This is a genomic window from Caenimonas sp. SL110, from assembly GCF_001044395.1.
Lineage (GTDB): Bacteria > Pseudomonadota > Gammaproteobacteria > Burkholderiales > Burkholderiaceae_C > Ramlibacter.
In genome coordinates this window covers 57,672-112,665 of sequence record NZ_JANU01000001.1, presented here as the reverse complement: position 1 = coordinate 112,665, position 54,994 = coordinate 57,672, and the positions used below count along the sequence as shown (strand labels likewise).

The window sequence follows — 54,994 nt, the reverse complement described above, 5'->3', positions numbered from 1 at the left end:
TCGCCAATCACGGCTGGAACCTGCTGGCGCCCGACCTGCCGGGTCACTGCAAGAGCGAGGGCGAGCCGCCCAAGACCGTCGAAGAAGCGGCGCAGTTCGTGATCGCACTGCTCGACGCAGCCGGCGTGAAGCAGGCCGCATTGATCGGGCACAGCTTCGGCTCGCTCACTGTGCTTGAAGCTGCGGCCGCTGCGCCCGACCGCGTGAGCCACCTCGCCCTGGTCGGCACCGCATTCCCGATGAAGGTGTCCCCTGCATTGCTGGACAACTCGCTCAACGCACCGATGAAGGCCATCGACATGGTCAACATCTACTCGCACGCCACGCTCGCACCGCCGCCCTCGTCCGCCGGGCCGGGAACCTGGTTGTATGGCGGAGGCCGCGCGCTGATGCGCCGCGTGCTCGCAAGCAATACCCGGGTCAACCTGTTCCATCGCGGCTTCAAGGCCTGTGATGACTATCAGGGCGGCGACGCGGCGATGGACAAGGTGAAGTGCCCGGTGCTGTTCCTGCTGGCCAGGAGCGATGCGATGACGCCGCCGCGCATGGCGCAGACGCTGCAGGCGCGGTCTCCCGGCGCGAAAACCGTGCTGGTCGAAGCGGGGCACCAGATGATGGAAGAAGCGCCCGATGCGGTCCTGTTTGCGCTGACTGATTTCCTCAAGATCAAGAGATGAGCGCCCGGCTCTCGCTGTACGAACTCGCAGGACTGCACGCGCTCGATCCTGCAGGCGCGCAACTGCTGGTCGATGAGGCGGGACTGAACCAGGAGCCTGCGGCACTCCAGCGCATGCTCTGGCCGGTAATCGCCGTGATCGCTGCGGCTCTCGTGGGGCTGGGCGTGATCCTGTGGCTTGCGGCCAACTGGGACACGATGGGCCGCACCACCCGGTTTGCCCTGCTCCAGGGCGTCATCGCCGTCATGTGCATTGCGGCGGCGATGCGTGCGAACCTGCGCGCGCCGCTGGGCCTGCTCGCACTGATCTGCATCGGCGGGCTGTTTGCGTATTTCGGCCAGACCTACCAGACCGGTGCGGATACCTGGCAACTGTTCGCCATGTGGGCCGTGCTCGCCCTGCCGCTTTGCCTGGGCGCGCGCAGCGATGTGCTCTGGGCGCCGTGGGCCCTCGTGGCGATGACTGCGATTTCGCTGTGGGTCTTTGCGCACACCAGCCACCGCTGGCGCGTGGAGCCGCAGGACCTGACGATCTATCTGGTCGCATGGGGTGCGAGCGGCGTCGTGGTCGCCGCGCTGAGTGCAGCATTCGCGCGCATCACCGGCGCGGGCGAATGGGCCATGCGCACGGCCGTCACGCTGGCGGTGATCGGCATCACGGCGACCGCCCTGGGCGGCCTGTTCTTTCGCGAAGTCGCGCCGCACTACCCACTCGCGCTGGCCGTGTTGTTTCTTGCAGCAGCCCTGCTGGCGCAAAAGCGGTTCTTCGACATCTTTGCATTGAGTGCGCTGGCCCTGGCGCTGGACACGCTGGTCATCACGGGCCTGGCGCGATGGCTTTTTACCGGGGGCAGCAACGACCTGGTCGGCAGGTTGATGCTGATCGGACTGGCCGCTTGCGGCATCCTCGCCGGATCGGTGAGCCTGATCATGCGCCTGGCAAAACGCCATGCGGTGCAAGGCACCGAGGTCGCGCAATGACCGTCCTTCGCCCTCGCAATGACGGGTTGCTGCAAGCCCTGAACGCGGCGATTGCACGCGGACTGTTGCCGGTGGGCGCGCAACTGCCGCAACCCGAAGGTCGCCCCTGGCCGGTGACATTGCTCGTGGCACTGGGTGCCTGGCTCGCGGCTATCCCTTTGATCGCCGTGGTGGGCATCCTGCTGGGGCCACTGGTTCGCAACAGTGTCGGAGCGCTCTTTGTAGGCGTGCTGCTGCTCGCCGCGTCCATCGTTGTGCTGCGCTCGAAAGACCTGCCTGTCTTCGTCGAGCAGCTTGCGGTTCCGGGTTTGCTGGTCGGCGGGGCTGCGCTGGGGTTTGCTTTCTTCGAGAACCTGCCCAACCGGGGAGCTGCCTGCTTGCTGGCGCTGGTGGCAGTCGGCGTTGCGGCAGCGATACCCAGGCCGTGGCTGCGCGTACTGCTAGGCGCAGCCGCTGCCGGTCTTTGCGTCATCGTGATGGGGCCGTCGCGCCTTGCGCAATGGCCCGGGGGTTCGATGTTTTCGTTGTGGATCGCGCTGCACGGTGTGCTTGCCGTCTGGCTGATCGCCATGCTCTGCCAGCGCCAGCTCGGCGCGCCGCGGGCCGCTCTGGTCGAATCGCTTGCCGCGGGCTGGCTTGTGCTGCTGCTCGCCGCACTTGCGTGGTGGGCGGGCATGACGTTCCTGGTGGGTGGTTCCCTGGGTGGCGGCTTCGTTGGCGAAGTCGCGCGTGAGGCCGGCTCACGGTCGCGACGAAGTCCAGGCGAAGGCTTCCAGGTCACCCAGGCGTGCTCGCTGATCCTGGGGCTCGCGGCCCTTCTGTGGGCAGGCAGGCGCTGGCCGACGCTGCGCGCACCCGCACCGGCCGCTGCTGCAATCGCGCTGGCGGGACTCGCCTGGTTTCTTCCCTCGCTCGGAGCAAGCTTGCTCGTACTCGCCTGGACGTCGACGACGCATCGGTGGCGACTGGCAAGCGCAGCCACCGTGGCCGCCGTGTGGATCGTTGGCAGCTTCTACTACCAGCTCGCATGGCCGCTCACGGACAAGGCCCTCGTGCTGGCGCTGACCGGAACCGTGCTGGGTGTCCTGGCGTGGCTCGCTCGCCAGAAATCGAGGCCATCCGCAGCGAGCGGGCCGGTGATGGCATCCGACAGCCGGGGCACCCTGCTGATGGTTGCCGGCGCAGTGATCACCCTTGCCGTTGCCAATTTTTCGATCTGGCAAAAGGAATCGCTGATTGCCAGCGGACAGAAGGTTTTTGTCGCACTCGCGCCCGTCGATCCGCGATCGTTGATGCAGGGTGATTTCATGCGCCTGAACTACAACATCCCGACGACAGACGATGCATCGTTGCAGCAAGGCATGGCCTCGGCCCGCCCGCATGTCATCGCCCGGCGCGACCCGGCTACCGGCGTTGCAACGCTGGTACGCGTCGCCCCTTCCAGTGCGCCATTGGGTGCAGGCGAAATGCGCATCGAACTCACACCCACAGCCGGCCGCTGGATGCTGGTCAGCGACAGCTGGTTCTTTCGCGAAGGCGACGGCGATCGCTGGCAGGCCGCCCGTTACGGCGAGTTTCGCGTCGCGCCCAACGGCAAGGCGCTGCTGGTGGGCATGGCCGATGCCAACCTGAAAACCATCCCGATCCAACCATGAGCATCATCGCCACACACCCCATGTCGCGTGAGCGCGCAAGCGAGATCGCGCGGGACTTTGACCTGCGCGCGCTCCCGGCCGATTTCTACGCAAACCCCTACCCCGTCTATTCATTGCTGCGTGAAAGCGAACCGCTCAAGGCCATGCCCGACGGCTCGATCTTTCTCACACGCCATGAAGACCTGGTGGCGGTGTACCGCGACGCCCTGTCGTTCAGCTCCGACAAGAAGGTGGAGTTCACGCCCAAGTACGGCGCGGGCTCGCCCCTGCTGGAACATCACACGACCAGCCTTGTGTTCAACGACCCGCCCCTGCACACGCGCGTTCGGCGATTGATCATGGGTGCCCTGACCCGGCGCGCCATCGCGGACATGGAGCCGGGACTGGTGCTGCTGGTCGACCGCCTGCTCGATGGGATTGAGCGCAAGGGCGGCGGCGACCTCATTGAAGATTTCGCCTCGGCGATTCCGGTGGAGATCATCGGCAACCTGCTGGGTGTTCCGCACGAAGACCGCGAGCCCTTGCGCGGCTGGTCGCTGGCGATCCTCGGCGCGCTGGAGCCCCGGCTCACCCCCGAGCAGGAAGCGCTCGGCAATCGAAGCGTCACCGAGTTCCTGGGCTACCTGGGCCACCTGGTTGCCGACAGGCGCAAGAAGCCCGGCGACCCCGAGCACGATGTGCTCACCAGGCTGATCCAGGGCGAAGCCGGCGGCGAGCAACTGGGCGAGACCGAGTTGCTGCAAAACTGCGTTTTCATCCTGAACGCGGGACACGAGACGACGACCAACCTGATCGGCAACGCGCTGGTGTCGCTGCAGGAATGGCCCGATGAGCGCCTGGCACTGCGCGCCAGACTGACTGAAGCGGGGGATGACGCGCAGGCAGCCGAAGCCATCATGGCAACCGCCGTCGATGAGTTCCTGCGCTTCGAGTCGTCCAACCAGCTGGGCAACCGCCGGGCCGTCAAGCCCGTGCGCGTGGGCGGCGTCGAGCTGGCCGCAGGAACACTGGTGACGCTGTGCATAGGCGCTGCCAATCGCGATGGCGCGCAATTCGCCAACCCGGATGTGCTGGACCTGACCCGGCAAGACAATCGCCATCTGGCCTTCGGATTCGGCATTCACCAGTGCGCGGGCCTGAGCCTGGCGCGGCTCGAAGGCCGCGTCGCCATCGGACGGTTCCTGCGCCGCTTTCCGGATTACCGACTCACCGCCTCGCCCGAGCGTGGCGGACGCGCGCGGTTTCGCGGGTTCTTGCACGCGCCGTTCGCACTGGCATAGACTGCGCCCAACAGGAGACAGCCATGGACACCACCGCCGACACCGCTGGCACGGACCCGCGCACCTTCACCTCGTTCGCGCAGTTCTATCCGTTCTACCTGACCGAGCACAGCAACCTCACCTGCCGCCGGCTGCACTTCGCCGGTTCGAGCCTGTCGCTGGTGTGCCTGGCGATGCTGATCGCCACTGGCAATTTCTGGTGGCTGCTGGCCGGATTGCTGGTGGGCTACGGCTTTGCGTGGATCGGCCACTTCGGTTTCGAGAAGAACAAGCCGGCGAGCTTCAAGCGCCCGCTCTACAGCTTCATGGGCGACTGGGTGATGTACAAGGACATCTGGACCGGCAAGGTCAAGATCTGAACCCCTCGTGCTGAGGGTTCAGATCACATCTTTCAGGTAGAGCGACGAGAGCTGGCCGCTTTTCCAGAGCTTGTCGGTTGCATCCGAGTGCGGCAGCAACAGGTGGCGCATCAACGGCTCCATCGAAGTGGACTGCACGTCTGCGAGCATGACGTAGCGCGTGTTTTCCCCATCGTCGACCTCATTCACGCGCCCGACCCAGTCCAGCGACACCAGCGTCTCCAGCACCGGCTCCAGTTGCAACGTCTCCACCTGCATGGCGTCAACGAGTTGCGGCGCACTCAGGCCGCGTGCTGCGGTCGCCCGTGCCTTCTCCAGCAGGCCCAGCACTTCGACGGCCAGTTGAAACTGCCAGCCGTGCGCGGTCGCGCGCCTGCGTGTGCCGGCCATCATCACCGGCAGGTATGCCGCGATGACAGCGCCGAGCAACACCACCGTCCAGCCTGCATAGATCCAGACCAGCAAGATCGGCACGGTTGCGAACGTGCCGTAGACCGCCGAGTAGGTCGGCACCGTGCTGAGGTAGAGCGCCAGCAGGCGCCGCGCTACTTCAAGTCCGATGCCAGCGAAGATCGCCCCGGCCCAGGCATGTGTGCTGCGCACGGGTGTGTTGGGCACGAAGCGATAAAGCGCAGCGAGGCCGGCAGTGACCAGCACGAACTCCAGGATGTCCAGCAGCACGCGCACCGTGCCCGGCACCGCCGCCACGAAGCCGCGAGAACCCGAAAGCACCCACGAGCTGGCACTGATCGACGCGCCGAGCAGCAACGGGCCGAGCGTCATGACGGCCCAATAAATCACCAGCCGCTGGTGAAGTGGACGCGGGCGCTTGACTCGCCAGATGGCGTTGAGCGTCTTGTCGATGGTGAGAACCAGGGCGAGCGCTGTAAAAAACAGCACCGCGAAACCCGCCGCGCCCAGGCGGCTGGCCTTGCCCGAGAACTGGGTGAGGTAGCCCAGCACCTGGCGTGCGATGGCATCGGGCATCAGGCTTTGCACCAGCCAGGACTGCAGCGCGCTTTCGAGTTTTCCAAAGATCGGGAACGCCGTGAAGACCGCCAGTGCCACGGTGATCATCGGAACCAGCGCCATCGTGGTCGTGAATGTCAGGCTGCTCGCGGTCAGCCCCAGACGGTCTTCGCGAAACCGCTCGAGCAGGGTCAGCGCAGAAGACTTCCAGTGGAAATCTGAAAGCTCGCGCGGCAAACGGGCAAGGTGGGAGGCAAGCTGTCGGAAGTCCATCGGCCGCTATGATGCCACTGGCATGGACACCACCGATTCTTCACAACGCACGAGCGCAGAACGCACGAGCGAAACAATCACCGCCACACGCTGGCTCGCCGTCGGCAGCCTGCTCGGGCTCATCGTGCTCGGCGTGGCATGGGAACTGTGGCTTGCGCCGGTGCGCCCGGGCGGCACCTTGCTGGCGCTGAAGGTTCTGCCGCTGTGCATCCCGATTGCCAGCCTGCTGCGCAACCGCATGTACACCTACCGCTGGGTGAGCCTCTTGGTCTGGCCGTACTTTGCCGAGGGCGTTGTGCGCGCCTATCGTGCAGACACCATGACGACCACGCTTGCCCTGATCGAGGTCCTGCTGTGCCTCGCCCTTTTCGCCGCCTGCGTGCTGCACATCCGCACGCGGCTTTCGAAAGCCCCGATTGAACCCAATCCCACATCCACACCAGCTCCTTAGCGAACTGCGCGCCGCCATCGGTGATGCGAACGTGCTCACCGACGGCGACCTGAGCGCCTGGGAAACCGACTGGCGCAAGCGCTCATATGGCAAGGCACTGGCTGTCGCGCGTCCCGCATCGGCGCAGGAAGTGGCCGCAGTCGTCAAGGCCTGTGCCAATGCCGGTGTGTCTATCGTGCCGCAGGGCGGCAACACCGGGCTGGTCGTCGGATCGACGCCGGATGAATCGGGCACACAGGTGGTCCTGAGCCTGCAACGCATGAACCGCGTGCGCGCACTGGACGGCGACAACCTCACCATCACGGTCGAAGCGGGTTGCATTCTTCAAACCGTGCAGGAAGCGTGCGCGGCCCAAGGCTTCCTGTTTCCGCTGAGCCTGGCTGCAGAAGGCAGCTGCACGATAGGCGGCAACCTCTCTACCAACGCGGGCGGCACGCAGGTCGTGCGCTATGGCAATGCGCGCGACCTGTGCCTGGGTCTGGAAGTCGTGACGGCCTCCGGCGACATCTGGGACGGCCTTTCGGGGCTGCGCAAGGACAACACCGGCTACGACCTGCGCGATCTTTTCATCGGCAGCGAAGGCACGCTGGGCATCATCACCGCCGCGACGATGAAGCTGCATCCGCTGCCTGCCTCGCAACTGACTGCCTGGGCGGCAGTGGCGACGCTGGAAGACGCGGTTGCCCTGCTGGGCATGGCGCACCGGACGCTGGGCGCAGGGCTCACGGGTTTCGAGGTGATGGGCCAGTTCGCGCTCAGCCTGGTTGCCAAGCACTTCAAGCAGTTGCGCGTGCCTTTGTACGAACAGTCGCCTTATTGCGTGCTGATCGAAAACTCGGATCATGAATCGGAGTTGCATGCGCGCACGCAATTCGAGCGATTGCTGGAGACGGCCATCGAAGAGGGCCGGGTCACAGACGCGGTCGTTGCAGAGAACCTCGCGCAGGCGCACCAGCTCTGGCACATCCGCGAAAGCATCCCGCTGGCGCAGGCCGAAGAGGGCCTGAACATCAAGCACGACATTTCAATCGCGGTGTCGCGCATCCCCGAGTTCTGCCGCGTCACCGATGCGCTGCTGCAGCGCGAACTGCCGGGTATCCGGCTCGTCAACTTCGGGCACCTGGGCGACGGCAACCTGCACTACAACGTGCAGGCGCCGCAAGGCCAGGACATGGCGGCATTCCTGGATGAAAACGAAGTTCGGGTCAACACGCTGGTGTTCGACTCGGTACGCGAATTCGGCGGCTCGATTTCGGCGGAGCACGGTGTCGGCAGCCTCAAGCGCGACAAGCTCGAGCATCACAAATCGCCTGTGGCGATGGGCATGATGCGGGCAGTCAAGAAGGCGCTGGACCCGGGCAATACCTTGAATCCGGGGCGGGTGCTGAGGAGATAATGGGATTGATGGACATTCGAATGCTCGAGTTTCACGGTGCGCCCATGAAGCCAATCACGCTTTCGCTCAACTCCAAAATTCTTGAAGCAGCTCGCGAAATGCAGATCGACATTTCGGAAACCGTTAATGAATTGCTCGCGGTCGAATTGACGCGCAGATACTGGGAGCGCTGGATGCTTGAGAGCAAACCAGCGATTGATGCGTACAACGAACGAATCACGCGCGAGGGCCTCCCGCTGTCCAAGTACCGGAACTTCTGAATTGTCGATTGAACCTATGCATTGGCCCGCAAGAAATGATTAGCTACCCCGCCCGCTCCCAATACGAGGACTTCATGCGCCATGTCTATGCGCATGGCACGCCAAAGACAGACCGCACCGGCACCGGTACCCGCAGCGTGTTCGGCTACCAGATGCGGTTCGACCTGAACGAAGGCTTTCCGCTGGTGACGACCAAGAAGGTCCACCTCAAATCCATCATTTACGAACTGCTGTGGTTCCTCAAGGGGTCCAGCGACAACAACTGGCTGAAAGAGCGCGGCGTCAGCATCTGGAACGAATGGGCGCGCGAAGACGGCGACCTCGGGCCGGTGTACGGCGTGCAATGGCGCAGCTGGCCGACGCCCGATGGCGGGCATGTGGACCAGATTGCAGAGGCGGTCAAGACCATCAGGACCAATCCGGATTCGCGCCGCATCATCGTGAGCGCCTGGAATGTTTCCGACATTCCAAAGATGGCGCTGGCGCCCTGCCATGCGTTCTTCCAGTTCTATGTCGCCGACGGGAAGCTCTCCTGCCAGCTCTACCAGCGAAGCGCCGACATCTTCCTGGGTGTGCCGTTCAACATTGCCAGCTATGCATTGCTCACCCACATGATGGCGCAGCAGTGCGACCTGGACGTCGGTGACTTCATCTGGACCGGCGGCGATTGCCACATCTACAGCAATCACCACGAGCAGGTCGAACTGCAACTGTCGCGCACGCCCTACCCCTACCCGAGGCTGAACATCAAGCGCAAGCCCGCATCGATCTTCGACTACGAGTTCGAGGACTTCGAGGTGACGGGCTACGACAGTCACGCACCGATCAAGGCGCCGGTCGCCATCTAGGATTTCCACACCGATGAAAATCGCACTGATCTTCGCCCGATCGCGCAACGGCGTCATCGGCAAGGATGGCGTCATGCCGTGGCATTTGCCAGAGGACATGACGCACTTCAAGCAGCTGACCATGGGCGCACCCGTCATCATGGGGCGCAAGACCTGGGAGTCGATACCGCCGCGGTTTCGTCCGCTGCCGGGGCGCACCAACATCGTGGTGACGCGGCAGTCCGACTGGAAGGCCGAAGGTGCGAGCAGGGCCTCGTCACTTGATCAGGCGATTGAAATGTGCAAGGACCAGCCCCGCGTGTCAATCATCGGCGGCGGCCAGATCTACGCGCAGGCAGCGCCGCTGGCCCACACCGCTGAAGTGACCGAGATTGACGCCGACTACGAAGGCGATGCGTTCGCGCCGCAACTCGGCAGCCAGTGGCAAGAGGTGCACCGCGAGTCGCACACGGCCGTCAACGGGCTTGCATACAGCTTCGTTACCCTGCACAACAACGACAACACCTAAAAGAGATAGCCCATGTCCGGTTCAGGATTTCACGTGCACGGTCCACATGACCACGAGATCGAGCACGCCACGCAGCATGCAGCCCACGGCGAAGGCACCGGGAAAATGATCAACCAGATCGCGATGTTCACGGCAGTCATCGCAACGGTAGGCGCAATCTTCGCGTACATGGGTGGTGCCACGCAGGCCAATGCGGGCCTGTACAAGAACAACGCGGCGATCAAGAAAACCGAGGCGTCGAACCAGTGGAATTACTTCCAGGCCAAGAGCACCAAGCAGTCGCTCGCCGAAATCTCGCGCGACCTTGCGCCCGCCCAGGCCGACAAGGACAAGTACCAGGCCAAGATTGACCGGTACGAGAAAGAGAAAAAAGAGATACAGACCGGCGCCGAGAAGATCGAGGCCGAGTCGAAAGAGTGGGACAAGCGCAGTGACGAGCAGATGCACCAGCACCACCGCTGGGCTCAGGCGACGACTGCATTGCAAGTTGCCATTGCCATGGCCGCGATTGCCTTGCTCACGCGCAAGAAGTGGCTCGAGTGGGGCATGTTCGGATTGGGCGCGATCGGTGTGGCGATTGGCGCGCTGGCGGCCTTGCATATCTGAGGCTGCCGTGAAGATCACCACCTGGAACGTGAATTCGCTGACAGCCCGCCTGCAGCATGTGCTGGACTGGACGGCGGCCAACCCGGTCGACGTGCTGTGCCTGCAGGAACTCAAGCTCACTGACGACAAGTTCCCGCACGATGCGCTGCGCGATGCGGGCTATGCGCACTGCGCGGTGTTCGGCCAGAAGACATACAACGGCGTCGCGATCCTGAGCCGTCATCCGCTGCGCGATGTCGTGAAGAACATCGTCGGGTTTCATGACGAACATTCGCGGGTCATCGCTGCGTCCGTCGATACACCCCAGGGTGAGTTGCGCGTGGTGAACGGCTATTTCGTCAACGGCCAGGAACCGGGCTCCGAGAAGTTTGCGTACAAGATGAACTGGCTGGGTGGCCTGAACGCCTACCTGCGCGATGAGCTTGCGAAACACCCGAGGCTGATGCTGGTGGGCGACTTCAATATCGCACCCGAGGACAGGGATTCATTCGATCCGGTCGGGTTGAAAGACACCATCCATCACACCGTGGAAGAACGCGCGCACTTCCGGCAGCTGATCGAGATGGGCCTGTACGACAGCTTCCGCATGTTCGAGCAGCCCGAGAAAAGCTACAGCTGGTGGGATTACCGGATGCTGGGCTACCAGAAGAATCGCGGGCTGCGCATCGACCACATTTTGGTGAGCGAAGCACTCAAACCCGAAGTCAAGAGCTGCGCGATCGACCGGGTTCCGCGCAAGTGGGAAAAGCCGAGTGACCATGCGCCGGTGACGGTGGAGATTTGAGGCTGTCATCGCGGGCCGAGACCGAAGGGATCTTCGAATCCACCGCAATCCATGTCTTTCGACTGCCGTAGCCGCTGCGCGGTGGATGCCGGATCGAGTCCGGCATGACAGCCCGCTTTACTCCAGCCCCAGCTCCTGAATCTTGCGCGTGATCGTATTGCGCCCAATCCCCAATTTCTGCGCCGCCTCAATCCTTCGGCCCCGCGTATTGGCCAGCGCCGTAAGAATCAACTTCGATTCAAAACGCTTGGTGAGTTCTTCCCACACGTCGTGACGGCCGCTCACCAGCAGTTCAAGCGCTTCTGCTTCAAGGCCCGACTCCCAGCTTCCTGCGCTGCCGTTCACCGGGACGGGTGCGACAGAAACACCCGCCGGTTGCGGTGCAACCTCAGTTGCCGACGCCGCCGCTGAATCGTTCGCACTGAGCGCCCCGCGAGGCGCAACATGAGCGTCGCTCGTGACCTGCATGACTTCAGGCGGCAGGTCCTTGGGCTCGATCACCTGGGCCGGCGCCATCACGGTGAGCCAATGGCAGATGTTTTCCAGTTGCCGCACATTGCCGGGAAAACCGAACGTCGACAGGCGCACGAGTGCCGCGTCCGATATCCGCTTGGGCTCCACGCCCAGCTGCTTGGCGCTCACCTGCAGGAAATGCCTCGCCAGCATCGTGATGTCCTCGATTCGCTCGCGCAGGGCAGGCAATCGCAGGCGGATCACGTTGAGCCGGTGGAACAGGTCCTCGCGGAAGGCGCCCTCTTTCACGCGCTGCTCCAGGTCCTGGTGGGTCGCTGCGATCACCCGCACATTGGCCTTCACGGCGTTGTGTCCGCCCACGCGATAGAAGTGCCCGTCGGACAACACGCGCAAAAGACGGGTCTGCAAGTCGAACGGCATGTCGCCGATTTCATCGAGAAAGAGCGTGCCGCCTTCGGCCTGCTCGAACCGCCCACGGCGCATGGTTTGCGCGCCGGTGAAGGCGCCGCGCTCATGGCCGAAGAGCTCGCTTTCCAGCAAGTCCTTGGGGATGGCCGCGGTGTTGATGGCAACAAAGGGGCCGCCGGCGCGAGGCGAATGCTTGTGCAATGCGCGGGCGACCAGTTCCTTGCCGGTTCCCGATTCACCCGTGATCATCACCGTCACATTGCTTTGCGAGAGACGCCCGATCGCACGGAACACGTCCTGCATCGCAGACGCCTGGCCGAGCATTTCAGGCGCTGCCACCATGCGCTCTTCGGCCACCTCCTCGCGCTGGCTTTCTTCGACAGCGCGGCGGATCAGCTCGACCGCCTTGGGCAGGTCGAAAGGCTTGGGCAGGTATTCGAAGGCGCCGCCCTGGAATGCCGAGACTGCACTGTCCAGATCAGAGAACGCCGTCATGATGATGACGGGCAGGCCGGGATGCTTTTCCTTGACCTTGGTCAGAAGCTCCAGTCCCGAACCACCCGGCATGCGGATGTCGCTCACCAGCACTTGCGGGCAGTCGTCGTCTTCGCCGGAATCCAGTGCCTGAAGGACTTCACGCGGGTTGGTGAAACTTCGCGTGGGAAGGTCCTCCCGCAACAGCGCTTTTTCAAGCACGAAGCGAATGGACTGGTCATCGTCAACTATCCAGATCGGCTTCATGTATTTTCTCGTTGCCTCAGGTCGTCACTGTCATCTTTTGTCAGGGCAAGGGAATCAGGATCTTGAAGTCCGTCTTCCCCGGCACGCTATCGCACTCGATCAGGCCGTGGTGCTGCTGCACGAAGGTTTGCGCCAACGTGAGCCCCAGTCCCGAACCGCCTTCCCTTCCCGATACGAGCGGAAAGAAAATGCGGTCCCTGATCGACTCCGGTACACCGGGCCCGTTATCGATGACATGCAATTCCAATGCCAGTCGGTAGCGCTGCTTGCCGAAAGTCACCTGCCTGGAAATTCGCGTCCTGAAAGTGAGTTGCGCATCGCCTGCGGCAATGCGATCTGCAAGCGCCTGACAGGCGTTGTGCGCGATGTTCAACACGGCCTGTATCAACTGCTCGCGGTCGCCGCGAAACTCCGGGATCGAGGTGTCGTACTCGCGCACGAACTTCAGTCCGCGTGGAAACTCCGCCAGGATCAATGAGCGCACCCGTTCGCAGACTTCGTGGATGTTCACATCGCCCACCACATGCGGCCTGCGGTGCGGCGCGAGCAGGCGATCGACCAGTGTCTGGAGCCGGTCGGCCTCATGGATGATGACGCGGGTGTATTCCTTGAGGTCCTTGGAGTCGATCTCCATTTCAAGCAACTGCGCAGCGCCGCGAATGCCGCCCAGCGGGTTCTTGATCTCGTGCGCGAGGTTGCGGATCAATTCCTTGTTGGCCTGCGCCTGGTCGATCAGCCGCTCTTCGCGGTCCTGCTTGGCCTGCGCTTCCAGCGGAAGCAGCTCCACCACGAACTCGTGCTCGCGCTCCGTCTGGGCAAGAACCACATGCACCGGCACTGGATCGTAGCCTTGACGCACGAGCCAGGTGTCGTAACGCAACGCCGCAAATTCATTGCTGCTCGCGCCTAGCAACGCATTGCGCAGCAAGTGCGGCTCAGTAAAGCAAAGTGTGAGGTCAGAGCCTTCGATGGCACGGCGCGATATGCCGAGCGCGTCTTCGAGGGCCGAGTTGGCAAACAGGACGCCGCCGTGCTCATCGACGACGGCAACCAGCGTCGCCAGCAGGTCTAGCGACTGGAAGCGGGATGTGAGGTTTTCTTTCGGGGTCAAGCCCCGATTGTCACTGAAGTGTGTGACGCTACTTGACTCGGGTCAGCTCGCGGCGGATGCCCGCGATGTCGCTCTCGTTGCGCGCGATGCTCGCCTTCAGTTCGGCGACGCGGTCGAGGTACTTCTGGTAGTTGCGATGTTCGGGCCCCTGCTTCTCGGGCTCGCCGTTGTTGTATTCCTTGACCAGTTCGATCTGGCGGCTCTCGGCCTTTTTCAGTTCGGATTCGAGGATGGCGCGGGCATCGGAGTCGCGAGCGCGTTGCTCGCCCTCACCGACGCGGGAGTTGGGGCCGCCCGATGATTGCTGTACGGCCGCCACGCGAACCGGCGCCGATGCGGCGTTGCTGCCGTTGACCCGTGTGCCCTGGACAACGGTGATGTTGCCGCCTTCCATGGTCTTGCAGTTCTTGGCCTTGGCTTCTGCGATGTCGTTGGTGTACACGTTGCCCGAGCAACGATAAATGGTCTGCGCGTGGAGGCCGGTTGCCGCAACCGCGCCGACAGCGGCGACGGCAACCATCGCGGCAAGCCTGGCAACTTCAAGTGGAATCAGGGAACTTCGCTTCATGACTGCTCCTGGCACGAGTGCCGGGTATGGCCTTTCAGTATCGCGCAACTCATCACAAATGCCAATTAAGGCCTTGATTCACAAGGACAAATGCAAAACGACCGAGGCTTTTGTCTCGATCATGAAACGGCAAAGGCCCCGAAAGGGGCCTTTGGATACTTGCAGACTGTAAATATTTACAGCGAATAGTACATGTCGTATTCGACCGGGTGGGTCGCCATGCGGAAGCGCGTGACTTCCTGCATCTTCAGCTCGATGTAGGCATCGATCATGGTGTCGGTGAACACACCGCCCTTGGTCAGGAAGCCGCGACCCGTGTCCAGGTAGTCCAGCGCCTGGTCCAGGCTGTGGCAGACGGTCGGGATCTTCGCGTCTTCTTCTGGCGGCAGGTGGTAGAGGTCCTTGGTGGCTGCTTCGCCCGGGTGGATCTTGTTTTCCACGCCGTCGAGGCCGGCCATCATCAGGGCCGCGAAGCCCAGGTACGGGTTGCACAACGGATCAGGGAAGCGCGCTTCGATGCGGCGGCCCTTCGGGCTGGCGACGTACGGAATGCGGATCGAAGCCGAGCGGTTCTTGGCCGAGTAAGCCAGCTTGACCGGTGCTTCGAAGCCGGGCACCAGGCGCTTGTAGCTGTTGGTGCCGGGGTTGGTGATCGCGTTCAGCGCACGGGCGTGCTTGATGATGCCGCCGATGTAGTACAGCGCGAAGTCGGACAGGCCTGCATAGCCGTCGCCTGCGAACAGGTTCTTGCCGTCTTTCCAGATCGACTGGTGAACGTGCATGCCGGAGCCGTTGTCGCCGACGATCGGCTTGGGCATGAAGGTCGCGGTCTTGCCATAGGCGTTGGCGACGTTGTGCACCACGTACTTGAGCAGGATCGTCCAGTCGGCGCGCTGCACGAGCGTGGAGAACTTGGTGCCGATCTCGTTCTGGCCGGCGCCCGCCACTTCGTGGTGGAACACTTCGACCGGGATGCCCAGCGATTCGAGGATCAGGGAGATCTCGGCGCGCAGGTCTTGCGTGCTGTCAACCGGGGGAACCGGGAAGTAGCCGCCCTTGACGGTCGGGCGATGGCCCTTGTTGCCGCCTTCGAGCTTCTTGCCGGTGTTCCACGGTGCTTCGTAGTCATCGACCTTGAAGAACGAGCCGGACATGTCATTGCCCCAGCGCACGTCATCGAAGATGAAGAATTCGGGTTCCGGTCCGAAGTAGGCGGTATCGCCCAGGCCCGAAGCCTTCAGGTAGGCCTCTGCACGGCGAGCGATGGAACGCGGGTCGCGGTCATACGCCTTGCCGTCGCCCGGCTCGAGCACGTCGCACGACAGGAACAGCGTCGTTTCTTCGAAAAACGGGTCGATGTTGGCGGTATTGGGGTCCGGCATGAGCAGCATGTCCGAGGCTTCGATGCCCTTCCAGCCGGCGATGGACGAACCGTCGAACGCATGGCCCGCGGAAAACTTGTCTTCATCGAAGTGCGAGACCGGCACGGTCACGTGTTGCTCTTTGCCGCGGGTGTCGGTGAATCGGAAATCGACGAATTTGACTTCGTTTTCCTTCACCATCTTCATGACGTCTGCGACGTTCTTGGCTGCCATCAAGGTTCTCCTGGTTGCGTGGTTGTCAAATCGTATCGGGGTACGGGAATGCAGTTTCTGTGCCAAAGCTGGTGCATGCCGCAGCGAGCAAAGCTGGGCGATTGTCCCCGACTTTGACTGCTTTTCGCTACAGGCGCGATGCGGTTTTGGATGAGCAATGCACTGTTGTTGTGCGAAGTCAATAATGCACTTGTATGGTGCGCGACCGTTATCGCACCAATTCGGGGCCCAGCTTGGCGCCGAATGCATTCAAGCCTTCGAGAAGATGGGGGTACGCGGCGTCAACCAGGCCGGGATCGCCCTTGACGCCAAGATCGATGTGGCGCCCGTATTGGGGGTGGTCCACGCTCGGCAGGCTGAAGACCTTGACGCCGGGATGGCGGCGCTCGATGTCTTCCATCAGCGGTGTCAGCGAAGCTTCCATCGCGCCGAACACGATCACCGACTTCTCGACGTAGGCCTTTTCGCGAAAGAGCGAGCGGTAATGGGTGTCGAGCACCCACTCCATCATCGGCCAGGCCATCACCGGGAACCCCGGGACAAAGTGAACATCGCCCACCGTGAAGCCCGGGATCTTGTTGTACGGATTGGGAATGATCGCAGCGCCTTTGGGGAACACACCCATGTTCAGGCGGTGGATGTTGTCCGGGCGATCAGGTTCATAGGTCGTGCCCTGCTCGCGCGCCGTATCCTGCATGCGTTCGCGGATCAGCGCTTCGGCGCGCGGGTGAAGCTCAAGCTCCACGCCCAATGCACGGCCTGCACACTGCCGTGTGTGGTCGTCGGGAGTTGCGCCAATGCCGCCACAAGAAAACACCACATCGCCGGATGAGAACGCGCGCTTGAGCGTTGCCGTGATGCGCTCAGGCGAATCGCCCACGTATTCGGCCCACGACAGCTGAAGGCCGCGCGCGGCCAGCAGCTCGATGACTTTGGGCATGTGCTTGTCGGCCCGCTTGCCCGACAGGATTTCGTCGCCGACGATGATGAGGCCGAAATCGCGTGGTTCAGGCTGGGGGGTGTTCTGCTGGGACGTCATGGGGCAATGCTACTGGAGCAGGCTGCTGTGGAGATGACACGGGTCTTACAGCCGCCTGGGCCGCTTGGGCATCCTCGGCGCGCATCGCCTCCAGCGCGGCGAGGCAATAGTGGGCAAACCAGAGCGAGGCGAACGCAAAGACCAGTGTGTAGATCCAGATGGCGACCGGCGCCAGCACGACGAACGCGACCACGAACAGGGCGCTCGATGCCCACACGATGCTCGGCGCCGCGCCCAGAAAACCCGCGATCACGCCGATCGACAGGAGCCACGTCCGATGCCGGCGAAACAACGCACGCCGCTCGTCCTTGCTGGCGTGCTCGGAGAGCGCATCGAAAGCCATCACCCTGTATGTCAGCCAGCCCCAGATGAGCGGCGGCAACACCAGCACCAGCGGCGGAATCAGCCACAGGGGCAAGCTGACGATGAATGCGACCAATGCCAGCAAGGTCGAGCCGAGCGACCATGCAATGCTCGCGGCCAGCGAGCCGCCGCGCTTTTTTTCGAGCTGGGGGAACCGGCGCTCCGCCACCATCGCCGCCAGCGCCGGACCCATGAACGCCGCCACGAACAGCAGCGACATCAACACGATCACGGGCGTGGTTGCGAACACCACGATGAGTGGAGCCGCCACTGTCTTGAGGTTGCCGACGCCCACGCCCTGCAGCCAGCTCCACACACTGACGAGCAATTCAGACGATTCAAGCCACGCACGAACACCCTCGATCGCGCCTTCCCAGAAAAAATAACCAAACCCAAGCGCCACCGCAAACATGATTGCCAGCGGCAGGAACGACAGCGCGATCACGCGCGGGTGCAGGCAGTAGGCAACCGCGCGCCAGAAAGAGTCGAGAAGAAGGTTCATGCCCCGGTAACATCCTTTCGATGCAAATTGTTCAGGTCAAAGGCGTCGGGCTCGAGGTGCAACAGATCGCAGCCCCTGCCACAAACTCCGGCGCTGCCCTCGCTCCAATCATTTTCCTCCACGAAGGACTGGGCTCGGTGGCGATGTGGCGGGACTGGCCCGGGAAAGTATGCGCGGCGACGGGGCGCGCAGGCGTCGTGTACTCACGCCGGGGCTACGGCCAGTCCGAGGGCATCCCCGATGTGCGCAGCAGCGGACGCCTGCAAGCTGACTACATGCACCGCGAGGCACTCGAAGTCCTGCCAGCGCTGCTGGAAGCGTTGCAGATCGAGTCGCCGGTGCTGCTGGGCCACTCCGACGGCGGAACCATCGCCCTGCTCCACGCGGCGCACGTCGGCGCAACCGCCTGCATCGTGATGGCGCCGCATGTGATTGTTGAAGAGCTGTCGGTGCAGTCGATCGAGCAGATTCGCGGCGCGTTCGAAACCGAAGGCCTGCGCGAGCGCCTCCAGCGATTCCACCGCGATGTGGACGTGGCGTTCTGGCAGTGGAATGACGTCTGGTTGAGCCAGGAGTTTCGCGCGTTCGACATCCGCCCCGACTGCCGGCAGATCAAGGCCGCGGTGCTGGCGATGCAGGGCGCGGATGACGCGTACGGCACGCTGGTCCAGATCGACGAAATCGCGCCGACCCTTGGAAACTTTCGCAAGGTGGTGCTTCAGGCGTGCGGGCATTCGCCGCATCGCGACCAACCCGGGCAGACCATTGAACTGATCACTGAGTTTCTGGCGCAGCTGCCTTGACCGGCGCCGGTGCTTTCACCGGCTTCAATGCATCCAGGTCTGCCTGCGACAACCAGCGCCACTGACCGGGCGACATGTCCGCAGGCAGCACAAGGTCACCGATGCGCGAACGATGGAGCGTCTCGACACGATTGCTCACGGCGGCCAGCATGCGCTTGACCTGGTGGTACTTGCCCTCGGTCAGCGTCAGGCGCAAAGCGCACTCGCCGGTCTTCTCGCACGCGGCCGCGCGAACCGGCTTGGGGTCGTCGTCGAGCACCACGCCTTCGAGCAGACGTGCGACCTGTTTTTCATCCACCGGGTGTTTGGTTCCGACTTCATACACCTTGGGCACATGATGCCGGGGTGAATTCATGCGGTGGATGAACTGGCCGTCGTCGGTAAGCAGCAGCAATCCGGTGGTGTCCTGGTCCAGCCGGCCGACGGCCTGCACGCCCTGCACTGCGCCCTTTTGCGGCCGCTGGCGCAGCGGTGCCGGCAGCAATGTATAGATGCTTGGATAGGTGGAAGGCTTTTGCGAACACTCGGTGCCTGCGGGCTTGTTCAGCATCAGGTAAGCCAGTTCGTGATAGCTCCAGGGCACGCCGCCAACCGTGAACGCGAGACCCTGCGGATCGAAGTCGCGCGATGCATCGGTGACCGGCTCGCCGCCCACCGTCACATGGCCTTGCTGTACCAGCCCCGCGCAGACCCGGCGCGTGCCGAAACCTTGCGAGTAGAGAATCTCTTGCAGCTGCATTGCGGATCAGCGGGCCTGGTCGTAACGCGCAACACGCCGCTCGAGCGGGGACAGCTGCATGCCAACCGCGTGCAGCTGCGCGTAGAGCACCTGGCGCATCCACACATTCGGCTCATTGGCGATGCGCGTGCGAATCTCGTTGCGCTGCAACTGCAGTTGCGCGGTGCGCTCACTGAGGGCGACGGCATCGGCAGAAGCAATCACGGGTTTGGGCTGCGGCTGGGTTGGGTCGTATGACCATGCCTGCGGCGGCACGACAGCACAGCCCGAGACAAAAGCGGCCGCGATCAGGGCAAGAACAACACGCATGGCAACTCCTCGTCGATGTGGGTTTCGATCTTAGCTGCGCGGCACGTCCGGCAGGGTCCGGCAGCGCTCGACAGGCGTCACGCCCCGTGGCACTTCTTGAATTTCTTGCCGCTGCCGCAGGGGCATGGATCGTTGCGCCCCGGCGTGTCAGCGCGGCGGGCCTGTTCGACGCGCGGACCCAGGCTCTTCCATAACTGGCGCAGGTCGTACACCGCCCAGATCGCAGCTCCGAAGTCATCCAGCCGCTCTTCGCTGATGCTGGGAGGACCCTCTTCGCTAAACATCGAAATGGTCGGCTTGCCGCGATCACCCTCGGTCAAGGCAACGATCGCAGACAAGGCGTCGTCGAGCATCGCTGCGGCTTGCGCATCGCGCGGCGCGGCCCAGTCTTCGGGCCAGCTTTCCACGGCGTACATGAAACCGATGGCCCAAACCTGCGCATAGGCAGGAAGCGTGTCCAGTGGCGTGTCCGCGCGTTCGGCTTCAGGCAGCGAGAGCACCGCGCCCAGCGTATCGAGCACTTCGGGCTGATAGGTGCGATCGTCGTCCAGTTGCTCAACCGGCGCATCGAGCGAGGCTGCCACTTCGGCCCAGCGACGCTTCCATCGCAAGACGAATTCCATCTGGCCCATCGGCTGGAACGTGTCGCCCAGCAGCACCGGCCAGTACTCGTCGGGTTCAATGGATCGGCGCGAACAGATCAGTGCCGCCAGGAATCCTTCGCAGAACTCCCACTGCGGGATTTCGTCATCGTGCTCGCGCATCGCGTCGAGCGCTGCGTCCTGTGCGTCAAATTCGTCGGCGGTAAGGGGCGCACTGCCTGTTTCGGTCTCATTCATCGAAGGCGATTGTACGAGCGACGTACAACCGCCTTCGATGTGGCTCAGACGTAGTCGAGACCCGTTTCGTGCAAGCCCGCCAGCCCGATGTTCATCGCGTTCAAGGGCAACTCGGCAACGATCACGCCCATCTGCGCCTGGGTCAGGTAGCCGCCGTCCAGCAAGCCGGTGTAGTAATTGTGGTCGGCCTGCGATGGCGCTGAATGCGCAAGGTTGGTGTACAGCAGATCAAACACTGCGCCGTTGGAAGCGCCCGCGCCCAGGCGTGCCTCCAGTGCATACGTCATCAGCGTTTCGTAGCTCATGCCGGCGTCGAGTGCGCCCAGGGCGATGCCAACGATCGAAGGCAGTGCTGCCGTGCCGACGACGGCGCCCAGCACCTTGGCCGCGATCCCCGCGTTGCCATCGAGGTCGAGCGCCACCCGTGTGTCGGTGAACGACAGACGCTCGACATTCACCATGGCGTCGATCGCCAGCGAACCATCGTTCTTGTAGATCGCGTAGATGTCGCCCACATGAAACAGCGAATGCGCCGCGCGCGGCCCGGTATATGACACCGTATCGATGTCCTGCGTGCCGAACACAAAGTCGTTGGTGGGTGAGGCGCCCAGGTCGAACAGGTTCGACTGGCCGGCGCTACCCGCCTTCACATGACGGAAGTAATCGGCCGAATTCGTGGGCTCGTCATTGCTCAGGATCGAAATCGTCGCATCAGGCCGATCGAGCGTGGCATTGACCACGCCGAACGAACGGATGGTGAGTGACTGCAGCGGCTCTGCGGTGACGTCGTTCACGATGCTGACCTGCACGACCTTGCTCGTCTCACCGGGAGCGAAGGCGATCTTTCCGCTCTGGTACACGTAATCGGCGCCGTAGCTCGCAGTCCCTGAGTAGAGCTCGTAATTGACCGACACCAGGGACAGGCTCGGCGCGTTGAGCGACATGGTGATGTAGCCGATCCCGTCTTCTTCCGCCACATAGATGTCGGACGTATGGATCACCGGGTTGGCCGTAAACGGCGCGTCGCTCGCCTCGATTCGCGCCACACCGGCGTTGTCGGCAATCGTGGCGCCGGACGGGGAGCCCAACACCAGCTTGAACATTTCATCGGACTCCAGGCCGGTGTCGTTGATGATGGGGACGCTCACCGTCTTGGCGGTCTCACCGGCCAGGAACACCAACGCACCGGATTGCGCAACGTAGTCGCTGCCCGCATAGGCAGACCCGTCGGCCGTGGCGTACTGCACCGACACGGTTGCCGCAGAAGGCCGGTCCAGGCGCACGATGAACTGGGCGACCTGCCCCGACTCGTCAATCACCAGGTCGGCAACCGATATGGCAGGCGCGCCGCCCAGCGGGGCAGCGACCGGCGTTTCGTTATCGACGATTGCAATGTGCGCGTTGCTGCGACCGATTGAGCCATTGACAGCGCCGTACAGGGAAAACTGCACCTGCTCGGTCTGCTCGACTACCGCATCGTTGGGGATACCCACAGCCACCTGCTTGCTGGTCTCACCCGGAGCGAAAGACAAGGTGCCACTGGTAAAAATGTAGTCGGAGCCATACGCACCCGTGTCCGAATTCAGCTCGTAGTTCACCGACACCTGAGACAGACTGGGCGCGTTCAACGACACCGTCACGAAAGCCTGGCCGTCAGCCTCGCTCACATACACGTCGGAGGCAGAAATCAACGGGTTGCTGCTCGCGGCTGAATCATTCGCATCGATTCGCGCAAAGCCTGTCGCGTCGCCCAGCGTGCCACCGCTGACGCCCGATAGCACGACCTTGAAGAGTTCGCTGGATTCGGCGATCCCGTCGTTGAAGATCGGAACGCTCACCGTCTTGGCGGTTTCGCCAGCCAGGAACACCAGCGTCCCGGTCTGCGCGACGTAGTCGGTGCCGGCCGTCGCGGTCCCGTCGCCTGTTGCATATTGCACCGTCACGGCGTCGGTGCCGGGGCGATCGAGTCGCACCACGAATTGCGCCATCTGCCCTGCCTCATCGACGACGAGGTCGGCCACCGAAACAGCGGGTGCGACACCCTGTGGGGCGGCGACGGGCGTTTCGTTGTCAATGATGGAGATGCTGGCATGGGTGCGGCCAATGACGCCGTTGACTGCGCCGTACAGGTTCACCTGGACGAGTTCGGTTTGTTCCACCGTGGTGTCGTTGGGAATGCCGATGACCAACTGCTTGCTGGTCTCGCCAGCGGCAAACACCAGCGTGCCGCTCTGGAAAATGTAGTCGGAGCCATACGCGCCCGTATCGGAGTCGAGCTCGAACTGAACGGACACCTGCGAGAGGCTGGGTGCGCTCAGGGAGACCGTCACATACGCCAGGCCGTCCGCCTCGCTGACCTGGGTGTCGGATGCCGCAATCGTTGGCATTGCCGTTGCCGGCGCATCGTTGGCATCGATCCGGGCCACGCCAGTGGCGTCCCCAACCGTGCCGCCCGTCGCACCAGACAGCACCAGCTTGAAGAGCTCGCCGGCCTCGGATGTCGCGTCATTGAGGATAGGCACGCTGATGGTCTTGGCAGTTTCGCCAGCGAGAAAAACAAGGGTTCCAGCTTGCGCAACGTAGTCGTCGCCCGCCGTGGCCGTCATGTTGGCGGTTGCATATTGCACCGTCAGGGTGGAAGTGCCCGGCCGGTCCAGGCGTACGACAAACTGGGCCATCTGCGCTGCTTCGTCCACGACAAGATCCTGTACGCCAACCACAGGAGCCGTGCCCTGGGGAGCCGAAACGGGTGTCTCGTTGTCCACAATGACGATGCTGGAACTCGTGCGATCGATCACGCCATTGACCGCGCCGTACAAAGAAAGGTGGAGCAGTTCGGTCTGCTCGATGCCCGTGTCGTTGGGAATGGCAACGGCGATCTGCTTGCTGGTGTCCCCAGGCGCAAAGATCAGCCTGCCACTGTGGAACACATAGTCCGAGCCATAACTGGCCGTATCCGAGTCGAGCTCATAGTCCACCGAAACCTGCGACAGGCTGGGTGAGCTCAAAGACACGGTGACATAGGCGACGCCATCGGCTTCGCTCACAAAGACATCGCTCGCGTGGATGGATGGACTGACACTCGTTGGCCCATCGTTGGCGTCGATGCGAGCCACCCCTGTCGCGTCGCCCATCAGCACGCCGACGGGGTTCGCCAGCATCAGCTTGAAAAGCTCGGCTGCTTCGACGCCCGAATCATTGATGAGCGCCACCGTGACGACCCGGGCAGTTTGACCAGCCTGGAAAACCAGGCTGCCCGAGGTGGAGACATAGTCACTGCCTGCGATGGCGGTCATGTCGGCGGTGGCGTAGTCCACCTGCACCGAACCGGTCGCTGGCCGATCCAGCCTGACCAGGAATGTCGCGGTCCCGGCCTTTTCATCAATCACGATGTCTTGCACCGAGACGGTTGAAAGCCCGTTCGCAGGTGCAGCGGTTGGGGTCTCGTTATCGACGACCACAATGCTGGAAGATGTGCGGTCGATGACCGCGTTGACCGGGCTGTACATCGAAAAGTACAGCAATTCGGCCGACTCAACCAGCACGTCGCCAGCAATCGTCACCTGAACGGTCTTGCTGGTTTCGCCCGGCGCGAACGTCAGTGTGCCGCTGGTAAACACATAGTCAGAGCCATAGCTGGCCGTACCCGAATCGATCTCATAGCCGACCGTCACCTGGCTGGCGCTTGCTTCGCTGAGCGAAACCGTCACAAAGGCAGGACCGTTGTTCTCGCTGATAAAAACGTCGGAGGCGCGGATATAGATTGGCATTGGGTGACTCGTGCAACAAAGTGAGGCCGCGAAGGTTACCCAGCTTCGTGCACCTTGGGTGTGCCCAAGATGCGTGACGCACCAACGCGATGCGCCGGCACGACAGTACTTATGCGCTCATTCAGGCGTCCGACTGCCGGTCAGCCAGCTCAACAGCCACGCATTGAAGCGCGCCGCCTCCTCGAATTGCACCCAATGGCCGGCCTGCGGAATCAGTGCGATTGCCTCGTAGCGCGCGCCCGACGCAAGCGCCTCGCCGACCTCATCCCACATCCCGCGATACAAAACATCCTGCTCCCCATAGATCGCGCTGAACGAACATTGCACAAGGCTGACGGCATCACGAAAAGCGTGGGTCGTGACCAGCGATCGGCCTCTCATCCGGTCCCTGGGAACATTCGCCGACTGCAGTGCGACTGCCAGTTCATCAATGGACTCGGCGCGATGCAGCATCAAGGCAGCCAGGTTGTGGCGGTGTATGACCTCGCGCTCGTGCTGCGTTGAATTGCGGCTCCAGGGTTTGAGCCCCGGACCGCGTGCGCGCTTCAGGGGGATGACCGGAGCGCCGACCATCGCCAGGCTCCTGACCAACTCCGGGTGTTGCACTGCCAGCAAGACGGCCACGAGGCTGCCAAACGAAAACGCCACCAGGTCGAAAGGCCCTTCGCCGAAGAGTTCGCGCAGTCCTGACGCAATCGGTGCGACAACGGCATCGGCGTCGCCGCCACCGGGCGGTGCATCCGAGTCGCCGAAGCCCGGCAAGTCCGGGACCACAGCCATACGGCCGGACGCGACGATCGCGGGAATGTTTCGCAGCCAGTGTGTCCAACTGCCGCTGCCGCCGTGCAAGAGCACCACCGGCGCAAGCCCTGCCCTGTCATCGCCCCAGATATGCCAGACGGTCTTGCCGGCCCCACACGGTGTCTCGACGCGACGCGCGCTTTCCAGCAGTTGAGCGGCTTGCGCAGGCAGATCGGGCAACTTCATTTCTTCGAACTCTTTCTGAAAGACTCGACCAGCAGGCGCGCCGGCACGCTGAGTGCCTTCTCATCGCGCACGGAAATCACGAACCTGCGCCTGGCCCACGCATTGGAAAGCGGTATGACGGTCAAGCCCAGCTGCTTTTGCAGCGCCTGCGCTTCTTCACGCGGGACGATGGCCACAGCCAGATTGGCGGCCACGATGCGGCAGGCGGCATCGACCGTCGATACCTGGATACGGTAGCGCATGCGCTTGCCGGCGGCAGCGGCGTGGCCTTGCTGCGTCGCCTTCATGATGCTGCGCGCCACGATGTCCACATGCTCGAAGTCGATGGTGTCCTCGAACGACACCGACCGCCTGTTCGCCAGCGGATGTTTGGGATGCAGCACCACGGCCAGATGATCCTGGCGATAGGGAAACGTTTTGAGCCGGCGATGATCGACCGCATCCCAGCACACGCCGATATCGGCCCTGCCCTCTTCCACGCCGCGCACCACTTCCCAGATCTCGCGCTCTTCAAAGCTCACGCGAACCTTCTCGTACTTGCGCGCGAAGACGGCCACATCTTCCGGAAGGAACTGCGCGACGGCGGACATGCTCGCAAACACACGCACATGCCCCTGCACGCCGTCGGCAAAGGCGCCCAGCTCTGCCTGCATGCGATCGAGCAGCGCGAGCGACTCCCGTGCATAGCGCCACAAGGCCTCCCCGGCTGGCGTCACGGAAACGCCGCGACGTCCGCGTTCGAGCAACTGCGTTCCCGACTCTTCTTCCATCTGGCTGATGCGCTTGCTGACAGCAGAGGGCACGATCGCCTCGCGCTGTGCAGCGGAAGCGATATTGCGTTCTTCGCAGACGGCGATGAACAGGCGCAGGGAGACGGGGTCGAAGTGGCGCATCAGGAATCAGCCATCTCATCATGGAATGGCTGACGCGAAATATTAGCACTTCAGCGATGGCACAAAACCCGGCACCATTGCCCTCTTACCGTACAAGCCATCCCCAGAAAACACGGACCTACACCACCATGCGCATCGTCGAAATCAGGGAGCGCACCGCTCCCATCGCCTCCCCCATCGCCAACGCCTTCATCGACTTTTCCAAAATGACGCTCAGCCTCGTGGCCGTCATCACCGACGTGATCCGCGACGGCAAGCCCGTTGTCGGCTACGGCTTCAACTCCAACGGTCGCTACGGGCAAGGCAGCCTGATGCGCGAGCGGTTCATCCCCCGGATCATGGAAGCCGACGCAGCCAGCCTCATCAACGAGGCCGGCGACAACCTCGATGCGCACAAGGTCTGGGCGACGATGTTCAAGAACGAAAAGCCCGGCGGCCACGGCGAACGTTCGGTCGCGATGGGCACGATCGACATGGCCGTGTGGGACGCCGTCGCCAAGATCGCAGGCAAACCCCTGTTCCGCCTGCTGGCCGAACAGCGCGGCCTGGAGGCCAACCCGCGCGTGTTCGTCTATGCAGCCGGTGGCTACTACTACCCCGGCAAAGGCATTGAAGGCCTGACCGCCGAAATGCAGGGCTACCTCGACCGCGGCTACAACGTCGTGAAAATGAAGATCGGCGGTGCACCGCTGGCCGATGACTGCAAGCGCATCGAAGCCGTGCTGCGAATGCTTCCCACGGGCTGCCGGCTGGCAGTCGATGCCAACGGCCGCTTCGACCTGGAAACGGCCATCGCCTATGCCAGGGCCCTGCGCGACTACAAGCTCTTCTGGTACGAAGAAGCAGGCGACCCACTCGACTACGAACTGCAGGCCCGGCTGGCCGAGCACTACCCGCATCCGATGGCCACAGGCGAAAACCTCTTTTCGATGCAGGATGCGCGCAACCTTATTCGCTACGGCGGCATGCGGCCAGACCGCGACTGGCTGCAGTTCGACTGCGCGCTCAGCTATGGCCTGGTCGAATACCTGCGCACGCTCGACATGCTCAAGGAAAACGGCTGGCGCTGGGACCGCTGCATCCCGCATGGCGGCCACCAGATGTCATTGAACATCGCAGCTGGCCTGGGCCTGGGCGGAAACGAGTCGTACCCCGACCTGTTCCAGCCCTACGGCGGCTTTCCTGATGGTGTGCGTGTCGAAGACGGACACATCGTCATGCCGGACCTGCCGGGCATCGGCTTCGAGGGCAAGGCTGACCTGATCAGCGAGATGCGCGCGCTCTCGGGGATGTGACCGGGCGAGAGGCCGAACTCACTTCCTGCGCGGCGCCGGGCGCCGTGGTGCTTCGGGAATCTTTCGTTCAACGAAGCGCTCCGGGTCTGACAGGTGCATGTGCATCGGCAATCCGCCCACACTGGCACTGGGGCGGGGTGTTGTGCCCAGCGGTGGAAAATTCGACCTGCTGGCCGACATGTCGTCCTGCGCATCGACACCGTCGACCCGGATGTTTCGCATCGCGTCTTCCGAGTTGAGACTCTGCTGAAAACTGGGTGGCCAGGCGGTCTGCGTTCGGGGTGAAGAATGCCAGGTCACCACTGCTTCGGGATGGCGATCGAAAACATTTTCCGAATTGGGTTGCCGCACGTGCCTCATGCGCTGCTGCGATGCCACTGACACCACGCTGGGTTCGCCGCTGTTGTATTGAACGCCATACTCGTTGAAGAACTCACGCCGCTCCTGTTCCATGCGCTGGCGGTCTTCTTCTGCAAGACAGCGCTGCGCCACGTGCCCCCGTGCCTCCGACGCGGCATGGGGAACCACGGCGACGCCCTGCAATCCGACGCGCAGGGCGCTTCCAATGGGCGCCCGGGCCGCGAATGCCGCCAGCGGATCGACGAGGAAGAAAAAGGAGGTCCGCATGAAGCCATTGACGATGACAATGTCCAGGCTCTGGCTGGCGGCTTCGCGCGTCGCAAACAGGCTGAGGAACTCACCCGTCGCCGGCGAGTAGCTCACCGTGCCACCGACCTTGCTCAGGGCCAGCCGCTGCACCAGGGGCCCCATGATGCCGTCGATCCCCTCGACGATGGCGGCCACGGTGACCAGCCCCATGTTCGAGCCGAAGACTTCGCCGAAAGAACCTCGCCTGGAGACCGGCAATCCATAGGCGTCCTGCAAGGAGGTCTGCCCGACCCACCGGTAAAACAGGACCATGCAGAAATAAACAGCCGTCAACGTCCCCAGGCGCAGGCAGTGATAACGGGTGTAGTCCGGCGAGTCGGCCATGCCATGTCCATCGCGGTCAGTGATGACCGCGACCGGCATCAAGCCGCGGCTCAGGTGGTTCTGTGCATCCCGAAAGATCTGGCCTGCGCAGCGAGCGTTGGTAGCCGCGATGAATGCAAAGAACTCGAACAGTTGGTCCGCGTTGGCATCCTCTTCTTGTTGCTCGACAGTCAAGGCCAGGCTCACGGCTGCAGCCAGCGGAACGACGGCAACCAGAACGAAGCCCGCGATGCGGATGCCTGTCCTGGCGGACTCGCCGCGCCACGCCTGCGGCGCGGCATTGGCAAGAATGAGCCCGGTCCGGTAGCCCGCGTAGATCAAAAAAGGCACACCGACCAGGAGATTCAATCCGATGCTGAGGGCGCCTCCCGAGTTGTAGACGGGATTACCCCGCTCGCCCATGGCACTGATCGAAGCTGCCCTGAGCGCCTGGGCGGTCAATCCGCCCGTCGCCTGAAAGATCGTGTCGCGCACACCCGTAGCGACACTCGCGCCGCCTACGCTGGCAAATGCACTGGCCACGCGGCTGCACAGCCGTGAGGTGCAGGTTCTGCGCACTTGCCGGATTGCCGCCTGCGCATCCGCATCCGCATCGGCAGCCGGATCGTCTGCCCCGGGCGAACCACTCCCTGGAATATCGATGACGGACTCGTCATCGCGTGGAAGCTGGCGGCGGGCCGCAGATCGGGCAGCTGAGGGAGAACCTGGTGGAGTCGGGGAATGAGGGGACATGATCTCTTGCCTGTCATTCAAGCGAAACGTTGAGGGTCGAACACTGCATCGCGTTCAGCAATCTGCGCGAGGGTGGGATCGGCGCGCCAGTGCCTGGCCAGTTGCGCCAGCTGGACGATCGAATCGAGAACGCTTCGTGCGTCAACTGCGCCAAGTGATATCGATTTACGCAGGATCACCTCACCCGAATCGGGGTCGCGGCACATCACGGGCGAGCCGGCGGACATCATGGTGAAATTGGCATCGCCCATCACCCGGAGAACTTCGAGTTCCTGGTCCTGGGGCGCCGCACCGAACGTGACCAGAATGAAGGCCTCATCGTTGTTGGCCATGTCGAGCTGGGCGAGATTCACGATCACCTCATCGACCACAACGTGGAATGCAACGAGCCCGTTGGAGTCCGGCGTCAGTTCGGGAACCGCAATACCAGCGACATCGCAAAGCGCGGCTGCGAATTGCCTGAAACTCGAATACGGCATGTCGGTGGTCTCTGGATACGGGATGAATGAAGAACACTCGCTTGGTTTGCAGGTGGCAATCCGCCCCCAAGCAAACCGGTGCGAGTCTATAGAGATGCACGTGCAATAAGTGGGCCGTTTTGCGCGTTTTCGGGAGGGGAAACCCGCTCCTATATGATGGTCTCGGAAGGACGCCAACGTGAGTGCAATCGACCCCGCCAGCCAGCTTGCCGCACTGATCAGAGTGCAGGTTGCGTCGCTGCGCGAACGCCGTCAGGCTGGCACTTCAGCGAGCACGCGCAAGAGTTCCGGGCTGTCCCTGCCGGCGACAACCCCAACGACAGCATCGCCTGCGTCCTCCGCTTCCCCTGATATAGCGGCAATCGTGGCCGGGCGAATTCGCGCGATCGACGCCAACGACTCGCAGCGCGGACGCAAGGCTTTCCGGATGTTCCTGGAAACCGTGATCCTGTCTGAACTCGGACAGGCACTGGCCAACGATCCGACGTTTGCGGTGATGCTCGACCATGTGCAACTGCAGATGGAAAGCGATCCCGACATCGCAAGAGCGGCAAACGACGCCGCACAGTTTCTGCTCCAGGCAGCCGACGCGCAGCCCGCCAGCTGACCCTAGTGAATCGTGCGACGACCGCCTGTCGTCGCGAACTGCGTGAGCTCACGCACACCCTCCTGATGACCCGCCAGCAGCTCCTGCGCAAATCGTGCAGTGACGCATGAAGCATCCAGGGCAAAGGCGCGAAGGACCGCTGCGCGAGCCTGATCCCCTTCATCCGCAAGCGCGTGAACGACGGCGCGAGCGCCGTGCGCCTGGGCACTGGCTCCATCGAGCGAAATCGCCTTGTCCAGCGCGGCGGCAGCAGCGCCCAGGTCCTCGCACATCACGCAGGCCCAACCCAGCGCTTGCAGGGTCTCGACATGCTCGCCCATCGTTCCCAGGGCATTCTCAAGCGCCCCACGCGCCTCATCGAATTGCCGGTCAAGCAAGGCCGCAAAACCCAGGCTCGACCAGGTTCTTCCGTCGCCAGGACTCAGCGCCAGGGCTTGCTGCAACAGCTGCCTTGCCAGGGCGGTGTCCTGCGCCGCCAACGCGGCACCTGCGCGCGCCACAAACGGTTCCACCTGGTTCACCCCCGCATCGAGCGCGCGCTGCGACAGCCGCGCCGCATCGTCAATCCGCGAAAGATCGAGCGCGATCAGGCTGGCCACACCACAGGCCTGCGGACCCAGCTTTCCAGACGAGATGCGCGCGATCGACCAGTCCCACGCCTCCTGCAGGGCGCCCGTGTGATGCATGGCACGCAGCCACAGCGCGTGAGCGGCAGGCTCCGCGCCAGCCAGGGCCGTGTCTTCGTCAGCAAGCAAGGGCTTCAACAGCGCTGCGCAGGCGGCATGGTTGCCGCGCAGGAATTCGACATACGCCAGGTTGTGCGAAATCGCGGGATGCGGGCCGTTGGACGCTTCGAGCTGCGCAAGGATGTCGCGCGCCTCGTCCAGGCGACGTTGCGCAATACAAAGCGTGGCACGCCTGAACTGCCATGCCGCCGGGTTGCCGGAGAGGCGCAAGCCCGCCTGTATGAGTTCGCCGGCCCGATCAAATTGCGCCGCAGCGATGGCGGCCTCGGCGGTGTCGGCCAGCAGCAACTCGTTGTCCGGATCGTGCTGCAACAGCGATTCAAGGCGCGAGAGGCGATCGGGGCGTGACAGGGCAGGTGTGGAATTCATCGGGTCAGGCTTTCAATGCAAACAGGTCAACAGCAAATATCACGGGGTCGCAATCGGTCTTTGATCAGCTCCAGGCCCCGCCGGTGGATCTGCGAAATCCGCCCGCGGGTCAATTGCATGGTGGCCGCGATCTCCTCGAACGCCACTTCCTGGAAGTAGTGCGAGCGGATCACGCGCCGCTCTTGCGGTGGCAATGTTTCAACGATCTGCGCAATCCGCTGCCGTAGTTCACGCAGTTGCACATTGCGGTAGAAGTGCTGGACGCCCGGTCCCTGTGCGGGTGAGTCGTCCGCTTCGATCATGCCCGTGCCATCGAGGATCCACGACAGGGCAAAGGCGATGCCGACCTCGGCCACATAGCGCAGCGCCTGTTCAGCGTTGCGTACGCCTTTGGCCGGCGCGTCGGCCGCTTCCTTGATGACGGCCCGTCGCTTGGCCTCTGCCCGCTGTCGGGCAGCAATTTGCTGTTGCTTCTCGGTCAGGCGCGCGATGCCGTCAATGATGGAGCCATGCATGCGCTGCGCGGCGAAGGTCTTGAACTGGACCCCGAATTGGGGGTCGTACCTGTCCAGCGATTCGAGCAGGCCCACGGCTGCCAGCTGGTGGTAGTCGTCGTATTCGATCTCGTCGTGAATTCGCTTCGAGTAGCAGACCCTTGCGAGCGTGGACGCCGCCGGCATGTGCAGGGCAATCAGCTTCTGGCGCGCGGCGTCGCTGCGATGCACGCGAAACAGCTCCCACAACTTCGCCTCGTCGAGCACCTCATCGACCGACCAGCGTGCTACAGGATCAAGGGTGTCCAGCGCCATGAGGGTTCAGTGAAACGAGCCCACCAGCGCCTTGAGGATCAGCGCCCATCCATCGACCAGCACGAACATCAAGACCTTCAGGGGAAGCGCCACTGTCGTCGGCGGCATCATCATCATTCCCAAAGCCATCAAAACGCTGGACACAATCAGGTCGATCAGCAGGAAAGGCAGAAACACCACGAAGCCGATCTGGAATGCGGCACGCAGTTCGGACAACATGAAAGCCGGAATGAGCTGCACGTTGCTGACGTCCGCCATGCTTTCGGGGCGTTTGGCTTTGGACAGCTCCACCATGAGCGCCAGGTCCTGCTCGCGCGTCTGGCGCACCATGAATTCGCGCAGCGGCGCGCTGCCCTTCTGGTAGGCCGCGTCAACACCAATGCTTCCAGACATGAAGGGTTGAACCGCGCTGTCGTTGAGGGTCTGCAGCACCGGCGACATCGTGAACAGCGTCAGGAAAAGCGCCAGGCCGATCACGACCGTGTTGGGCGGCGTCTCTGGCATGCCGATCGCATGGCGCAGCATCGACAGCACGATCACGATCCGCATGAAGGCAGTCAGGCACACGAGCAGTGCCGGCAAGATCGCCAGCACTGTCATGCCCAACACCACCCGCACGGCCTGCGATGTTTCTTCGGATGCAGCTGCCAGCGCCGGCAGCGCGACCATCAGCGCAACCGCCATGGAAATCCGCGCGAGCTTCATCGGGACACTTCGCTGGCCGCGTTGTCTCGCTGCAAGGCGCGCTGCGCCAACAGGGAAACGCCGTTGGCAGTGACCCCCAGGAGCAGCTCTTTGCCGTCCCATTCGACGGTGTGCAGGCTGGCCTGATTTGTCAGCGATGTCCGGCTCACGATGCGCGGCATCGAGCCCGGGGACTGCGCAGCGACACGCCCGCGGTGCTTGACCAGGAAGAAGCCAGCGCTGGCGATCGCCAGCAGAAAGAGCACCGCAAACAACGCGGATTGCGCATTGGACGCCGATGTCTCATCGCGCTGCAGGGGTATGCCGGGAAAGCTGGATGCAGAAGCCGACGCCGATGCGGGGGCCGATGCGGGGGCCGACGCCGACACCGGTACGGAAGCCGCAACCGCAGGCGTCGCCGGTTGCGCAAGGCATGCGGCACTGCTGATGAACAGGGCGAGCGCAGCCACCCGGTTGCGCGTCTTGCAGCGGAAGGTAGTCATGATCAGGTCCGCAGCGGATGAGGAAGTTCGGTGATGCGCAGTGCGAAGCTGCCGTCCACCGCCACCAGTTGTCCACGGGCCACGACCTTGCCTTCAAGCATGAGATCGACCGCCTGATCGACCGTGCGGTCCAGCACGAGCACCTGGTGTTCGCGGGCGCCCAGCAGTTCGCCCACGGTGAGCTCGGTTTCGCCGACGCAGACCTGCAATCGCGTGCGTACCGCGTGCAGCGGGTTGTAGTCGTCCAGGACTTTCGCGTCCGCTGATGAGGCCCGATGTGCGGGTTCACCATTGAGTTCGACCAGGCTGATCACCTGCGCCGAGGTGGGAGCGCCGGCCAGGCGCGCAGAAGCAGCATCCGTGTTCATGTGGTGGGTCTTTCAGTAGAAGTCGGTATTGAAATTTCAGAGGGCACCGCTGTATCGCGTGCCAGTTCAACGGCTTTGCTGCCAGATTGTCGGCCGATAAATCCATTGCACAAAGGCTTGCCCGCGGCGCTGACAATGACAGGCGCAGATAGCCGATGCGGCAGGGGAACGACATCACCAACGCGCAAGTCCTGCACGGTGCCCAGGTCCAGCTCGAACGCCGAGAGGTCAACCTTGACGCGCACCGGTCGATCGGCGATGGCATGGAACACGGGCGTCAAAGGGGCATGGGCCGAGCGCGGGGCGTGCGCGCAAGACGCCGTCACCAGCGGCTCCACGCAGGCACCCGTGAGCAGCAAGTCCACGTCGAGCGCGCCTGCGCGAAGCTTCAGTGTGACGGGGCCTGACCACAGGCGAACATCAGCCGGGACGGGATACCCCATGCCGGTCCGCGCACCCAATCCCAGTGCCGTACGAAGGCACTCGAGCATTTCGTCCCATGCCTGCGAAGCCAGCTCGGTCGCCAGCACCGACTGCGTTGGCTGGCGGCGGCGATGGACTTCGAAGAGCGCGGCCATCAATGCGTCCGGGCCGTCGCCATCGGTCATCACCCACGCCTGTGCAGCGCCTGTTCTGCCCAGGGGGAGAAAGAAGGCCCTGGCCAGAAGCGTCTCCAGGCCGGCAGCCTCGCAATCGCAAGTCACCGGTGCGCTCGCCGGGACGTACCAGTCGCTGGTCCATGTGCGGAATGCGCGCTCGACCAGGCTCGCAAGCTCGGCGCGCTGGGCCTTGGTCCAGGATCGCAGTGTGACTGTCCGGGATGCCAGTGCGCTCACTACTTGCCCTTCATCTGAAACAGCTCTTGCAGCATGTCGTTCGCGGTCGAGATGACCTGCGACGACGCCTGGTAGCCGCGCTGCATGATGACCAGGTCGCTGAACTCCTGCGAAAGATCGACATTGGACAGCTCGATCATCCCGGAGCGGATGGAGCCGAAGCCGCCCTCTGCGCCCAGGCCGGTGTGCCACGCAAGCTGGTTGGTGGCGTCGAACTGGTTGTTGCCGTTGGCGGCGACCGCATCGACGCTGTCGAAGCGTCCGAGCAACAGGCGCGAGCCCTTGACCGTTTCACCGTTGGAGTAATTCATGATGAGCGTGCCGCTCGCGTCAAAGTTCACGCCGGTCAGGGTGCCCGGGCCTTTTCCGTCCTGCGAAGTCATGGACAGCGTGGATGTCGTCAGCGCTGCAAAAGAAGTGACATCGGCGCTGAAGTCGAGCACGACGGCCATCGATGCAAGGCCCGGCGGGGTGAAGTCCATCGTGACCGTGGAATTGCCTGCCTTGGGCAGGCCGTTCTCGAAAGCGATCGAGCCAGAATCGACCGCCACACCCGAGGCGTCGACCAGCTCGACCTTCCACTGGTTGGGAGTAGCCACGGTATTTTCGTTCGTCAACTTGACAGTGAACGCATGCGAGCCACCGAGCTTGTCCAGGATGTTGACCGATCCAATCGTGTGCGACGGCGCTGTGCTCGACAGATTGCCCGCGAACTTCACTGCAGTTGTCGCCGTGCCGGCAATGGCCGACTTGCCCGCGATGCTGATCTCACCCACCGCGCCACTTGCGTCCTGCCCCATCACCTTGCTCTGGTCGATGCGGCTGACCAGCACGCCGTCGGTGTTGAAGTTGAACTGTCCGGCGCGCGTGTAGTGGGTGTTGCCGCCCGAATCACGTACGGTGAACAAGCCCTGACCGTCCACCGCGAGGTCGAGCGTGTTGCCGGTCTGGCGCAGCTCGCCCTGCTCGAAGTTGAGCATGGTGCCCGCCGTGTTGAGGCCGTATCCGACCTGCATCGTGCCCATGCCGGTGTTCGAGTTCGAATAGAACATGTCAGCGAACTGCAGGCTCGAACCCTTGTAGCCGGGGGTGTTGATGTTGGCCGTGTTGTTGGCGATGACGCGAAGACCCTGCGAGTAGCCCTGCAGGCCGGTCATTCCGATGAAGATGGAGTCAAGCATGGATGTCCTTGGAAATGGAGGTTGAATGGAAAGGACTCAGCGGACGGCGACGACCTGGCTGAGGCTGATGTTTGGAATTTCGGCGCCCGCAGCCGTCTTGACGGTGAGCGACGGCGACTCACCGGTGAGCGACAGCGCAGTCACCGTCCCGGTCAGTGCGATGCCGCCCGATGTGCCGATGTCCACCGTGCGGCCAAGCAGGCCCACCGATTGCAGCGCGGCCTGGTTTGCAATCAGGGTGGTCATCTTTTCGTTGAGCTGCTGGGTCTGCTCCAGCGATGTGAACTGCGCCATCTGTGCCATGAACTCCTGGTTGTCCATGGGTTTGAGCGGGTCCTGGTAGGTCAGCTGCGTCAGCAGGATCTTCAGGAAATCTTCCATGCCCATGGGTTTGGCCTGCGTGGCCGAAGCGGCTGATGTGACGGATCCAATGCTCATGAAATCTCCCGTGTTTGATGGTCTTGATGCGACGCGCCCGCGTCTGGATTGGCCGACTCAAAGATGTCGGTGGTCGAGCGGTCATTGCCGAGCTCGCGCCCATTGCATGAAATTCCAAGCAACCGCACGCCCTGTGCGGACACCCACATTTGCAGCTGGTTGGCAATGGCCTGAAGCTGGGGCAGCAGCTGGGCGTTCATGCCCAGCCACAGCCTCACGCCGTTGGCCGTCCAGTCTGCGTGCAGGCGAATGGGACCCGGGTCGCGAGCCGCAGCTGCACCCTGCCCAGACCGGCTGGCGCGTTCTGCAGGTTGCGCTTGGGCTCGCTGGGTGGAAGGCAGGGTTGCGACGCCTTGCGGGGTGAAGTTCAACGCGGTCTGCGAAGCGTTCGCCAGGGGTTGGGCCGCGATGGCTGCAGTCGAGGATTGCGCGAGCATTGGCGAAAAATTGCCGGCTTGCGCAGGTGCGGCGGCAACGCTCGCGGGTTGCATCGAAGGAACCACGCTGGCCGCGAGAGCGACAGCGGACAGACCCGGTCCGTTCGGCATCGCACCGGACTTTGCCGACACAGCAATAACCGGTGCTGCTGACAGCGGCGCGGATGGAGCGGCCACCGGCTCAAGCGCGGTCGGCGTTGCAGACGCGGCAAGCTCGCCGACGAACAAAGGCTTCTGGCCGACAGGCGAAACCCCCGCCGATGGAGCCTGCTGCACAGGCACCGGCTCGCTTGCCGTCGACACGGGCAGAGGTGCGGGTAGTGGTGCGGGTAGTGGTGCGGGTAGCGATGCGGGTAAGAGTGCGGGCAACGCGAATCCGTCGAAAGCGGCAGAAACTTCCAGTGGCGCGCTTACCTGCAGGCTCGCGACCATCTGGGCGGTGTACGCAGCAGCGTCACTCGGTGTGGGAACCGCGCGTTCGGTGTACGGCCCTGCTTCCCAAGGCAGCTTTGCTGGGGCGGTGGCGAACAACTCGTTCGGCACACGCCGGGCAGTGCTTGCCGCATGCCCGTGCGTCGTCCCACCTGATGGAGCGTGTGCGCCTTGCGTTGTGGACGCTTCGATACCGGAGACGGCGACCTCACTTGAGATGCCGGCCACCGGCTGGAAGGCGTTCAGGCTCACCGATTCCGGTCGCGCGACGGGCTCGAATCGGGCTTTCGCAAGCCCCCCACGCTCGTCGTTGCGAACTCCATCGCGCCCATCAGGCCCGCCGGTCGGCGCGCGGTCTGGCGCGGCATCGACACGCTTCACGGGGCTGATCGATTTCGCGCGGGTTTCTCGCTCGGGCTGCGGCGCAGATCGGTCCAGGGCTGAGGTTGCCGTGGCACCAGCCACACCCGGCACACCCACAGCGCCCGTGGCCGTACCAGCAAGCGGCTTGTACCCCACGACGCCGTTGCCCAGCCACAGCTCCATTTGCGCGCGTTCCATTTCTCGCTCCCACGACCGCGCGTGGGCGCCATCGCCCTCGCCATGCCCTGCGCGCTGCTGTCTTTGCGGCAGCAGCTCAGGCAGCCTCGTATCCACTATCTGGTTAGCCATGTTCCAGGATCCCTGTTTGTTTGCGCGCAGCGCGAGCGCTCCACTCGTGGTCGGCTTCCACCGCGTTCTTGCGGTTCTGGTGCGCCTTGAATTGACCGAGCGAATCGGCGCGATGGGCATCGAGCGCTTCCAGGCGCACCTGCTTGTCGCAACAGTCGTTTCGTGCGGCGGTCAACGCGCCTTTCAGTTCGACGAGCTGGCCCAGAAGTACCTCTTCGCGACGCCGAACGCTCGCCAGAAAATCCAGCGCCCTTACCTGCGAGTGGGTGTCCGGACGCCGTGTCCACATCTGCGCAGCGTGCGATGCCTCCTGCTCACAGAGCTTCCTCACGGCCTCGATCGCAGCCTCCAGCTGCGAAATCTGCCGCTGCACAGCGGCCAGATGTGCCATTGCCGCATCGAGCTGCCAGCGCATGCGCGAGCGTGCCGCTTCCAGTGGGTAGGTGAAGCCTCTGACTTCCTTGACTGTCATGAGCTCATCGCTTTCTGGCCGCGCATCGCTGCCGCAAGCGCCGCGCGGCCCTGACCCGACGGGACGCCGCCCTCTTGCTGGCGCAGCCACTGCTGCAGCCCGGGTTGAAGATAGAGGGCGTCATCAAGCTGGGGGTTGCTTCCGCGCTCATAGGCGCCCATGTCGACCATCTGCCGGTTTCGCTCCAGCAGGGCAATGGTCTTGACGGCCTCCCGGGCCAGGTCAAGCTCGGGTTGCGCGCACAGATCGGGCATCAGGCGGCTGGCGCTTTGCAGCACGTCGATGGCGGGGTATTGACCGCTGTGCGCAAGTGCGCGCGACAAGACGATGTGCCCATCCAGGATCGCGCGCATGTTGTCCGATACCGGCTCATTGAGATCGTCGCCCTCTACCAGCACGGTCATGAGCGCGGTGATCGAACCTCCGCCAGCGGCCGTGCCGCAGCGCTCGCAAAGCTCGGGCAGTTCCGCAAAAACCGATGGCGTGTAGCCGCGCGCAGTCGGCGGCTCCCCTGCCGCCAGCCCGACCTCACGCCGCGCCATGGCAAACCGTGTCACCGAGTCCATGGTCAGCAAGACCTGCTTGCCTTCATCGCGAAAGTGCTCCGCGATGGCAAGTGCCGCATACGCCGCCCGCAGCCTTGCCAGCGCAGGCTGGTCCGATGCGGCGACGACGACGACCGAACGGGCCAGGCCGGCCGGTCCGAGCTGCTTGTCAATGAAGTCCTTGACCTCGCGCCCACGCTCGCCGATGAGTGCAATGACATTCACATCGGCTTTGACATGGCGCGCAATCATCCCGAGCAAGGTGCTCTTGCCGACGCCGCTTCCTGCAAAGATGCCGACGCGTTGCCCCTGCCCGATGGTCAGGAGCGAGTCGATGCAACGGATGCCGGTCTCCAGCATGCGGCTGATTCGCGGACGCTGCATCGGGTTGATGGGTGGCGCGCGCAAAGGTCGGGAAGCTGCTGTCGTTGGCGGGGGCAAGCCGTCCAGCGGCGAGCCGAAACCGTCGATCACACGGCCCAGCAGTCCGTCGCCCACGTCGATGCGGGACTGCTGACCGTCAGCCACCACCTCGCAGCCGGCGGCAACACCCTGCATCCGGCCATAGGCCATGAGCACCACACCATCGCTGCGAATGCCGACAACCTCTGCAAGGATGAAGTCGCGCTCGGGATCGCGCTTGCCCGCCTGCTCCGTGCTGTGGATCGGCGCAATCGTGCACAGCTCGCCAAGCGTGGCGCGCAGGCCTTCGACTTCCACTGCGAGCCCGCCAGCCTGCCGCACGCGACCGACCCGGCGGACCAGCACGGCCTGGCGCAGCGCGGCTAGATAGGGTGAGAGCTGCGCCTGCATGTCAGCTGCCGTCCCGCGTGGATTTTGCAGATTGCAGCTGACGCTCGCGCCGGACTGCGACAAGCGCGTCGCCCAGCGACTGAATCTGGGTTTCCAGGCGCGCATCGACGCTGCCATTCGCAGAACGCAGGATGACGCCGCCCAGCCCGACCGATGCATCGGGAACGTACTGCCAGTCATCGAGGCTGGAGCTGCCGTGAGCAATGCGCATCGCCTGCGCGTCATCCGGGTGGAGATGGACAAACAATGCCTCGCGCAAACCATGCTGCGCAATGAGCTGCTTCACCATGGCCAAGATGACTTGCGGCTTGACGGCTTCGCTGCCCAGCACCTTGCAGATCGCCTCATGCACGATCAACACGATTTCATCTTCGCAGTTCGCCAGCAGGCGCGCGCGTTCCGTCAGGCAGGTAGCGAGCAACCTGTCCAGCCGCGCACAGCGTTCATCGATCTCGCGCATCGCCTCTTCAAGCGCAGCGTCGGCCGCTTCCCGGACGTCGCGAGCCTGCTCCTGGGCAAGCTGCGCGCTACGCTTCAAGCCCTCCTGCATTCCTTCCTGCAGCCCCTGCTCCTGCGCAGCGCGCCGGGCAGCTTCGACCAGGTCGCGAGTCGCATCTTCTTGCGCGCTCCCGGCCTCGGCCAAAGCCTGCGCGCGGCCCTGCCTCAGTCCCTCGGCCAGGCCTTCTTCCAGGCCTTCGTCATACGTACCTGCAGGGCAGGTCCCTTGATGCGCTTGCGATCCCTGCGGCGAGTCCGGGAACACACCGTGCGCATGCACGGCATTCAGCCGCCCAGGTCGCGTCAAGGCGTGCGGCTGCGCGTTCATCACGACGTCGCGCAACACGGTCGCGGCCGGCAAGAGCGCAGGCTCGCCAGTCGAGTTCATGCGCGCGCCCCGAACAGCCGACGCCACGCAGAACGCCATCGACTCCAGCGAGGCGAAGCGTCGCGGGGCGAGTGCGCCACAGGCGATGCCGCCGCCGCCTGAGCGGCAAGCACCTGTTGTTCGAGCCGCTCCACCAGCGCAGCGGCCAGGCGCCGAGGTGCACCGGTGAGCAAGCCGCTTTGCAAGGCGTCCAGGTGCTGCTGGACCGATTGCCTGCGTGATTCGTCCATGCCCAGGAGAATCTGCCTGGAGACTGCGCTACCTGCCGACAGCAGGAAATATGCGACCAGACGTGGCGGCTCGGCGCGCAACACGCGAGCCATCAGTTTGACCCTATCGTCCAGCGCCACCCGCGCAAACCTCGGGTCTGGCGCGATGCCCAGGGTGTTGAGTTCTGCAATCAGGCGTTCAAGCTCGGCGCGGCCGGGTCCGTTCAAACGGGACAAGACCCATGCGCGATCATCGCCCGCGATGGCGTGCAGCGTGAGCGCACATCTGCGCAGCGACTCGTCCACCGGTAAGGTGTGTCGTTCGGTTGATTCAAACACGGTACTCATCGCCTCGCCCCTGTCGAAGATGGGCTGACGTCCAGCCAATCCTGCATCTGTTCAAGCACGGCCTGTCGCTGCGCGTCGGTCATCGGGCTCGCTTTTTCAGTGGTGGCAGGTCGCCTCCAGAGCATCCAGGCAGATGCCCCGAGCACGGCCGCCAGCAGAAGAACCGACAACGCGATCAACGCATCAGGTTGGGGCTCCCCCTCCTGTAACGAAGTCGCGATCTTCAGCCGTGGCTGCGGCACATCAGACACCGCAGCAGGCGAATCAGGCGCGGGCTCAGGTGCAAAAGAATGGATGCTCTGGACGACAACCACGTCGCCCCGCTCCGGCACCGCGCCAACGGCCGCTGCGACCAGTTCCCTCATGCGCTCGCCCTGCTCCGGGCTGACCGGTTGACGAATCACGGCAACCACATGCAGACGGCGAATTGCGCCGGGCTGGCTTGCGACATGCTCGACGCGCCGGCCCACCTGGTAATCCACCTCGCGCTGGTTGTTGCCGCCGCGCGCGGAATCTGGCTGCGCCAGGGGCGGGCCGGATTCGCGCACGCTCTCGCGCTCGCGAACCATCACGCCGGCAGCCGACGAGCCGGTACGACCCTGGGCGCCGAGCACTTCCTCGGTCGTCACGCGGACCTGGTCCATGTTGAGGGTCACATCAACCGTCGCGAGCACCTGCCCTGCACCAAAGGCGCCTTCAAGCACCTCGGTCGCCTTGCGCACGAGCTGCTTTTCGGTATCGCGTTTCAGGTCGAGCCGGGCAGAACCGCCATCGACTTCACCCTCCTGGTGTGCGGGCCGGGTGAGCGCGACGCCCTGCTGGTCGACGATCGTGACGTCCTGCGCGGAAATTCCGGGGACAGCTGCAGCGACGAGTCGCTGGATGCCGATCACCTGCTCACTGCGAAGCGACTGCCCCGATTTGAGGCTGAGCGTGATGGCTGCCTTGGCCTTGCTGGTCGCGCGCTTGAAGAGCCCTTCTTCGGGCAGCGCGAGATGAACCCGCACATCGCGCACTTCGGCCAGCGACAGAATCGTTCGCGTGATCTCGCCCTGCAGCGCGCGCTGGTAGTTGATCTTCTGCGCGAACTCGGTCATGCCGAAATCCGCGTTGTTGAACAGCTCGAACCCCGTCGCGCCATGCAGGGGCAGCTCCTTGCCCATGAGTTTGAGGCGTGTCGCATGCACGATGGCGCCGTCCACCAGGATGGTGTTGCCATCCGGGCCGATCCGATGGGGGACCTTGAGCTTGTCGAGTTCGGCGGCCATCATCGCAGTGTCTTGCGGCTTGAGGTCGGTGAACAGGACCTGATAGTCGGTGCGCAGCAACCAGGTCGCGGCGGCAACGCTGCCCGCGACGATGAGCAAGGCGCCCGCAGCCAGGCCGATGCGTGCCGACGACCCCAGCGATGTCCAGAGGTCCTTAAGCACGGTCGCCTCCCTGCAAGCGAAGCCGCGCCAATAGGTTGTATGAAAGAAAGTTCATCGGTACGTCCTAGATCTGCATCTTCATGACGTCCTGGTACGCCTCGAGCAGGCGGTTTCGCACCTGCATCATGAGCTGGAACGACGCGCGGCTTTCTTCCAGCTGGATCATCACCTGGTGCAGGTTCTGGGTATCGCCGGTGGCAAGCCGTTGCAGGCCGGTCTGGCTTGCCAGCAGCTGCTGGTTCACTTCGGAAATGCCTTTGGTCATCATGTCCGCGAAGCCGCCAACGGATGCGGCAGACGACGACGCCACAGGGTTGCGCGCGTCGGGAACCATGTCCGTCGGAAAGAGCGCATGGAGCTGCTCGGGCGCTACTGCGACTATGGGCATGACAGGATTGCTCACGAGTTGCCTCCTATGTCGAGCGCCTTCAGGGCCAGCTGGCGGGTGGTGTTCATGGCGGCCACATTGGCCTCGTAGGCGCGGGTTGCGCTGAGCAGGGTCACCATCTCGGTTGCGGTGTCGACGCCCGGATAGGTCACGAATCCTGCGTCATCGGCAAAGGGATGGCCGGGCTCGTGCACACGTCGGGGAGCCACGCCGGAAGCCTCGATGCGAAACGCAGGCGCCAAGGCGGCGGCGCCTGCCCCTGCAGCCTGCAGGGCGGCTGCGAAGGTGTCGGCCGTCGGTAAACCGACCACCCGAAGCGGCTTGTAGCCGGGCTGTCCGGCAGCTTGCGTGGTGTGTGCGTTGGCGAGATTGAGCGCGGCGACTTCAACGCGCGTCCGCTCAATGGCCATGCCGGCGGCGCTGATCTCGAAGATGGAATTCTGTGCCATGGTGATGTTGGGTAGACAGTGGTTCAGCGCTTGCCGTCACTGGCAGCGGTGTAGAGAATCGCGAGGTGTCGGCTGAGCCCGCGCGCGAGCGTCTGGTAGGCAACAGCGTTCTGGGACATCTGTGCCACCTGCTCATCGAGATGGACTTTGGCGGGTACGCCATTCGCGTCCAGCATCGGCGCGAGTTCGAGTCGCACACTGGAAAGCGCGAATGCATCGATGCGACCCCTGGCATCCAGGCTGCGCCTGGCGTCGAGCATCTGGGATTCGAAGTCGACCTTCTGGGCAACGTAGCCCTGCGTGCTGTGGTTCGCAATGTTGGCCGATATCGCCTGCTGTCGCAGGCTTGCCGCATCCATCGCCGTGCGCAGCGCCGCCGTCGTGATGGCTTCGATGCCGTCGTTCATTGATTGCTCCAGGTGATGTTCAGGCGGCTCATCACTGCACCACCAGTTCGGCGTGCAATGCGCCTGCGGCCTTGACGGCGCGAAGAATCGAAATCACATCGCGCGTGCTGGTCTTCAGGCGTGCCAGCGACTGGACGAGGTCAGACACCGTGGTCCCCGACGCAAGGAAACCGGGACCGTTTTGCTCTTCGACATCCACCTGCGCATTGCGCACAGGCTGGGTTCGCACGTTGGGCCCCGCATTGCCGATGACGACCGGTTGCGAAACGGAATCCTGCGCCGCAATGGATATCTTCAGATCGCCGTGCGAGATCGCAACCCGCGCAATGCGCACATCGCCGCCCGCGACCACTGTGCCCGTGCGTTCGTTGATCACGACCTTGGCGCGACGATCGGGCTGCACCGAAACGCCCTCAATGCGAGCGATGAAGCCGACCAGTTCGTGTCGCTGGAGGTCGGGAATGGCGATGTCGATACCCGAGGCGTCCCTTGCATGGGCCAGGCCTGCGCCGATCTGCGAATTGATGGCGGATGCCACGCGGCTTGCCGTGGTGTAGTCAGGCTCGGCCAGGACGAATGTGAGGTTGCGGCCTGCAGCGGCAACCTCGGTGCCGGTGGGCACCTCGACGACTGCACCACCGGGCACCGAGCCAACGGTCGGATGATTTTTCTGCACGACATTGCCGTTGGCGTCGTAGCGATAGCCGCCCACCGAAAGCGGTCCTTGTGCCAGTGCATGGACGCGTCCGTCGGGTCCCTTCATCGGTGTGAGCAGCAGGCTTCCACCGACCAGGCTGCGCGCATCGCCGCTGGAAGTGACGGTGATATCCAGCGCGTCACCTTCCCTGGCAAACGTCGGAAGCTGCGCACTCACCAGCACAACGGCCACGTTGCGACTCTGGATCTGGTCCGGTGTCACGGTGAGGTTGAACTGCGACAGCACATTGGCCATCGCCTGCCGCGTCGTGCGGTTCGTGGGCGAGTCGCCCGTACCGGCCAGGCCGGTGACGATGCCATAGCCAACGAGCGAGTTGTCACGCCAGCCCTGGAGCTTGCCCAGGTCTTTGACCCGGACTGAATTGGCGGCGTCCATTCGCACGGCCTGTGCGTTGGCGGCCAGTGCTTGCAGCGCCAGCACCAAAGCCACTGTGATCCGTTGACAGGCACGCATCACATACCCGCCCAGTCCAGCAGCTTTCGCCACCATGCACGCTGCTGCCGCTGTGAGACTTCGCCTTCGCCGAGATAGGTGATACGCGCGTCGGCCAGCCGGGTGGAGAGAACGATGTTCCCATCAGAGATGTCGTGCGGACGAACACGTCCATCGAGCGTCACCTTCTGCTGCTCCTGGTTGATCAGCAGCATCTGCTCGCCCGAGACTCGCAGGTCGCCGTTGGCCAGCACTTCCTTGACGGTCACGCTCAAGGTGATGAGCACGCGGTTGGCGCGCTGCGTACGACCGCCTCCATCGAAGTCGCCGCTAGCGCCGATTGCCGTTTCGGCGACACGGCGGCTTCCATGTGACAGCTCGGCGCTCAGCGTGTTCTTGCGGCGGGTGCCGGTGTCAATGCTGGTCGTGGCGCTGGAGTTCTCGAAGACCTGAACCGTGAGAACGTCGCCGACGCGAAAAGCCTTGTTGTCGGCTGTGAGTGCCCGGTAGCTCTGTTCGTTGTAGAGGCTGCCGGCACCCGATGACAGCGCAACCAGCAAACCGGTCGCTGCCAGAAGCAGTGCCCGCGCGATTGGCGTGTTCATCGCAGCGCCTCCACGCGGCCGGCGGCGACGACGCGTCCATCCACCGAACTTGCCCCGTTTTCCCCGCGAACCTTGATGACCTGGCCCAGGACACCGTCCTGCATCACCTCGACGCGGCGCTCAAGCTCGACCGCGCCCGACTTCAGCTGCAGCACGATCCAGTCGCCACGACTCACCATCGGTACGGTTGCGGCCGGCAAAGCCTGCTGCGTCACGGCCTGTCTGTACCCGACGCGCACCACCACCTGTTCAGGGCCGCTCCACGCAATCTGGTCTCGCGAGATTCCGACCTGGCTTCGAATCCACCTGGCGAGAACCTCACGCCTGAGTACCGCCTGCGTCCCCTCGCGCGGTGCCGGTCCGAGTGGCAGACCGACCAGCCGCTCTATCGTTGCGTAATCTCGCGTGCGGATGATGGCGACATCGCCAAGTTTCACCTCACGCTGGCCCGGTGCGACTTGCTGGCGCAATTCGATCTGGACTTCACCGGGCGCGGGATCGAGCGGAGCCGAATGCAAATCGGAATACGCGAACGGCAACCCGCCAGCGCAGGCGATGGCCACAGCAAGGTGAAGGAATGTGAGAAAGCGCCTGGGCATGCTCATCACTTGCGCAGGTTGTTGACCAACCCCATCATTTCGTCTGCCGCCTGAACCACCTTGACGCTCGCTTCATAGGCGCGCTGGGCGAGCATCAGGTTCACCATCTCGTCGACCATCTTGACGTTGGAGCCTTCCAGGAATCCCTGCGCAAAGAGACCTGCGCCGTCTTCACCCGGACGCCCGGCAATCGCCTCGCCTGACGCTTCGCTCGCGCGATAGAGGTTGTCGCCCATCGCTTCGAGCCGGCTCGCGTTGGAGAAGCGATACAGGTCGATCTGGCCCGCATCGACTGGAGACGCCTGGTTGGCGAGGCGAACGGTAACGCGTCCATCAGCTGCAATGGAAATGGATTCAGCGTTCGCAGGAATGCTGATCGAGGGCCGCAAGGCGTGCCCTGCCTGGGTTTCGAGCACACCGTCCCTGTTCACCTTGAGCGAGCCGCCGCGCGTGTAGGCATGCGTCCCATCTGCGAGCGTGACTTCCAGGAAGCCCTCGCCGCGAATCGCGATGTCCAGGGGCGAATCGGTTTTTTTGATTTCGCCGGGATCGAATACTTTTCCCATGCCGGTCATTGCAACGCCTGCGCCCATGCGTTGCATCTGGACGGAGGTCTCGGCGCCCTGGGAGGCGCCAATGGCGCCGGCTACCCGCATCGCCTCACGCGTCATGAGGTCGGCGAAGCCGACTCGCCCACGCTTGAAGGCCGTGGTGTTCACGTTGGCCAGGTTGTTGGCGATCACATCGACGCCGGCCTGCTGCGCCTGCATTCCTGTAGCCGCGATATAGAGAGCGTCAGACATCAGTTTTCTCCCAGCTTGCGAATGGCATTGCCCAGCATGTCGTCATAGGTCTGCACGACTTTCTGCATGCTCTCGAAGTGGCGCATGGTCTGGATGAGGTTGGTCATTTCGCGAGCCGGGTTGACGTTGGAGTTCTCGACGAAGCCCTGTCGCACCTGTACGGCGTCGCCCTGCAGAGAGCTGATTGCGGGGCCAGCGGCGAGCAGGTTGTCGCCCAGCGGCGTGAGTTGGGCGCCGGCCTCGAATTGCACGACGCGAAGCCGCCCGAGCACCTGCGCATCGGCTGATGGCGATGATGTGATGGCACCGCTCGCGTCAATCGTCGGTGAGGGTGACTTGAGCACGATTTCGCCGCCGGCGCCCATCACCGCGTGACCTTGCGTGGTGACGAGGCGGCCCTGACCATCAACGCGGAATGAACCGCTACGCGTGTAGGCAGGTCCCTGCCCGGTCATCACTTCAAAGTAGCCGGGACCCGCCAGCGCCACGTCCAGCGCCTCGCCTGTGAGTTTGAGCGTCGCAGGACGCGTGTCGCTCAGGTATTGGGTAGTAACGGTGTGGGGAGTAACGGTGTGGGGAGTAACGGCGGATGCAAGGGAAGCAGCATCCAAAGCAGACGCCGCTGCGCCGAAGTGCGAGGCAAAGCTCGCACCCGAGGCGCCCTGCACCGAGAGCCCGGCCTTGTAGCCCGGCGTCAGCGCATTGGCCAGGTTCATGCCGACCTGCTCGAGCCGTGCCATGTCGCCCTGCATGGCCTGCAGGCCAATGGCCAGTACCTCATTCATGATTTGCTTTCATATCGTCACCACGCTGTATGACTTCAGTTCGATCGTTTGGGGGATTTCGGCCAGAGACAGCACGCGCAGGTGCGGAACGGCGCGCTCGCACAGGGAGCGGATGTGCCTTCGCAAATCGGGTGCGCACAGCAGGACAGGCAAGAGGTTGCTCTTCATCATCTGCTCGGCCTGCTGCATCATGCGAGCCATGAATTGCTCTGCCAGACGTGGTTCCGGCCCGTAGGACTGCGCGTCGGCATGAGCCGCTTGCAGCCCTTGCAACAAGCGGCTTTCGATCATCGGGTCGAGCGTCATGACCTGGAGAACCGGTGCTTCGCCGACCAGACCCTGGCAGATGGCATGACCCAGGCGCTGGCGCACACGCTCGGTGAGCAGCGATGCGTCTTTGGTGGAGCGGCCGGCATCGGCCAGGGTCTCAAGAATGGCTTCGATGTGGCGGATGGAGACTTTCTCGCGCAGCAGGTTTTGCAGAACCTTTTGCACATCGCTCACCGACAGCACGGTGGGCACCAGTTCCTCCACCAGTCCCGGCTGGCTCTGGCGCACCCGCCCGAGCAGGCGATCGGTCTCGGCTCGGGTGAGCAGGCTTGCGGATTCGCGCTTGAGAATCTCGGTCAGGTGCGTCATCAGCACCGTCGGGCCGTCTACCAGGGTGAACTTGGCAGCTGTCGCCAGGCCCCGGTTTTCATCGGTGATCCACAGCGCCGGAAGCCCGTAGGTCGGATCGCGGGTGATTTCACCGGGGATGGAGCGCACGTCGCCGGATGGGTGAATCGCGAGCCACTGCGAGCTGCGCACTTCAGCCCGCGCAACAGCGACACCGTCGACATTGATCTCGTATTTGTCCGCTGCAAGCTTTGTCGATTCCTTGAACCGCACGCGAGGAAGGACCAGGCCGAGTTCGAGCGCATGTTGCTTGCGAAACGCCTTGATGCGTTCCATGAAAGGGCCTTCTTGCTCCATGACAAGCGGCACCCAGTTGCGCCCGACGTGGATCTCGATAGGCTCGACCGGAAGCGTTGCGTAAGGATCGTCAGCGCCCTCCCCGCTGCTGCCGTCTGTGTCGGCAGCACCTTCCTGATTCGAAGCCTCATGGCTTCGCTTCGACAGGCGCGACGAGATGAACGCCACCGCCATCACCCCCGCGACCAGAATGAGCGTCGGGACGAGCGGAATGCCCGGCAAGAGCATGAGTCCGCAAAGCGCGCCAGCCACCAGCAGCAGGGTCTTGGGAAACGACGTGATCTGCCGCAACGCTTCGCGGCTCAGGTTGCTGTCCGACGACGAGCGCGTCACGATGATGCCGGTGCCTACCGCGATGACCAGCGCGGGAACCTGGGTGACGATTCCATCGCCAATGGTGAGCAAGGTGTAGGTCTGGAGCGCCTGGCCCCACGGGATGTGGTGCTGCATGACGCCGATCAGCAAGCCACCCACGATGTTGATCAGCAAGATGATGATGCCGGCAATCGCATCGCCCTTGACGAACTTGCTTGCACCATCCATGGCGCCATAGAAGCCTGCTTCTTTCTCGATCTGCTTGCGGCGCTTCTGGGCTTCTGCCTGGTCGATGAAACCCATGTTCAGGTCCGCATCGATGCTCATCTGCTGCCCGGGCATGCTGTCGAGCGTGAAGCGCGCCGCGACTTCAGACACGCGTTGCGCGCCACTGGTCACGACCACGTACTGCACCACGATCAGGATGCAAAAGACGATCAGCCCGATCACATAGTTTCCACCGACCACGTACGAGCCCACGGCACCGATCACCTTGCCGGCATCTGCATCAGAAAGAATCAGGCGGGTAGCGGCAACATTGAGTGAAAGACGGAAAAGAGTCGCAATCAGAAGCAGCGACGGAAAAGTCGAGAACTCGACAGGCCGCGCCATATAGAACGTGAGCAGCAGGATCAGGAAAGCGAAGCTGAAGTTCGCCAGGATGAGAAAGTCCAGCAGGCCGCTGGGAATAGGCGCGAACAGGACGACCAGGACGCCCAGCACCAATGCGACAAGGGCGATATCGCTTTGCTTGCCGAAGAATCGCTCCAGCGCGTTCATGCTGCAGCCCCAGAGGCACCCGTGCGGGCCTGCCTCATCGCAAACACCCACACCAGGATGCGTGCCACCTGCGCGTACAGGTTGGGTGGGACGTGCTGCTCAACTTCGACCGTGTGGTAGAGCTCGCGCGCCAGCGGCGGGTTCTGCACGACCGGAATGCTGTGCCGCGCGGCGATCTTCCTCATGGTCGCCGCGAGCGTGCCCGCCCCCTTCGCAACGACCTGCGGTGACTGCATCTGGCCGTGCACATAACGCAGTGCCACAGCGAAATGCGTCGGGTTGGTCAGCACGACGTCCGCAGTTGAGGTGTGGCGCACCGCCATGCTGCGTTTGAGCGCCTCGCGGCGCAGTTCGCGCAACCTCGCCCGAATGCGCGGGTCGCCTTCGCGAGTCTTGTTTTCGTCCTTGAGTTCGCGCCGGCTCATGCGCATCTTCTTGTCGAACTCGCGGCGGGTGAACCCGAAATCAACCAGCGCGATGATGCACAGCATCAAGGCCATCTTCAGGCCCGTGGCGGCCACGTCGTCAACCAGCGTGCGAAGCAGCCTCGGGGCGGACATCGAGGCCAGGTGAAAGAACTGCGGCGTCAGGCTCTTGAGCGCCTGATAAACCACGAGGCCCAGCAACAGCAGCTTGATGATGGCCCGCGCACCATCGAACAAGGTGCGCATGGAAAACACCTTCTTGAAGCCGTTGACAGGATTGGCTCGGTCAAAGTCGGGCTTGACGGGGTCGGCCGAAAGGATGGGCCCGGTTTGCATCATGTTGCCGGCGATCGCGGCGATGACGATGGCCCCCATGAAAGGCGCCAGCATGAGCAGGCTGTCCTTGACCATGGCGCTCACCAGCCGCCAGAGACTGGCCGGGCTCGCCTCCATGCGACCGGCTTGCGCAAGCAGCGAGTGGTCGTATCGAAATTGCGCGACCAGTCCGTCGGCACCCTGCCAGTACAGATACGCCACGGCCACCGTGAATACGATCGCGGAAACCACGTCCGCGCTCTTGCCGACCTGGCCCTTGTCCCTGGCTTTCTCCAGCTTGTAGGGCGTGGCCGCTTCGTTGCGGTCGAGGTCCTGCTCGGCCATCAGCGCGCTCCCTGGGCGGGTACAGGCGGGACAGACAGCGTGGCATCCCAGCTCTTGTAGATGGACCCGTAGATACGGCTCATGGAATCGCCCATTCCACCAAACCACAGCGAGAGCGCCGCGAGGCCGACGACGATCTTGAGCGGGATGCCGATCACGAACATGTTCATCTGGGGCAGGTTGCGTGCGACCACGCCAAGCGCCAATTCGACCAGCAGCAGGCAAACCACCACAGGCGCTGCGAGCGCGAAGCCCATCGCGAAGAGCCCGCCGACCTGCTTGATGACCAGCGGCACCGTCGCCTCCAGCGGCCAGGGACGCCCCAGAGGAAATCGCTCAAGGCTGAACGCGATGCCGCGCAGCAGTGCGTGGTGCCCGTTGATGAGAAAGAATGCGATCACACCCAGCCGGTCGAAGGCCGATGTCAGCACTGGTACCTGGCGGTTGGACACGGGGTCGTACACCTGCGCCATGCCGAAGCCAATCTGTATGTCGATCAGACGGCCGGCCAGCGATATGGCGGCGAACGCGCTGAGGATTCCCAGCGCCAGCATGGCCCCGAGCGCGACCTCAGTCATGGCTGCAACAAACAGGGAGGCCGTGCTGGAAGCGGAGAACAGGACAGCCAATCCCTCGGTCGGAACGCCGAGCGCCAGAGCGGCCGCCATGCCGATGACCAGCAGGACGCGAGCGACAGCAGGAACCCCGAATGCATACAGCACGGGCGTCATCAGGAACACGGCCGAAAGACGCAGCGACAGCAGGAAAACGGCCACGACATAGCCGGGATCGAGGGCGCCAGCCAGGCCTGACGTGATGAGACTGAAATTCACGTCACGGCCCGACGAACATGGCGGGAATCTGGGTCCAGAGGCGGGTCGCGAACTGGGAAAGCGTGCGAAGCATCCAGGGACCAAACACAACGAGGGAAATGCCTGCCGTAATCAGCTTTGGCACAAAGGTCAGGGACATTTCCTGCACTTGCGTGACGACCTGCAGGATGCTGATGGCAAGCCCGACCAGCATCACCAGCCCCAGGACGGGCAAGCAAACCAGCAGGCCGGTCCAAAACAGGTCGGCCATCATGGCGATGGCCACATCTGATCGCATTTCCCAATCCTTTTCATACGTCGCCGCTTGGGGGCAGATGCGAGCCCGACCGGGCACGACATCACTGTTTCATCAGATTTTTGAACTAAGTTAGTCCAATTGATTAACAGATACGTATTAGTTTAGGAGATGCTCTCTAGCTGGTAAACCCTTAATCAAGGGCAAATGCTCATCCAGAAGTCTGTGTCCGCAGCCGCGCCGGAGCCAGTCCGGAGTTCCTATTTCTCAGGCCTGGTGAGGAGCCGGCCGCATCAATGTGTAGCCCTTCAACGGCAGTCGCAGCGACAGTGCAGCCGCGAGCAGCAGCAGCACGCCAGCGCTTCCAAACGCGACCCAGTGCGTGCCGAAGGTTTCATAGCCCCATCCGCCCAGCCACGAGCTGAGCATGCCGCCGATCTGGTGGCCCAGGTACGCCAGGCCATAGAGCACGCCCACCAGCCGAACGCCATAGACGTCGGCAAGAATGGCCGATGAAAGTGCAATGCTGCCTGCCCAGACGAGCCCTCCAATCGAAGCGGCCAGGTACAGCTCGAAGTGCGTTCCCACCAGCACCAGTGCAAAGAATCCGAGGCCGCGAATCGAATAAATCACTGCCAGCAACTTGCGGCGCGGCACCCGATCGGCCAGTCGACCCAGCGCCATCGTGCCGAAAATCGCCACCAGCCCGATCAGGCCTATGCCCATCGAACTGGACATCGCATCGAAGCCATGGTCCATCAGCATCGGCATGCCATGCGTGCCAAGCAGGTTCATCGAAAAGCCGCATGCAAACAGGCCCAGAAACACCTGCCAGAACGGCACCGTGCGCATCACTTCACGCAGTTGCAGGCTGGTTGTGACTGCGGGCGGATTCGCGCGCATGGCGGCAATTTCGTGCGCACCGAGGTCGGTGTGTTCTGGCGCGTCGTCTCGCATGACCAGCAGTGCCACTGGAATCGTGAACAAGGCAAACACTGCGGCGAACCCAAGCAGTGTCACGCGCCACCCCACTTCGGCAATGGCCCAGGCGAGCACCGGTGTCATCACGGCCATGCCCGCCATCGAACCCGTGGACAGGAAGAACAGGGCCATGCCCCGCCGGCGTGTGAACCAGTGGCTGATGACCGGCGTGAGCGCCACCGGGCTCGTGAAGGCAAGACCCACCGACAGCATCACGCCAAAGGACAGCAGAAAGGTCGTCGCGCTGCGCGCATTGACCGACCAGATGGCCGCCAGCACGACGATGGTCGTGCCCAGCAGCAAGACAAAACGCGTACCGCGCCGCGCGACCAGAAACCCCGCCACCGGCATCGCCAGACCGTAGCAAAGCATGCCCGCCGCCACGATGGAGGCCAGCAGGCTGCGGCTGAATCCGAGGTCGTTGGCAATGGGCAGGAAAAAAGGGCCGATGCCCAGCCGCATGCCCACGGACAGGAGCGTCAGCATCGCTGCAGCGCCGACGATGTTCCAGCCGAAATACCACTTGCCGCCAACGCTCATGTCTTGTTCACTCCCGCGCACGAAAGCGCGCCGACTGGCCATCGTGCCAGACTCTCGCGCGTCATCCTGCCGCAGGCACCCGGACCACGCCACGCGCGACGAGCTGGTCAATGGCCGCTTCGTCATATCCCAATGATTGCAGGATCTCGGCGGAGTGCTCCCCCAGCGCTGGCGCGGCACGCCGGATGGCCGCAGGCGCATTGCGCATGTGGATGGGGCTTGCCAGCATGCGCGTCTCGCCTGCCACGGGATGCTGGTGCGTCACGACACTGCCTCGTGCCTTCGCATGATCGCTTTCAACAGCCTCTGCCACCGTCAGTACCGGACTGATGCACAGGTCCTTGTCCTTGAGCCGTTCGAACCATTCGTCGCGTGTCCGAGTTCGGAAAATCTGCGCCATGCCCGCGCGAATTTCTTCCTGACGTGCGTCATCCGCATACTGGTCAGGCAGCCACTCGGGCCGTTCCAGCGCGTTGCACAGGTTGGCAAAGAAGTGTTCTTCGATCGCCGAAATGGTGACGTAGCCGCCATCAGACGTTTCATAGATGTCCGACCACGGATAGCGGCCGTTGTGGCGCTCCTCGCCGCGGCTGGGTGCCTTGCCGCCACCGAGATAGGTGGCCACCGCCGTCACCGACATCGACATCGCGCTGTCGAACAGCGAAATGTCGATGTACTCGCCCTCGCCGGTGTGCTCCGCGCGCCGCAGGCCCAGCAGGATGCCGATGGTCGCCAGATGCGCTGCGGCCAGGTCCGAAATCTGCGGGCCGCTCATCGCAGGCGGGCCGCCGCGCCGGCCCAGCAGACCCAGCACGCCCGCCACCGACAGGTAGTTGGGGTCGTGCGCGACCACATCGCGCAGCGGCCCGTTCTGCCCAAATCCCGACAGGGCGCAATAGACGATGCGCGGGTTCACCTCGCGCACCGCTTCGTAGTGAATGCCCAGCCGCTTGACCACGCCGGGGCGGAACTGCTCGAACACCACATGGGCGGTCTCGCACAGCTTCATGAAAACCTCATGGCCCTCCCTGCTCTTGAGGTCGATCGCCAGGCCGCGCTTGTTGCGGTTGATCTGTGCGTGGCGCGCCGAGACGCCATTGCGCAAGGGCGCGACACCGCGAAAGTTGTCGCCTGCGCCCGTGTCTTCGATCTTGATCACGTCGGCGCCGAAGTCGGCCAGGATCTGCGTGGAAACAGGCCCCGGCAACTGGCGGGAGAGATCGAGGACGATGACGCCCTCCAGTGGCAATGCGGTCATTTTTCTTCCGTGTCAGTAGTCGAAGCGCTCGAACGCAGGCTGCCCATCGGCGGCCTTGCGCACCAGGTAGCTGTGAGCCAGCGAGGTCTCGGTCTTGGGGTAGTCGAGCCGGTAGTGCGCGCTTCTGGTCTCCGCGCGATTGAGGCAGGCGCTCAAGACCAGCTCACTGGCCTGCGCCATGTTTCGCACGCTCAGCGCCGACACCAGCGTGTCCAGGCTCGCGCGGGCGTCGGTCTCCATCTCGGCCCTTACCTCACGCACCGTCTTCAAGGCAGATCGCAAGCCGTCCCCCGTCTTCTCGACCAGGCACTCGCCCTGCATCGCCTTGCGGATGC

General features: G+C 63.4%; 59 protein-coding genes (2 of these 59 only partly in view). 15 read left to right on the top strand and 44 right to left on the bottom strand.

The genetic code is table 11. The annotated features are described in order from the left end of the window. The 5 genes in view from AQ12_RS00530 to AQ12_RS00510 are tightly spaced (at most 23 nt apart) and all read left to right on the top strand, a layout consistent with a single transcriptional unit that may run on beyond the window. Positions 1-677: the 3' portion of an alpha/beta fold hydrolase gene (locus AQ12_RS00530; RefSeq protein WP_048437887.1), read on the top strand. 136 nt of this gene lie to the left of the window's left edge; the window shows 677 of its 813 coding nt (coding positions 137-813); its start codon lies off the left edge, out of view; its stop codon occupies positions 675-677. Beyond that, complete coding sequence (locus AQ12_RS00525; protein ID WP_048437886.1) at positions 674-1,657, top strand: DUF2157 domain-containing protein; 984 nt, start codon at positions 674-676, stop codon at positions 1,655-1,657. The genes AQ12_RS00530 and AQ12_RS00525 overlap by 4 nt, the downstream gene beginning before the upstream one ends. Next, positions 1,654-3,312, top strand: coding sequence for a GDYXXLXY domain-containing protein (locus AQ12_RS00520; RefSeq protein ID WP_048437885.1), 1,659 nt, complete (start codon positions 1,654-1,656; stop codon positions 3,310-3,312). Before AQ12_RS00525 ends, AQ12_RS00520 begins: the two co-directional genes overlap by 4 nt. Next, positions 3,309-4,592, top strand: coding sequence for a cytochrome P450 (locus AQ12_RS00515; protein WP_048437884.1), 1,284 nt, complete (start codon positions 3,309-3,311; stop codon positions 4,590-4,592). The genes AQ12_RS00520 and AQ12_RS00515 overlap by 4 nt, the downstream gene beginning before the upstream one ends. A 23-nt stretch (positions 4,593-4,615) precedes the next feature. Beyond that, entirely contained in the window at positions 4,616-4,951 is a 336-nt protein-coding gene (locus AQ12_RS00510) for an Mpo1-like protein (RefSeq protein ID WP_048437883.1), read from the top strand. A gap of 18 nt (positions 4,952-4,969) precedes the next feature. On the opposite strand, the gene AQ12_RS00505 is transcribed toward AQ12_RS00510, so the two are convergent. Continuing rightward, positions 4,970-6,193 carry a YihY family inner membrane protein gene (locus tag AQ12_RS00505; RefSeq protein WP_048437882.1) on the bottom strand — a complete coding sequence of 408 codons (1,224 nt, stop codon included), beginning with the start codon at positions 6,191-6,193 and terminating at the stop codon, positions 4,970-4,972. A gap of 22 nt (positions 6,194-6,215) precedes the next feature. On the opposite strand from AQ12_RS00505, the gene AQ12_RS00500 reads away from it, so the two are divergent. The 7 genes from AQ12_RS00500 to xth are packed head-to-tail and all read left to right on the top strand — an operon-like array spanning position 6,216 to position 11,046. After that, entirely contained in the window at positions 6,216-6,644 is a 429-nt protein-coding gene (locus AQ12_RS00500; RefSeq protein ID WP_048437881.1) for a DUF2069 domain-containing protein, read from the top strand. Next, positions 6,610-8,040, top strand: a complete 1,431-nt coding sequence (locus AQ12_RS00495) for an FAD-binding oxidoreductase (RefSeq protein WP_369798941.1) — start codon at positions 6,610-6,612, stop codon at positions 8,038-8,040. Before AQ12_RS00500 ends, AQ12_RS00495 begins: the two co-directional genes overlap by 35 nt. Beyond that, positions 8,040-8,300: a type II toxin-antitoxin system CcdA family antitoxin gene (locus AQ12_RS00490; RefSeq protein ID WP_238587609.1), complete on the top strand. Its 261-nt coding sequence runs from the start codon at positions 8,040-8,042 to the stop codon at positions 8,298-8,300. The genes AQ12_RS00495 and AQ12_RS00490 overlap by 1 nt, the downstream gene beginning before the upstream one ends. A 35-nt stretch (positions 8,301-8,335) precedes the next feature. Continuing rightward, a complete protein-coding gene (locus AQ12_RS00485) occupies positions 8,336-9,148 on the top strand; it encodes a thymidylate synthase (RefSeq protein ID WP_048437880.1) in 813 nt (270 codons plus the stop codon). 13 nt (positions 9,149-9,161) lie between these two features. Further along, complete coding sequence (locus tag AQ12_RS00480; RefSeq protein WP_048437879.1) at positions 9,162-9,656, top strand: dihydrofolate reductase; 495 nt, start codon at positions 9,162-9,164, stop codon at positions 9,654-9,656. Between the two features lie 12 nt (positions 9,657-9,668). Then, positions 9,669-10,262 carry a DUF4337 domain-containing protein gene (locus tag AQ12_RS00475; protein ID WP_048437878.1) on the top strand — a complete coding sequence of 198 codons (594 nt, stop codon included), beginning with the start codon at positions 9,669-9,671 and terminating at the stop codon, positions 10,260-10,262. A gap of 7 nt (positions 10,263-10,269) precedes the next feature. Beyond that, the gene (gene xth, locus AQ12_RS00470; protein WP_048437877.1) at positions 10,270-11,046 is read left to right on the top strand and encodes an exodeoxyribonuclease III; all 777 of its coding nucleotides are present in this window, start codon (positions 10,270-10,272) and stop codon (positions 11,044-11,046) included. Between the two features lie 117 nt (positions 11,047-11,163). On the opposite strand, the gene ntrC is transcribed toward xth, so the two are convergent. The 6 genes from ntrC to AQ12_RS00440 all read right to left on the bottom strand — a co-directional run bounded on the left by ntrC (position 11,164) and on the right by AQ12_RS00440 (position 17,847). Further along, positions 11,164-12,669, bottom strand: a complete 1,506-nt coding sequence (gene ntrC / locus AQ12_RS00465; protein ID WP_048437876.1) for a nitrogen regulation protein NR(I) — start codon at positions 12,667-12,669, stop codon at positions 11,164-11,166. 40 nt (positions 12,670-12,709) lie between these two features. Further along, positions 12,710-13,780, bottom strand: coding sequence for a nitrogen regulation protein NR(II) (gene glnL, locus AQ12_RS00460; RefSeq protein WP_048437875.1), 1,071 nt, complete (start codon positions 13,778-13,780; stop codon positions 12,710-12,712). A gap of 28 nt (positions 13,781-13,808) precedes the next feature. Continuing rightward, positions 13,809-14,348 (bottom strand): hypothetical protein, encoded by a 540-nt coding sequence (locus tag AQ12_RS00455; RefSeq protein WP_048437874.1) that lies wholly within the window; start codon positions 14,346-14,348, stop codon positions 13,809-13,811. 176 nt (positions 14,349-14,524) lie between these two features. After that, complete coding sequence (glnA, locus tag AQ12_RS00450) at positions 14,525-15,943, bottom strand: type I glutamate--ammonia ligase (protein WP_048437873.1); 1,419 nt, start codon at positions 15,941-15,943, stop codon at positions 14,525-14,527. Positions 15,944-16,151: 208 nt separating this feature from the next. Further along, positions 16,152-16,982, bottom strand: coding sequence for a molybdopterin-binding protein (locus tag AQ12_RS00445; RefSeq protein WP_048437872.1), 831 nt, complete (start codon positions 16,980-16,982; stop codon positions 16,152-16,154). Further along, positions 16,951-17,847 carry an EI24 domain-containing protein gene (locus tag AQ12_RS00440; protein ID WP_048437871.1) on the bottom strand — a complete coding sequence of 299 codons (897 nt, stop codon included), beginning with the start codon at positions 17,845-17,847 and terminating at the stop codon, positions 16,951-16,953. Before AQ12_RS00440 ends, AQ12_RS00445 begins: the two co-directional genes overlap by 32 nt. A 20-nt stretch (positions 17,848-17,867) precedes the next feature. On the opposite strand from AQ12_RS00440, the gene AQ12_RS00435 reads away from it, so the two are divergent. Then, positions 17,868-18,650 carry an alpha/beta fold hydrolase gene (locus AQ12_RS00435; protein WP_048437870.1) on the top strand — a complete coding sequence of 261 codons (783 nt, stop codon included), beginning with the start codon at positions 17,868-17,870 and terminating at the stop codon, positions 18,648-18,650. Here the strand turns inward: AQ12_RS00435 and AQ12_RS00430 are convergent. The 6 genes from AQ12_RS00430 to AQ12_RS00405 form a co-directional block, all read right to left on the bottom strand. Next, positions 18,622-19,389 (bottom strand): pseudouridine synthase, encoded by a 768-nt coding sequence (locus tag AQ12_RS00430; protein WP_048437869.1) that lies wholly within the window; start codon positions 19,387-19,389, stop codon positions 18,622-18,624. The genes AQ12_RS00435 and AQ12_RS00430 overlap by 29 nt on opposite strands. Before the next feature lie 6 nt (positions 19,390-19,395). Next, positions 19,396-19,698 (bottom strand): hypothetical protein, encoded by a 303-nt coding sequence (locus AQ12_RS00425; RefSeq protein WP_048437868.1) that lies wholly within the window; start codon positions 19,696-19,698, stop codon positions 19,396-19,398. Positions 19,699-19,775: 77 nt separating this feature from the next. Next, positions 19,776-20,537 (bottom strand): UPF0149 family protein, encoded by a 762-nt coding sequence (locus AQ12_RS00420; RefSeq protein WP_048437867.1) that lies wholly within the window; start codon positions 20,535-20,537, stop codon positions 19,776-19,778. A gap of 44 nt (positions 20,538-20,581) precedes the next feature. Continuing rightward, entirely contained in the window at positions 20,582-24,307 is a 3,726-nt protein-coding gene (locus AQ12_RS00415; protein WP_048437866.1) for a Calx-beta domain-containing protein, read from the bottom strand. 117 nt (positions 24,308-24,424) lie between these two features. After that, positions 24,425-25,294, bottom strand: a complete 870-nt coding sequence (locus tag AQ12_RS00410) for an alpha/beta fold hydrolase (RefSeq protein ID WP_048437865.1) — start codon at positions 25,292-25,294, stop codon at positions 24,425-24,427. Further along, the gene (locus tag AQ12_RS00405) at positions 25,291-26,187 is read right to left on the bottom strand and encodes a LysR family transcriptional regulator (protein ID WP_048437864.1); all 897 of its coding nucleotides are present in this window, start codon (positions 26,185-26,187) and stop codon (positions 25,291-25,293) included. Before AQ12_RS00405 ends, AQ12_RS00410 begins: the two co-directional genes overlap by 4 nt. 128 nt (positions 26,188-26,315) lie before the next feature. On the opposite strand from AQ12_RS00405, the gene AQ12_RS00400 reads away from it, so the two are divergent. Continuing rightward, a complete protein-coding gene (locus AQ12_RS00400) occupies positions 26,316-27,482 on the top strand; it encodes a mandelate racemase/muconate lactonizing enzyme family protein (protein ID WP_048437863.1) in 1,167 nt (388 codons plus the stop codon). 18 nt (positions 27,483-27,500) lie between these two features. Here AQ12_RS00400 and AQ12_RS00395 read toward each other — a convergent pair whose 3' ends face one another. Both AQ12_RS00395 and AQ12_RS00390 read right to left on the bottom strand, forming a co-directional pair. Then, positions 27,501-29,207 carry a hypothetical protein gene (locus AQ12_RS00395; RefSeq protein WP_152682612.1) on the bottom strand — a complete coding sequence of 569 codons (1,707 nt, stop codon included), beginning with the start codon at positions 29,205-29,207 and terminating at the stop codon, positions 27,501-27,503. Between the two features lie 17 nt (positions 29,208-29,224). Continuing rightward, positions 29,225-29,686 (bottom strand): CesT family type III secretion system chaperone, encoded by a 462-nt coding sequence (locus tag AQ12_RS00390; protein ID WP_048437861.1) that lies wholly within the window; start codon positions 29,684-29,686, stop codon positions 29,225-29,227. A gap of 178 nt (positions 29,687-29,864) precedes the next feature. Here AQ12_RS00390 and AQ12_RS22595 point away from each other — a divergent pair, with 178 nt between their 5' ends. Further along, positions 29,865-30,293 carry a hypothetical protein gene (locus AQ12_RS22595; protein ID WP_152682611.1) on the top strand — a complete coding sequence of 143 codons (429 nt, stop codon included), beginning with the start codon at positions 29,865-29,867 and terminating at the stop codon, positions 30,291-30,293. Between the two features lie 2 nt (positions 30,294-30,295). On the opposite strand, the gene AQ12_RS00380 is transcribed toward AQ12_RS22595, so the two are convergent. The 29 genes from AQ12_RS00380 to AQ12_RS00240 form a co-directional block, all read right to left on the bottom strand. Continuing rightward, positions 30,296-31,408, bottom strand: coding sequence for a hypothetical protein (locus AQ12_RS00380; protein ID WP_053076470.1), 1,113 nt, complete (start codon positions 31,406-31,408; stop codon positions 30,296-30,298). A gap of 26 nt (positions 31,409-31,434) precedes the next feature. Continuing rightward, the gene (locus tag AQ12_RS00375; protein WP_048437859.1) at positions 31,435-32,217 is read right to left on the bottom strand and encodes a sigma-70 family RNA polymerase sigma factor; all 783 of its coding nucleotides are present in this window, start codon (positions 32,215-32,217) and stop codon (positions 31,435-31,437) included. Between the two features lie 6 nt (positions 32,218-32,223). Further along, a complete protein-coding gene (gene fliP / locus AQ12_RS00370) occupies positions 32,224-32,922 on the bottom strand; it encodes a flagellar type III secretion system pore protein FliP (RefSeq protein ID WP_048437858.1) in 699 nt (232 codons plus the stop codon). Then, positions 32,919-33,404: a flagellar biosynthetic protein FliO gene (locus tag AQ12_RS00365; RefSeq protein ID WP_048437857.1), complete on the bottom strand. Its 486-nt coding sequence runs from the start codon at positions 33,402-33,404 to the stop codon at positions 32,919-32,921. Before AQ12_RS00365 ends, fliP begins: the two co-directional genes overlap by 4 nt. A 2-nt stretch (positions 33,405-33,406) precedes the next feature. Then, the gene (locus AQ12_RS00360) at positions 33,407-33,772 is read right to left on the bottom strand and encodes a FliM/FliN family flagellar motor switch protein (RefSeq protein WP_053076469.1); all 366 of its coding nucleotides are present in this window, start codon (positions 33,770-33,772) and stop codon (positions 33,407-33,409) included. Continuing rightward, positions 33,769-34,608: a FliM/FliN family flagellar motor switch protein gene (locus AQ12_RS00355; RefSeq protein ID WP_048437856.1), complete on the bottom strand. Its 840-nt coding sequence runs from the start codon at positions 34,606-34,608 to the stop codon at positions 33,769-33,771. The genes AQ12_RS00360 and AQ12_RS00355 overlap by 4 nt, the downstream gene beginning before the upstream one ends. After that, positions 34,608-35,789: a flagellar hook protein FlgE gene (locus AQ12_RS00350; protein WP_048437855.1), complete on the bottom strand. Its 1,182-nt coding sequence runs from the start codon at positions 35,787-35,789 to the stop codon at positions 34,608-34,610. The genes AQ12_RS00355 and AQ12_RS00350 overlap by 1 nt, the downstream gene beginning before the upstream one ends. 36 nt (positions 35,790-35,825) lie before the next feature. Next, on the bottom strand, positions 35,826-36,227 hold the full coding sequence (locus AQ12_RS00345; protein WP_048437854.1) for a flagellar hook assembly protein FlgD: 402 nt from the start codon (positions 36,225-36,227) through the stop codon (positions 35,826-35,828). Continuing rightward, the gene (locus AQ12_RS00340; protein ID WP_152682610.1) at positions 36,224-37,768 is read right to left on the bottom strand and encodes a hypothetical protein; all 1,545 of its coding nucleotides are present in this window, start codon (positions 37,766-37,768) and stop codon (positions 36,224-36,226) included. The genes AQ12_RS00345 and AQ12_RS00340 overlap by 4 nt, the downstream gene beginning before the upstream one ends. Then, a complete protein-coding gene (locus tag AQ12_RS00335; protein WP_048437852.1) occupies positions 37,761-38,240 on the bottom strand; it encodes a hypothetical protein in 480 nt (159 codons plus the stop codon). Before AQ12_RS00335 ends, AQ12_RS00340 begins: the two co-directional genes overlap by 8 nt. Beyond that, entirely contained in the window at positions 38,237-39,598 is a 1,362-nt protein-coding gene (locus AQ12_RS00330; RefSeq protein WP_048437851.1) for a FliI/YscN family ATPase, read from the bottom strand. Before AQ12_RS00330 ends, AQ12_RS00335 begins: the two co-directional genes overlap by 4 nt. 1 nt (position 39,599) lies before the next feature. Continuing rightward, complete coding sequence (locus AQ12_RS00325; protein WP_161798963.1) at positions 39,600-40,484, bottom strand: FliH/SctL family protein; 885 nt, start codon at positions 40,482-40,484, stop codon at positions 39,600-39,602. Further along, positions 40,481-41,041: a hypothetical protein gene (locus AQ12_RS00320; RefSeq protein ID WP_152682609.1), complete on the bottom strand. Its 561-nt coding sequence runs from the start codon at positions 41,039-41,041 to the stop codon at positions 40,481-40,483. Before AQ12_RS00320 ends, AQ12_RS00325 begins: the two co-directional genes overlap by 4 nt. Continuing rightward, positions 41,038-42,471, bottom strand: coding sequence for a flagellar basal-body MS-ring/collar protein FliF (gene fliF, locus AQ12_RS00315; protein WP_053076468.1), 1,434 nt, complete (start codon positions 42,469-42,471; stop codon positions 41,038-41,040). The genes AQ12_RS00320 and fliF overlap by 4 nt, the downstream gene beginning before the upstream one ends. A 64-nt stretch (positions 42,472-42,535) precedes the next feature. After that, positions 42,536-42,859 carry a flagellar hook-basal body complex protein FliE gene (fliE, locus tag AQ12_RS00310; RefSeq protein WP_053076467.1) on the bottom strand — a complete coding sequence of 108 codons (324 nt, stop codon included), beginning with the start codon at positions 42,857-42,859 and terminating at the stop codon, positions 42,536-42,538. 11 nt (positions 42,860-42,870) lie between these two features. Then, entirely contained in the window at positions 42,871-43,308 is a 438-nt protein-coding gene (flgC, locus tag AQ12_RS00305; RefSeq protein ID WP_048437848.1) for a flagellar basal body rod protein FlgC, read from the bottom strand. A gap of 23 nt (positions 43,309-43,331) precedes the next feature. Next, the gene (locus AQ12_RS00300; protein WP_048437847.1) at positions 43,332-43,715 is read right to left on the bottom strand and encodes a flagellar basal body protein; all 384 of its coding nucleotides are present in this window, start codon (positions 43,713-43,715) and stop codon (positions 43,332-43,334) included. 31 nt (positions 43,716-43,746) lie between these two features. Beyond that, entirely contained in the window at positions 43,747-44,922 is a 1,176-nt protein-coding gene (locus AQ12_RS00295) for a flagellar basal body P-ring protein FlgI (protein ID WP_238587608.1), read from the bottom strand. Then, positions 44,886-45,470, bottom strand: coding sequence for a flagellar basal body L-ring protein FlgH (locus AQ12_RS00290; RefSeq protein WP_048437846.1), 585 nt, complete (start codon positions 45,468-45,470; stop codon positions 44,886-44,888). The genes AQ12_RS00295 and AQ12_RS00290 overlap by 37 nt, the downstream gene beginning before the upstream one ends. Next, positions 45,467-46,069 carry a flagella basal body P-ring formation protein FlgA gene (locus AQ12_RS00285; RefSeq protein ID WP_193387940.1) on the bottom strand — a complete coding sequence of 201 codons (603 nt, stop codon included), beginning with the start codon at positions 46,067-46,069 and terminating at the stop codon, positions 45,467-45,469. Before AQ12_RS00285 ends, AQ12_RS00290 begins: the two co-directional genes overlap by 4 nt. Positions 46,070-46,074: 5 nt before the next feature. Continuing rightward, positions 46,075-46,872 carry a flagellar basal-body rod protein FlgG gene (gene flgG, locus AQ12_RS00280; RefSeq protein WP_048437844.1) on the bottom strand — a complete coding sequence of 266 codons (798 nt, stop codon included), beginning with the start codon at positions 46,870-46,872 and terminating at the stop codon, positions 46,075-46,077. Beyond that, entirely contained in the window at positions 46,872-47,657 is a 786-nt protein-coding gene (locus tag AQ12_RS00275; RefSeq protein WP_048437843.1) for a flagellar hook-basal body protein, read from the bottom strand. The genes flgG and AQ12_RS00275 overlap by 1 nt, the downstream gene beginning before the upstream one ends. Before the next feature lie 9 nt (positions 47,658-47,666). Then, on the bottom strand, positions 47,667-49,727 hold the full coding sequence (gene flhA / locus AQ12_RS00270; protein WP_048437842.1) for a flagellar biosynthesis protein FlhA: 2,061 nt from the start codon (positions 49,725-49,727) through the stop codon (positions 47,667-47,669). Next, a complete protein-coding gene (locus tag AQ12_RS00265) occupies positions 49,724-50,812 on the bottom strand; it encodes a flagellar biosynthesis protein FlhB (protein ID WP_048437841.1) in 1,089 nt (362 codons plus the stop codon). The genes flhA and AQ12_RS00265 overlap by 4 nt, the downstream gene beginning before the upstream one ends. Next, entirely contained in the window at positions 50,812-51,645 is an 834-nt protein-coding gene (gene fliR / locus AQ12_RS00260; RefSeq protein WP_152682608.1) for a flagellar biosynthetic protein FliR, read from the bottom strand. Before fliR ends, AQ12_RS00265 begins: the two co-directional genes overlap by 1 nt. A 1-nt stretch (position 51,646) precedes the next feature. Beyond that, complete coding sequence (locus AQ12_RS00255) at positions 51,647-51,922, bottom strand: flagellar biosynthetic protein FliQ (RefSeq protein WP_048437840.1); 276 nt, start codon at positions 51,920-51,922, stop codon at positions 51,647-51,649. Between the two features lie 225 nt (positions 51,923-52,147). Continuing rightward, positions 52,148-53,401 (bottom strand): MFS transporter, encoded by a 1,254-nt coding sequence (locus AQ12_RS00250; RefSeq protein WP_048437839.1) that lies wholly within the window; start codon positions 53,399-53,401, stop codon positions 52,148-52,150. 61 nt (positions 53,402-53,462) lie between these two features. Continuing rightward, a complete protein-coding gene (locus AQ12_RS00245; protein WP_048437838.1) occupies positions 53,463-54,659 on the bottom strand; it encodes a CaiB/BaiF CoA-transferase family protein in 1,197 nt (398 codons plus the stop codon). Positions 54,660-54,671: 12 nt separating this feature from the next. Beyond that, positions 54,672-54,994 carry the final stretch of an FAD-binding protein gene (locus tag AQ12_RS00240; protein WP_053076465.1) on the bottom strand. Its footprint extends 1,390 nt past the window's final position, so 323 of the gene's 1,713 nt are visible here — the last part of the coding sequence; its start codon lies off the right edge, out of view; it ends in the stop codon at positions 54,672-54,674.

Excerpts from the sequence above, each read along its gene's own strand:
- AQ12_RS00525 (WP_048437886.1), top strand. The coding sequence starts at position 674 with ATGAGCGCCCGGCTCTCGCTGTACGAACTCGCAGGACTGCACGCGCTC.
- AQ12_RS00520 (WP_048437885.1), top strand. The coding sequence starts at position 1,654 with ATGACCGTCCTTCGCCCTCGCAATGACGGGTTGCTGCAAGCCCTGAAC.
- AQ12_RS00515 (WP_048437884.1), top strand. The coding sequence starts at position 3,309 with ATGAGCATCATCGCCACACACCCCATGTCGCGTGAGCGCGCAAGCGAG.
- AQ12_RS00510 (WP_048437883.1), top strand. The coding sequence starts at position 4,616 with ATGGACACCACCGCCGACACCGCTGGCACGGACCCGCGCACCTTCACC.
- AQ12_RS00505 (WP_048437882.1), bottom strand. The coding sequence starts at position 6,193 with ATGGACTTCCGACAGCTTGCCTCCCACCTTGCCCGTTTGCCGCGCGAG.
- AQ12_RS00500 (WP_048437881.1), top strand. The coding sequence starts at position 6,216 with ATGGACACCACCGATTCTTCACAACGCACGAGCGCAGAACGCACGAGC.
- AQ12_RS00490 (WP_238587609.1), top strand. The coding sequence starts at position 8,040 with ATGGGATTGATGGACATTCGAATGCTCGAGTTTCACGGTGCGCCCATG.
- AQ12_RS00485 (WP_048437880.1), top strand. The coding sequence starts at position 8,336 with ATGATTAGCTACCCCGCCCGCTCCCAATACGAGGACTTCATGCGCCAT.
- AQ12_RS00480 (WP_048437879.1), top strand. The coding sequence starts at position 9,162 with ATGAAAATCGCACTGATCTTCGCCCGATCGCGCAACGGCGTCATCGGC.
- AQ12_RS00475 (WP_048437878.1), top strand. The coding sequence starts at position 9,669 with ATGTCCGGTTCAGGATTTCACGTGCACGGTCCACATGACCACGAGATC.
- ntrC (WP_048437876.1), bottom strand. The coding sequence starts at position 12,669 with ATGAAGCCGATCTGGATAGTTGACGATGACCAGTCCATTCGCTTCGTG.
- AQ12_RS00455 (WP_048437874.1), bottom strand. The coding sequence starts at position 14,348 with ATGAAGCGAAGTTCCCTGATTCCACTTGAAGTTGCCAGGCTTGCCGCG.
- glnA (WP_048437873.1), bottom strand. The coding sequence starts at position 15,943 with ATGGCAGCCAAGAACGTCGCAGACGTCATGAAGATGGTGAAGGAAAAC.
- AQ12_RS00445 (WP_048437872.1), bottom strand. The coding sequence starts at position 16,982 with ATGACGTCCCAGCAGAACACCCCCCAGCCTGAACCACGCGATTTCGGC.
- AQ12_RS00440 (WP_048437871.1), bottom strand. The coding sequence starts at position 17,847 with ATGAACCTTCTTCTCGACTCTTTCTGGCGCGCGGTTGCCTACTGCCTG.
- AQ12_RS00435 (WP_048437870.1), top strand. The coding sequence starts at position 17,868 with ATGCAAATTGTTCAGGTCAAAGGCGTCGGGCTCGAGGTGCAACAGATC.
- AQ12_RS00430 (WP_048437869.1), bottom strand. The coding sequence starts at position 19,389 with ATGCAGCTGCAAGAGATTCTCTACTCGCAAGGTTTCGGCACGCGCCGG.
- AQ12_RS00425 (WP_048437868.1), bottom strand. The coding sequence starts at position 19,698 with ATGCGTGTTGTTCTTGCCCTGATCGCGGCCGCTTTTGTCTCGGGCTGT.
- AQ12_RS00420 (WP_048437867.1), bottom strand. The coding sequence starts at position 20,537 with ATGAATGAGACCGAAACAGGCAGTGCGCCCCTTACCGCCGACGAATTT.
- AQ12_RS00415 (WP_048437866.1), bottom strand. The coding sequence starts at position 24,307 with ATGCCAATCTATATCCGCGCCTCCGACGTTTTTATCAGCGAGAACAAC.
- AQ12_RS00410 (WP_048437865.1), bottom strand. The coding sequence starts at position 25,294 with ATGAAGTTGCCCGATCTGCCTGCGCAAGCCGCTCAACTGCTGGAAAGC.
- AQ12_RS00405 (WP_048437864.1), bottom strand. The coding sequence starts at position 26,187 with ATGCGCCACTTCGACCCCGTCTCCCTGCGCCTGTTCATCGCCGTCTGC.
- AQ12_RS00400 (WP_048437863.1), top strand. The coding sequence starts at position 26,316 with ATGCGCATCGTCGAAATCAGGGAGCGCACCGCTCCCATCGCCTCCCCC.
- AQ12_RS00395 (WP_152682612.1), bottom strand. The coding sequence starts at position 29,207 with ATGTCCCCTCATTCCCCGACTCCACCAGGTTCTCCCTCAGCTGCCCGA.
- AQ12_RS00390 (WP_048437861.1), bottom strand. The coding sequence starts at position 29,686 with ATGCCGTATTCGAGTTTCAGGCAATTCGCAGCCGCGCTTTGCGATGTC.
- AQ12_RS00380 (WP_053076470.1), bottom strand. The coding sequence starts at position 31,408 with ATGAATTCCACACCTGCCCTGTCACGCCCCGATCGCCTCTCGCGCCTT.
- AQ12_RS00375 (WP_048437859.1), bottom strand. The coding sequence starts at position 32,217 with ATGGCGCTGGACACCCTTGATCCTGTAGCACGCTGGTCGGTCGATGAG.
- fliP (WP_048437858.1), bottom strand. The coding sequence starts at position 32,922 with ATGAAGCTCGCGCGGATTTCCATGGCGGTTGCGCTGATGGTCGCGCTG.
- AQ12_RS00365 (WP_048437857.1), bottom strand. The coding sequence starts at position 33,404 with ATGACTACCTTCCGCTGCAAGACGCGCAACCGGGTGGCTGCGCTCGCC.
- AQ12_RS00360 (WP_053076469.1), bottom strand. The coding sequence starts at position 33,772 with ATGAACACGGATGCTGCTTCTGCGCGCCTGGCCGGCGCTCCCACCTCG.
- AQ12_RS00350 (WP_048437855.1), bottom strand. The coding sequence starts at position 35,789 with ATGCTTGACTCCATCTTCATCGGAATGACCGGCCTGCAGGGCTACTCG.
- AQ12_RS00345 (WP_048437854.1), bottom strand. The coding sequence starts at position 36,227 with ATGAGCATTGGATCCGTCACATCAGCCGCTTCGGCCACGCAGGCCAAA.
- AQ12_RS00340 (WP_152682610.1), bottom strand. The coding sequence starts at position 37,768 with ATGGCTAACCAGATAGTGGATACGAGGCTGCCTGAGCTGCTGCCGCAA.
- AQ12_RS00335 (WP_048437852.1), bottom strand. The coding sequence starts at position 38,240 with ATGACAGTCAAGGAAGTCAGAGGCTTCACCTACCCACTGGAAGCGGCA.
- AQ12_RS00330 (WP_048437851.1), bottom strand. The coding sequence starts at position 39,598 with ATGCAGGCGCAGCTCTCACCCTATCTAGCCGCGCTGCGCCAGGCCGTG.
- AQ12_RS00325 (WP_161798963.1), bottom strand. The coding sequence starts at position 40,484 with ATGAACTCGACTGGCGAGCCTGCGCTCTTGCCGGCCGCGACCGTGTTG.
- AQ12_RS00320 (WP_152682609.1), bottom strand. The coding sequence starts at position 41,041 with ATGAGTACCGTGTTTGAATCAACCGAACGACACACCTTACCGGTGGAC.
- fliE (WP_053076467.1), bottom strand. The coding sequence starts at position 42,859 with ATGCCCATAGTCGCAGTAGCGCCCGAGCAGCTCCATGCGCTCTTTCCG.
- flgC (WP_048437848.1), bottom strand. The coding sequence starts at position 43,308 with ATGGCACAGAATTCCATCTTCGAGATCAGCGCCGCCGGCATGGCCATT.
- AQ12_RS00300 (WP_048437847.1), bottom strand. The coding sequence starts at position 43,715 with ATGAACGACGGCATCGAAGCCATCACGACGGCGGCGCTGCGCACGGCG.
- AQ12_RS00295 (WP_238587608.1), bottom strand. The coding sequence starts at position 44,922 with ATGGTGGCGAAAGCTGCTGGACTGGGCGGGTATGTGATGCGTGCCTGT.
- AQ12_RS00290 (WP_048437846.1), bottom strand. The coding sequence starts at position 45,470 with ATGAACACGCCAATCGCGCGGGCACTGCTTCTGGCAGCGACCGGTTTG.
- AQ12_RS00285 (WP_193387940.1), bottom strand. The coding sequence starts at position 46,069 with ATGCCCAGGCGCTTTCTCACATTCCTTCACCTTGCTGTGGCCATCGCC.
- flgG (WP_048437844.1), bottom strand. The coding sequence starts at position 46,872 with ATGTCTGACGCTCTCTATATCGCGGCTACAGGAATGCAGGCGCAGCAG.
- AQ12_RS00275 (WP_048437843.1), bottom strand. The coding sequence starts at position 47,657 with ATGAATGAGGTACTGGCCATTGGCCTGCAGGCCATGCAGGGCGACATG.
- flhA (WP_048437842.1), bottom strand. The coding sequence starts at position 49,727 with ATGAACGCGCTGGAGCGATTCTTCGGCAAGCAAAGCGATATCGCCCTT.
- AQ12_RS00265 (WP_048437841.1), bottom strand. The coding sequence starts at position 50,812 with ATGGCCGAGCAGGACCTCGACCGCAACGAAGCGGCCACGCCCTACAAG.
- AQ12_RS00255 (WP_048437840.1), bottom strand. The coding sequence starts at position 51,922 with ATGCGATCAGATGTGGCCATCGCCATGATGGCCGACCTGTTTTGGACC.
- AQ12_RS00250 (WP_048437839.1), bottom strand. The coding sequence starts at position 53,401 with ATGAGCGTTGGCGGCAAGTGGTATTTCGGCTGGAACATCGTCGGCGCT.
- AQ12_RS00245 (WP_048437838.1), bottom strand. The coding sequence starts at position 54,659 with ATGACCGCATTGCCACTGGAGGGCGTCATCGTCCTCGATCTCTCCCGC.